The 41,022-nt window shown below is 69.2% G+C and carries 32 protein-coding genes and 1 pseudogene; 17 read left to right on the forward strand and 16 right to left on the reverse strand.

From position 1 onward, the window contains the following. Positions 1-166 precede the first annotated feature (166 nt). Positions 167-1,339, forward strand: a complete 1,173-nt coding sequence (locus A9X03_RS02205) for an Mrp/NBP35 family ATP-binding protein (protein ID WP_156670184.1) — start codon at positions 167-169, stop codon at positions 1,337-1,339. Positions 1,340-1,747: 408 nt separating this feature from the next. Here the strand turns inward: A9X03_RS02205 and A9X03_RS02215 are convergent. From A9X03_RS02215 to A9X03_RS02230, 4 genes and pseudogenes are all read right to left on the reverse strand, one after another. After that, positions 1,748-2,947: pseudogene (locus tag A9X03_RS02215) on the reverse strand (lytic transglycosylase domain-containing protein); the annotation flags it as partial. A gap of 105 nt (positions 2,948-3,052) precedes the next feature. Beyond that, positions 3,053-3,595 carry a DUF1003 domain-containing protein gene (locus A9X03_RS02220; RefSeq protein ID WP_068259460.1) on the reverse strand — a complete coding sequence of 181 codons (543 nt, stop codon included), beginning with the start codon at positions 3,593-3,595 and terminating at the stop codon, positions 3,053-3,055. Beyond that, entirely contained in the window at positions 3,592-4,899 is a 1,308-nt protein-coding gene (locus A9X03_RS02225) for a magnesium transporter MgtE N-terminal domain-containing protein (protein ID WP_067757927.1), read from the reverse strand. Before A9X03_RS02225 ends, A9X03_RS02220 begins: the two co-directional genes overlap by 4 nt. A gap of 70 nt (positions 4,900-4,969) precedes the next feature. Further along, positions 4,970-5,587 (reverse strand): DUF4190 domain-containing protein, encoded by a 618-nt coding sequence (locus tag A9X03_RS02230; RefSeq protein ID WP_067757924.1) that lies wholly within the window; start codon positions 5,585-5,587, stop codon positions 4,970-4,972. 161 nt (positions 5,588-5,748) lie between these two features. Here A9X03_RS02230 and A9X03_RS02235 point away from each other — a divergent pair, with 161 nt between their 5' ends. The 6 genes from A9X03_RS02235 (at position 5,749) to A9X03_RS02260 (ending at position 11,258) form a co-directional block, all read left to right on the forward strand. After that, positions 5,749-6,276 carry a general stress protein gene (locus A9X03_RS02235; protein ID WP_067757921.1) on the forward strand — a complete coding sequence of 176 codons (528 nt, stop codon included), beginning with the start codon at positions 5,749-5,751 and terminating at the stop codon, positions 6,274-6,276. A 26-nt stretch (positions 6,277-6,302) separates the two neighbouring features. Further along, positions 6,303-7,715 carry an extracellular solute-binding protein gene (locus A9X03_RS02240; protein ID WP_067757918.1) on the forward strand — a complete coding sequence of 471 codons (1,413 nt, stop codon included), beginning with the start codon at positions 6,303-6,305 and terminating at the stop codon, positions 7,713-7,715. 107 nt (positions 7,716-7,822) lie between these two features. Further along, on the forward strand, positions 7,823-8,644 hold the full coding sequence (locus A9X03_RS02245; protein WP_231968770.1) for a carbohydrate ABC transporter permease: 822 nt from the start codon (positions 7,823-7,825) through the stop codon (positions 8,642-8,644). Further along, on the forward strand, positions 8,634-9,485 hold the full coding sequence (locus A9X03_RS02250) for a carbohydrate ABC transporter permease (protein WP_067757941.1): 852 nt from the start codon (positions 8,634-8,636) through the stop codon (positions 9,483-9,485). Before A9X03_RS02245 ends, A9X03_RS02250 begins: the two co-directional genes overlap by 11 nt. A gap of 4 nt (positions 9,486-9,489) precedes the next feature. Next, entirely contained in the window at positions 9,490-10,668 is a 1,179-nt protein-coding gene (locus A9X03_RS02255) for an ABC transporter ATP-binding protein (RefSeq protein ID WP_067757915.1), read from the forward strand. After that, positions 10,665-11,258, forward strand: a complete 594-nt coding sequence (locus A9X03_RS02260) for a suppressor of fused domain protein (RefSeq protein WP_067757912.1) — start codon at positions 10,665-10,667, stop codon at positions 11,256-11,258. The genes A9X03_RS02255 and A9X03_RS02260 overlap by 4 nt, the downstream gene beginning before the upstream one ends. Before the next feature lie 54 nt (positions 11,259-11,312). Here the strand turns inward: A9X03_RS02260 and corA are convergent, their stop codons facing one another. Then, a complete protein-coding gene (gene corA, locus A9X03_RS02265; RefSeq protein WP_067757938.1) occupies positions 11,313-12,416 on the reverse strand; it encodes a magnesium/cobalt transporter CorA in 1,104 nt (367 codons plus the stop codon). A gap of 193 nt (positions 12,417-12,609) precedes the next feature. Here corA and A9X03_RS02270 point away from each other — a divergent pair, with 193 nt between their 5' ends. The 3 genes from A9X03_RS02270 to A9X03_RS02280 all read left to right on the forward strand — a co-directional run bounded on the left by A9X03_RS02270 (position 12,610) and on the right by A9X03_RS02280 (position 15,731). Continuing rightward, positions 12,610-13,599, forward strand: coding sequence for a malate dehydrogenase (locus tag A9X03_RS02270; protein ID WP_067757935.1), 990 nt, complete (start codon positions 12,610-12,612; stop codon positions 13,597-13,599). A gap of 66 nt (positions 13,600-13,665) precedes the next feature. Beyond that, positions 13,666-14,865, forward strand: coding sequence for an NADP-dependent malic enzyme (locus A9X03_RS02275; RefSeq protein WP_067757909.1), 1,200 nt, complete (start codon positions 13,666-13,668; stop codon positions 14,863-14,865). Then, positions 14,862-15,731 (forward strand): glycine betaine ABC transporter substrate-binding protein, encoded by an 870-nt coding sequence (locus tag A9X03_RS02280; protein ID WP_068259463.1) that lies wholly within the window; start codon positions 14,862-14,864, stop codon positions 15,729-15,731. The genes A9X03_RS02275 and A9X03_RS02280 overlap by 4 nt, the downstream gene beginning before the upstream one ends. 13 nt (positions 15,732-15,744) lie before the next feature. On the opposite strand, the gene A9X03_RS02285 is transcribed toward A9X03_RS02280, so the two are convergent. From A9X03_RS02285 to A9X03_RS02300, 4 genes are all read right to left on the reverse strand, one after another. Continuing rightward, positions 15,745-16,596, reverse strand: coding sequence for an SDR family oxidoreductase (locus A9X03_RS02285; RefSeq protein ID WP_067784071.1), 852 nt, complete (start codon positions 16,594-16,596; stop codon positions 15,745-15,747). Positions 16,597-16,667: 71 nt separating this feature from the next. Continuing rightward, the gene (locus A9X03_RS02290; RefSeq protein ID WP_067758932.1) at positions 16,668-17,495 is read right to left on the reverse strand and encodes an SDR family oxidoreductase; all 828 of its coding nucleotides are present in this window, start codon (positions 17,493-17,495) and stop codon (positions 16,668-16,670) included. An 85-nt stretch (positions 17,496-17,580) separates the two neighbouring features. Beyond that, a complete protein-coding gene (locus tag A9X03_RS02295; protein WP_067758935.1) occupies positions 17,581-21,291 on the reverse strand; it encodes a multifunctional oxoglutarate decarboxylase/oxoglutarate dehydrogenase thiamine pyrophosphate-binding subunit/dihydrolipoyllysine-residue succinyltransferase subunit in 3,711 nt (1,236 codons plus the stop codon). Between the two features lie 195 nt (positions 21,292-21,486). Then, complete coding sequence (locus A9X03_RS02300; protein WP_067784075.1) at positions 21,487-22,266, reverse strand: hypothetical protein; 780 nt, start codon at positions 22,264-22,266, stop codon at positions 21,487-21,489. A gap of 221 nt (positions 22,267-22,487) precedes the next feature. Here A9X03_RS02300 and A9X03_RS02305 point away from each other — a divergent pair, with 221 nt between their 5' ends. Then, entirely contained in the window at positions 22,488-24,377 is a 1,890-nt protein-coding gene (locus A9X03_RS02305; RefSeq protein WP_067784077.1) for an MFS transporter, read from the forward strand. On the opposite strand, the gene A9X03_RS02310 is transcribed toward A9X03_RS02305, so the two are convergent. Together A9X03_RS02310 and A9X03_RS02315 are read right to left on the reverse strand one after the other, a co-directional pair. After that, the gene (locus A9X03_RS02310; protein WP_068259466.1) at positions 24,374-27,802 is read right to left on the reverse strand and encodes a TM0106 family RecB-like putative nuclease; all 3,429 of its coding nucleotides are present in this window, start codon (positions 27,800-27,802) and stop codon (positions 24,374-24,376) included. The two genes, A9X03_RS02305 and A9X03_RS02310, sit on opposite strands and share 4 nt — an antisense overlap. A 44-nt stretch (positions 27,803-27,846) precedes the next feature. Further along, on the reverse strand, positions 27,847-28,446 hold the full coding sequence (locus A9X03_RS02315) for an LppP/LprE family lipoprotein (RefSeq protein WP_067749988.1): 600 nt from the start codon (positions 28,444-28,446) through the stop codon (positions 27,847-27,849). A gap of 124 nt (positions 28,447-28,570) precedes the next feature. Between A9X03_RS02315 and A9X03_RS02320 the strand changes: the two genes are divergently transcribed. Together A9X03_RS02320 and A9X03_RS02325 are read left to right on the forward strand one after the other, a co-directional pair. After that, positions 28,571-30,271: a DEAD/DEAH box helicase gene (locus tag A9X03_RS02320; protein ID WP_067749990.1), complete on the forward strand. Its 1,701-nt coding sequence runs from the start codon at positions 28,571-28,573 to the stop codon at positions 30,269-30,271. Continuing rightward, positions 30,268-31,407 (forward strand): acyltransferase, encoded by a 1,140-nt coding sequence (locus tag A9X03_RS02325; RefSeq protein ID WP_067749992.1) that lies wholly within the window; start codon positions 30,268-30,270, stop codon positions 31,405-31,407. Before A9X03_RS02320 ends, A9X03_RS02325 begins: the two co-directional genes overlap by 4 nt. A 105-nt stretch (positions 31,408-31,512) precedes the next feature. On the opposite strand, the gene A9X03_RS02330 is transcribed toward A9X03_RS02325, so the two are convergent. The 3 genes from A9X03_RS02330 to A9X03_RS02340 form a co-directional block, all read right to left on the reverse strand. Next, complete coding sequence (locus tag A9X03_RS02330) at positions 31,513-32,091, reverse strand: TetR/AcrR family transcriptional regulator (protein WP_067784935.1); 579 nt, start codon at positions 32,089-32,091, stop codon at positions 31,513-31,515. Next, positions 32,091-33,332, reverse strand: a complete 1,242-nt coding sequence (locus A9X03_RS02335; RefSeq protein ID WP_197504928.1) for a cytochrome P450 — start codon at positions 33,330-33,332, stop codon at positions 32,091-32,093. The genes A9X03_RS02330 and A9X03_RS02335 overlap by 1 nt, the downstream gene beginning before the upstream one ends. 99 nt (positions 33,333-33,431) lie before the next feature. Beyond that, a complete protein-coding gene (locus tag A9X03_RS02340) occupies positions 33,432-34,799 on the reverse strand; it encodes an FAD-binding oxidoreductase (protein WP_067890813.1) in 1,368 nt (455 codons plus the stop codon). A gap of 65 nt (positions 34,800-34,864) precedes the next feature. Between A9X03_RS02340 and A9X03_RS29620 the strand changes: the two genes are divergently transcribed. Next, positions 34,865-35,464, forward strand: a complete 600-nt coding sequence (locus tag A9X03_RS29620) for an SHOCT domain-containing protein (RefSeq protein ID WP_067784943.1) — start codon at positions 34,865-34,867, stop codon at positions 35,462-35,464. Between the two features lies 1 nt (position 35,465). Here A9X03_RS29620 and A9X03_RS02350 read toward each other — a convergent pair whose 3' ends face one another. Then, positions 35,466-36,719 carry an MFS transporter gene (locus A9X03_RS02350; RefSeq protein WP_068259472.1) on the reverse strand — a complete coding sequence of 418 codons (1,254 nt, stop codon included), beginning with the start codon at positions 36,717-36,719 and terminating at the stop codon, positions 35,466-35,468. An 83-nt stretch (positions 36,720-36,802) separates the two neighbouring features. Here A9X03_RS02350 and A9X03_RS02355 point away from each other — a divergent pair, with 83 nt between their 5' ends. From A9X03_RS02355 to A9X03_RS02365, 3 genes are all read left to right on the forward strand, one after another. Next, positions 36,803-37,633, forward strand: coding sequence for a uracil-DNA glycosylase (locus A9X03_RS02355; RefSeq protein ID WP_067890819.1), 831 nt, complete (start codon positions 36,803-36,805; stop codon positions 37,631-37,633). Beyond that, positions 37,626-38,744, forward strand: coding sequence for an FAD-binding protein (locus A9X03_RS02360; RefSeq protein ID WP_067750003.1), 1,119 nt, complete (start codon positions 37,626-37,628; stop codon positions 38,742-38,744). The genes A9X03_RS02355 and A9X03_RS02360 overlap by 8 nt, the downstream gene beginning before the upstream one ends. Before the next feature lie 116 nt (positions 38,745-38,860). After that, positions 38,861-39,892 carry an LLM class flavin-dependent oxidoreductase gene (locus A9X03_RS02365; protein ID WP_068259477.1) on the forward strand — a complete coding sequence of 344 codons (1,032 nt, stop codon included), beginning with the start codon at positions 38,861-38,863 and terminating at the stop codon, positions 39,890-39,892. A 4-nt stretch (positions 39,893-39,896) separates the two neighbouring features. Here A9X03_RS02365 and A9X03_RS02370 read toward each other — a convergent pair. Next, a partial coding sequence (locus A9X03_RS02370) for a bifunctional diguanylate cyclase/phosphodiesterase (RefSeq protein ID WP_156675537.1) occupies positions 39,897-41,022 on the reverse strand: 1,126 nt, incomplete at its 5' end.

Genomic DNA, 41,022 nt, shown 5'->3' on the forward strand with positions numbered 1-41,022 from the left:
GATGTGGAGCCTCGCGGTGGAAGCGTCCTTCTATGTGCTGCTCCCGCCGCCGGCCGCACCACCCGCGCCTGCGGCCCCCGCGTCGCCTGCACCCAAACCGGCCGGCCCGCCGAACGCGGTGACGCCGAAGCCGCCGGGTCCCGTCGCGGGCGGTTGACCGGCCCGTCTGGTAGCGCGCCTACACTCGGCGGTGATGTCCCCTCATGACACTGCCGACCTGAGCGCAGCAATCCGCACCGCACTGGGGAAGGTGATCGACCCCGAGTTGCGGCGTCCGATCACCGAACTCGGAATGGTCAAGAGCATTGACACCGAGCCCGACGGCGGCGTGCACGTCGCGATCTACCTGACCACCGCCGCCTGCCCGAAGAAGACCGAAATCAGCGAGCGGGTCACCCAGGCCGTCTCCGATGTTCCGGGCACGGGGGCCGTGAAGGTCACCCTGGACGTGATGAACGACGAGCAGCGCACCGAACTGCGCAAGCAGTTACGGGGCGATGCCCGCGAGCCCGTCATCCCGTTCGCCCAGCCGAACTCGCTGACCCGGGTCTACGCGGTCGCGTCGGGGAAGGGCGGGGTGGGCAAGTCCACCGTCACCGTCAACCTGGCCGCCGCGATGGCCGCGCGCGGACTGTCCGTCGGCGTGCTGGACGCCGATATCCACGGCCACTCCATCCCGCGGATGATGGGTACCACCGACCGGCCCACCCAGGTCGAGTCGATGATCCTGCCGCCCATCGCCCACGAGGTGAAGGTCATCTCGATCGCCCAGTTCACCGAGGGCAACACACCGGTGGTGTGGCGCGGGCCGATGCTGCATCGTGCGCTGCAGCAGTTCCTGGCCGACGTCTATTGGGGCGACCTGGACGTGCTCTTACTGGACCTGCCGCCGGGCACCGGCGACATCGCCATCTCGGTGGCCCAGCTGATCCCGAGCGCCGAGCTGATGGTGGTGACAACGCCGCAGCTGGCCGCGGCCGAGGTCGCCGAGCGGGCGGGCAGCATCGCGATGCAAACCCGGCAACGCCTCGCCGGCGTGGTGGAGAACATGTCCGGTCTCACGCTGCCCGACGGTTCGACGTTGCAGGTGTTCGGCGAGGGCGGCGGCCGGCAGGTGGCCGAGCGGTTGTCCCGCGCCGTCGGCGCCGACGTGCCGCTGCTCGGCCAGATCCCGTTGGACCCCGCCCTGGTGGCCGCCGGCGATTCCGGCACCCCGATCGTGCTGAGCGCCCCCGACTCCCCCGCCGGCAAGGAACTGCGCAGCGTGGCCGACAAGCTGTCGGCACGCCGGCGCGGATTGGCGGGCGTGTCGCTGGGACTGGACCCGACGCGACGCTAACCCGTCGTCGACACTGAACCCAGGGCGACGGCACGCCGAGCACCTTCTGCCGGATTACAGTCTCGGCGCTGACGCTCAGGTCGCGTCGGCGTCGAACGGGGTCGGCCCGGAAAGGTGTTGCTCGGCTGTCGGCTGGGGCGGGGCTGCCGGCGTGACCGCCCCGGTGGCCGGTCGGTCGAACTTGCCGGTGAGGAACGAATCGTCGCCGTCCAGCAGGTGCTTGGTCAGCGCGGCGCGGGGCGTCATCCCCCGCAGCTTCTGCAATTCGCTCAGCGGGACGCGCAGGTCGTCGAACTCGGGCCCCAGGTCTTCGCGCAGCTGGGTGGTCACCCCACTCAGGTAGTCGCGGGCCTGCCGCAGCGCGGTCGACGTCCAGCGGATCGCACCGGGAAGCCGCTCCGGGCCGAGCGGCGGGGCGGGTGGCGCGCCCAGCGGCGGGGCGCCCATCGGTGGCGCGGGCGGTGCGACGAGCGGCTGACCCCATGGCGGGACGGCGTTCGGCGGCGGGCTCTGGGGGCCGACGCAGATGACGGTGCAGCCGGACAGGCGCGACGGGGCCTGCTGTGGGGTCGGGGCCATCCACGGGAACATCGGCTGCTGACCGGGGCTCTGCGGCGAGGTGAGGTCGATCAGCGGCAGGCGCGCCAGGGGGTCGTCCGACGGCAGACCGTTGATGTTCATCGGCAGGTTGGGGCCGAGTCCCTCGGCATGCTCCAGGTGCGCGTCGGCGAGCGGAGGCGGCGGGCCCGTCATCGGAGGCAGGTCGACCGGAACCACGCCGGTGGCGTACGCCGAGGCCCACCCGAGCACGTTCTGCGCGTACGCCATCGAGTTGTTGTAGCGCAGGATCGCGGCCATCACCTGCGACGGGTCGCGGAGGTTGAGGCCGCCGCTGCACAGGTACCGGGCCGCGGCCAGCGTGGAGTCGAACAGGTTCTGCGGATCGGCAACGCCGTCGCCTTTACCGTCGGACGCGTAGCGCGCCCAGGTGCCGGGCAGGAACTGCATCGGCCCCATCGCGCGGGCGTAGGTGGGGCGATTGCCGGTACTGCTCTGGAGGATGATCTCGTTGCCCGGCAGCGTGCCGTCCAGCGCCGGTCCATAGATCGGGACGACCGCGGTGCCGCGGGCGTCAACCGCTCCTCCGCCCGCATGGCCCGACTCGATGCGCCCGATGCCGGCCAGCAGGTTCCAGCTGACCCCGCAGCCCGGCGCGGCCACGGCCATCTTCTGTTCGGCGTTGCGATAGGCCGCGAGCGCGATGCTCGGAATGCCAAGCGCGCCCGGCGCATTGACGATCATCGGCTTCGGGGGAGCCGACAAGGCCGGCTCGGCGACGTGGAACGCGTTCGGCGAGCGGTCGATGGACACGACGGCCGGCCCCGAGAGGTCGGGGAAGGCGGGGGAGACGGCGGCCACCGGCGCCACGTTCGCGTGCACCGGGGGGAGCTTCTCGGGGAGCGAGGGCGCGGCACCGCTTACGGCGCCCGCGAAAACCAGGGGAGTGATAGTGGCTACGCCGAAGGCGCGCGTGCGCGTCACCTGAAGAGCCCGTTGCCGCTCCGCCGCGGCGGCCGGGCGTGGACCCCGGCGTCCCCCAATGCGCACTCGACCGTCCTAGGTATGTGAGCTGGTCAACTGCTTCTCAGCCGTGAACTAGATCACCATACATAACTCTTGTGACCAGAGTGGCGCAATGGTCGGAACTGGTTCTCAACCCGATTTCTTAGTCGCGCGGTCGGCGCCGTCACCGCCCGGCGCCGACCCGGAGTCCTCGGATTCGGGGTCCAAACCGGCCAGCAGCGAGCGCAGATCCTCGAGCTCGTGGCGCAGATACTCGCGGGTCACGACCTCGCCGACCGCGAGCCGGACCGCCGCGAGCTCGCGCGCCAGGAACTCGGTGTCGGCTTTGGTCTGGGAGGCGCGGTGGCGGTCCTGTTCGAGCGCGACGCGGTCCCGGTTTTCCTGACGATTCTGGGCGAGCAGAATCAGCGGCGCCGCGTAGGCGGCCTGCGTGGAGAAGGCCAGGTTGAGCAAGATGAACGGATAGGGGTCCCAGCGCAGCCCCACGGCGAACAGGTTCACCGCGATCCACGCGAACACGATGATCGTCTGCACCAGCAGGTAGCGGCCGGTGCCGAAGAAACGGGCGATGGACTCGGTGATCTGGCCGACGGCCTCGGGGTCCAGGCGTGGCGAGTACCTGCGCGACGTCCGCGGGGTGTAGAGCCGGCGCGGGGCCGGGGACTTGCTCACGCGGATCCTCCCAGTTCTTCCAGCCGGCCGGCGGCGTCGAGCGCCTGCACATCCACGCGCCAGTCGTGCGGCAACAGGTGATCGAGCAGATCGTCCACCGTCACCGCGCCCAACAGATGGTTCTGATCATCGAGTACCGGCCCGCACACCAGGTTGTACGCCGCCAGGTAGCGCGTCACCGCCCCCAGCGGCGTCTCCGGGGTCAGGGTGAGCAGGTCGTTGTCGACGATCCCGCCGACCAGCTCGGCCGGCGGTTCGCGAAGCAGCCGCTGCAGCTGCACGCAGCCCAAGTAGCGGCCGGTGGGGGTGGCCGTGGGCGGCCGCACCACGAACACCATGGACGACAGGGCCGGGGTGAGGTCCGGATCGCGGACCCGGGCCAACGCCTCGGCGACCGACGTGTCGGGCGTCAACACCACCGGATCGGAGGTCATCAGGCCGCCCGCCGTGTCCGGCGAGTGCGCCAGCAGCCGGCGCACCGGGGCCGAATCGTCGGGGTCCATCCGCGTCAGCAGCATCTCGGCGTCCGTCGGATTGAGCACGCCGAGCAGGTCGGCGGCGTCGTCGGGGTCCATCTCCTCGAGGACGTCGGCGGAGCGTTCGGTGCCCAGCTCGGACAGCACGTCGGCCTGGTCCAGCTCGGGCAGTTCCTGCAGGACGTCCGCCAGCCGGTCGTCGTCGAGCGCTTTGAGCACCTCGTAGCGCCGCTTGGGCGGCAGGCCGCGGATGGCGTCGGCGACGTCCACCGCCTTCCAGCCCTCGAACTGGCTCAGCAGCTGCGCCACCCCCTGGCCCGGCAGCGCCAGCGCCGACGGGCTCAGGCCCTGCACGTGGTACCAATCCACGACGTGCACGGGGCCACGCCGGCCGAGCCGCCGCTGGCTGCGGACGGCGACCCGGCTCACCATCCAGTCGCGGGTCCGCGTCTGTTCGATGCCCAGGTCCGTGATGACGACGTCCAGGCCGGCCAGCTCCGGAAGCGCGGGATCGTTGACCTTCACCTGGGTGTCGAGCACCTGGCCGATCGCCAGCACCTCGCCCGGGCGCTGCTCGAAGTGGCGCAGGGAGACGCTCCCGGTGTTCAGGGTGACGGCCTCCGGCTCGATCGCGGCGACCCGGAGCATCGGGATGAAGATGCTGCGCCGCGTCGCCAGGTCGACGACCAGACCCAGGACGCGGGGTTGCTGACGCACGATGCTGATGCCGATCACGACATCGCGGATCCGGCCGAAGGATTCGCCGAGCGGACCCAGCACCAACATCCGCGAGAGCCGGGCGATGTAAACCCTGTTGACCGATGCCATGGGGAAAGCCTAGGCAGCCGCCGTCGACGCGGTGGATGGCGGCGGTGGTGGATCGGCTACGGCAAAGCTGCTAACGCGAGTGCAGCGCGAACATGAAGACGATCAGGCTCACCACCAAGGTCGCGATGCCGATGACGATGCCGGCAACCGCGAGGCCGTAGCCGTCTTGCTGGGTGCGCTTGATTTCGTTCATCGCGACCACGCCCAGCACGATGGCCACGATCGAGCCGACGCAGCAACAGAACACGCCGGTGAACGACGAGATGAGCGACGCGATGGCGAGCTTGTTCGTCCCCGGTTTCAGTCCGCTCGGTGACCCGTAGCCGCCGAGGTAGTCCGGGGCCGGGTAATAGCCGCCCGGGTAGGGCGGCGGTCCGTAGCCTCCGGGCGGCCCACCGAATTGGGCCGGCCCGGCTTGGTACGGCGGCGCGCCATAACCGGACGGTTGGTCATATCCGGGCGGCGGCCCATAGCCCGGAGGCGGCGGGTATTGGGCCGCGTAACCGGGGTGGTATTCGGTGGGATAGCCCGGCGGCGGGTATGCCGGCGGCGGATATTCGGGCGCCGCCCCCGATGGCGGCGGTTCCCACGGCGGCTGCGGCGCGTCCGGGGCGTCGCCGCCGGCGGGGAACGGTTTGGCCTGGTCGTCGTGGGAGCGTTCGCCGAAGCCATCGCCGGGCGCTGTCATGCTGTTCAACCTAGCCGATGCGAAATCGGCGAATCGGGCGCGAATCGCCGCCGGCCGCCGGGCCGGGGGCGACCTGTTTTCGCAGGTTGGCGAGCGGTCGCTGGATAGGCTAAAAGGGCCCGAGATGTGCCGTTGGCCGTGGCGGAGGAGAATGAGCACCAATGACTAGTCCTTTCCAGCCCGGTCAAGTTCCCGGCGCCACCCCCCCGGGCGCGGCGGCGGGCCGCCGCGGCGTCCCCGGACTACCGACGCCGCCCAAGGGTTGGCCGGTCGGGTCGTATCCCACCTACGCCGAGGCGCAGCGCGCCGTCGACTATCTCTCCGAGCAGCAGTTCCCGGTTCAGCAGGTGATCATCGTCGGCGTCGACCTGATGCAGGTCGAACGCGTCACCGGCAGGCTGACGTGGCCCAAGGTCCTCGGCGGTGGTGTGCTGAGCGGCGCCTGGCTGGGTTTGTTCATCGGGTTGGTGCTCGGCTTCTTCAGCCCGAATCCGTGGGCGGCGCTGGCCACGGGTCTGGTCGCCGGGGTCTTCTTCGGGCTGATCACCTCCGCCGTGCCGTACGCGATGGCCCGCGGCACAAGGGATTTCAGCTCGACGATGCAATTGGTGGCCGGCCGCTACGACGTGCTCTGCGATCCGCAGAACGCGGAGAAGGCGCGGGACCTGTTGGCGCGCTTGGCGATTTGAGGCCGCGCGCGAGAGGTGTGAATCCAGTGGTGAATCGTCGTCGGCGCCTGCGACGGGCGGCCGCCATCGCGTTGGCGACGCTCACCCTCACCGCGGCGGTGCCGGCGTGCGGGAACTCCGGCACCGGGGTGGTGATCACGTTTTTCACGCCGGCCACCGATTCGGCCGCCTTCACCGCCGTCGCCCAGGAGTGCACCAAGCAACTGGCAGGCCGGTTCGCCATCCAGCACGTGAGCCTGCCCAGGGGGCCGGGCGAGCAGCGGGTGCAGCTGGCGCGGCGGCTCAGCGCTCACGACCGCGGCCTGGATGTGATGGCGCTGGACGTGGTGTGGACCGCGGAGTTCGCCGAGGCGGGCTGGGCGCTGCCGCTGTCGGACGATCCCGAGGGGCGGGCCGACGCCGACGCCGGCGCTGACACCTTGCCGGGTCCGTTGGCAACGGCGCGTTGGAAGCACCGGCTGTATGCCGCGCCCGTCGCCACCAATACCGAATTACTCTGGTACCGGCCAGATTTGGTGCACCAACCGCCGCCAGACTGGGATGCGATGGTGGCCGAGGCCGCACGGCTGCACGCCGAGGGTCAGCCCGCCTGGATAGCGGTGCAGGCGAACGAGGGCGAGGGTCTGGTGGTGTGGTTCAACACGCTGCTGGTCAGCGGCGGCGGTCAGGTGCTCTCCGAGGACGGCCGCCAGGTCACCTTGACCGACACCCCCGCGCACCGGGCCGCGACAGTCAACGCGTTGCGCATCCTGAGGGCGGTGGCCACCGCCCCCGGCGCCGATCCCTCGATCACCCGGACCGACGAGGGCACGGCGCGGCTCGCGGTCGAGCAGGGCAAGGCCGCACTGGAGGTCAACTGGCCCTACGTGCTGGCCTCCATGCTGGAAAACGCGGTGAAGGGCGGTGTCCCCTTCCTGCCGCTGAATGCCGATCCGGCGCTGGCCGGCAGCATCAACGACGTCGGGATGTTCGTGCCCAGCGACGAGCAGTTCCGCATCGCCTACGACGCCAGCCGGAAGGTCTTTGGTTTCGCGCCGTATCCCAGCGTGGCGCCGCCCCGGCCCGCCAAGGTGACGATCGGGGGGCTCAACCTGGCGGTGGCCAGCACCACCCGCCACCGCGCGGAGGCATTCGAGGCGGTGCGCTGCCTGCGCAGCCCGCAGAGCCAGAAGTACGTTTCGATGCAAGGCGGGCTGCCCGCGGTGCGGACGTCGTTGTACTCCGACCCGCAGTTCCAGGCCAAGTATCCGATGTACACGGTCATTCGCCGGCAGCTCACCGACGCCGCCGTCCGGCCGGCGACGCCGGTCTATCAGGCGTTGTCGCTGCGGCTGTCCGCCACGTTGAGCCCCGTCACCCGGATCGACCCGGAGCGGACGGCAGACGAGCTCGCCGCGCAGGCGCAGAAGGCCATCGACGGCAAGGGGCTGTTACCGTGACCGCCACCGCCGTGCAGCCGCATGAGGCCGCCGTCGCCCCGCGGACCCGGAGCCGAAACCGGCTGTCGGAGCGGCGACTTGCCTTCGCGCTCGTCGCGCCCGCGGCCATGCTGATGCTGGCGGTGACCGCCTACCCGATCGGGTACGCGGTATGGCTGAGCCTGCAGCGCAACAACCTCGCCACCCCCAACGACACCGCGTTCGTCGGTTTGAGCAACTACCAAACCATCCTGACCGACCGGTATTGGTGGACCGCGCTTGCGGTAACCCTGGGCATCACAGCGGTTTCCGTGTCGCTCGAGTTCGTGTTGGGGCTGGCGCTGGCGTTGGTGATGCATCGCACCCTGGTCGGCAAGGGCCTGGTGCGTACCGCGGTGCTCATCCCGTACGGCATCGTCACCGTTGTCGCGTCCTACAGCTGGTACTACGCGTGGACGCCGGGCACCGGTTACCTGGCAAACCTGTTGCCGCACGGCAGCGCGCCGTTGACCCAGCAGATTCCGTCGCTGGGCATCGTCGTCCTCGCCGAGGTCTGGAAGACGACGCCGTTCATGTCGCTGCTGCTGTTGGCCGGCCTGGCGATGGTGCCCGAGGACCTGCTCAAGGCGGCCCAAGTCGACGGCGCCGGGCCGTGGCGGCGGCTGATGCGCGTCACCTTGCCCATCATCAAGCCGGCGGTCATTGTCGCGTTGCTGTTCCGTACGCTGGACGCTTTCCGCATCTTCGACAACATCTACGTGCTCACCGACGGCGCCAACAACACCGATTCGGTGTCAATCCTGGGCTACGACAACCTGTTCAAGGGATTCAATGTCGGACTGGGTTCGGCGATCAGCGTGCTGATCTTCGTCTGTGTGGGCATCATCGCGCTGGTTTACATCAAGGTGTTCGGCGCGGCCGCGCCCGGTGGTGACCTCGATGGCCGCTGACCAGGCATGGGCGCGGGGAGGCGCCCGGCGGGCGGCGGTCTGGGCCGTGGTAGACGCCGTGGTCGTGGTGTACGCACTTGTACCGGTGTTGTGGATCGTCAGCCTCTCGCTCAAGCCCACGTCAACGGTCAAGGACGGCAAGCTGTTTCCGTCGTCGGTGTCGTTCGAGAACTACCGCGGCATCTTCCGCGGCGACTTGTTCGGTGCGGCGTTGGTGAACTCGATCGGAATCGGTTTGACCACCACCGCGATCGCGGTGGTGCTCGGCGCGATGGCCGCCTACGCGATCGCGCGGCTCAGCTTCCCCGGCAAGCGCGTGCTGATCGGGGCGACCCTGCTGGTTACGATGTTCCCCGCCATCTCGCTGGTCACCCCGCTGTTCAACATCGAACGCTTCGTCGGGTTGTTCGACACCTGGCCGGGCCTGATCCTGCCTTACATCACATTCGCTCTGCCGCTTGCCATCTACACGTTGTCGGCGTTCTTCCGGGAGATTCCGTGGGACCTGGAAAAGGCGGCCAAAATGGACGGCGCCACACCGGCCCAGGCATTCCGCAAGGTGATCGTCCCGCTGGCCGCACCCGGGGTGGTGACCGCCGCCATCCTGGTGTTCATCTTCGCCTGGAACGACCTCCTGCTGGCGCTGTCGCTGACCGCCACCAAGGCGGCGATCACGGCGCCGGTGGCGATCGCGAACTTCGGTGGCAGTTCGCAATTCGAGGAGCCGACCGGATCGATCGCGGCCGGTGCGGTCGTGATCACGGTCCCGATCATCCTGTTTGTTTTAATCTTCCAACGACGAATCATCGCCGGGTTGACCTCTGGCGCGGTGAAGGGATAGCGCGATGGCCGAGATTGTGCTGGACCATGTCAGCAAGAGCTACCCCGACGGCGCCGTGGCGGTGCAAGACCTCAGCATCACCATCGCCGACGGCGAATTCCTCATCCTGGTGGGACCTTCGGGCTGCGGCAAGACGACGACGCTGAACATGATTGCCGGCCTCGAGGACATCTCCTCCGGGGAGCTGCGCATCGGCGGCGAGCGCGTCAACGAGAAGGCGCCCAGGGACCGCGACATCGCGATGGTCTTCCAGTCGTACGCGCTGTACCCGCACATGACCGTGCGGCAGAACATCGCGTTCCCCCTGACGCTGGCCAAGATGAAGAAGGCGGAGATCGCCCAGAAGGTGGCGGAGACCGCCAAAACCCTTGACCTGACCGAACTGCTGGACCGTAAGCCGGCCCAACTGTCGGGCGGGCAGCGACAGCGAGTCGCGATGGGCCGGGCGATCGTGCGCCACCCCAAGGCCTTCTTGATGGACGAGCCGCTGTCGAACCTGGACGCCAAGCTGCGCGTCCAGATGCGCGGCGAGATAGCCCGCCTGCAGAAACGGCTGGGCACCACCACGGTGTATGTCACCCATGATCAGACCGAGGCGATGACGCTGGGCGACCGGGTGGTGGTGATGCACGGCGGCGTCGCGCAGCAGATCGGCACCCCGGACGAGCTATACGAACACCCGGCCAACCTGTTCGTCGCGGGGTTCATCGGTTCACCGGCGATGAACTTCTTCCCGGCCACCTTGACCGGCATCGGGCTGAAACTGCCGTTCGGGGAAGTGATGCTGGCCCCCGAAGTCCAACAGCTGATCTCGCGGCACCCCGCGCCGGAGAACGTCATCGTCGGGGTGCGGCCCGAGCATCTGCACGACGCGGCGTTGATCGACGGATACCAGCGGATCAGGGCGCTCACCTTCGAGGTGAAGGTCGACTTGGTCGAGTCGTTGGGCGCCGACAAGTTCGTGTACTTCTCCACGGCGGGGTGGACGGCGCACTCCGCGCAGTTGGACGAGCTGGCCGCCCAGGGCGAGGCGCACGAAAACCAGTTCGTGGCAAGAGTTCCCGCGGAATCCAAGGCGGCGATCGGGCGGTCGATCGAGTTGGCGTTCGACACCACGAAGTTGGCCGTCTTCGACGCAGGCTCGGGGGCGAACCTCACCGTTGCGCCTTCTGAGGAGCAGTGACCCCGATTCTGGACCAGGTGCGAACGCACCTGCGTCGCCACTTCGCCGACAGCGAACCCGATTCGGCGAGCGTGACTTTCCTGGGCGCCGAACCCATCGAGGTGTTGCGTTTCCGCGGCGGCGACGGGTTGGTGCAGTACGTGTCGCTGGGCTGTTCGCGCTACCCGATGACCGACCCCACGCAGCTCGTCGACGACCAGACGCGGGGCCCCCGCGCCGAGGTCGTCCTGCGCCTGCGTGATCCGGGACCCGTCACCGGCATCGCCCGCAGCCTGGCGGTGCTGGCCGCAACGCCGGCCGTCGAGGGTCTGGTGCTCACGGCCGACGCGTTGGTCGACCTCGGCACGCCGCTGTGGGCGCGGGCCGCCGGACGGGTACCGTTCACCGCGGTGTTGTTGGGCCCCAGCGACATCGAAGATCTGCCGCCGGAACCGCCGCGCGATCCGGTGCAATTCCTCTCGGCGACGCCCATCACGGCGACCGAGGCGGCCTGGGTGCGGCTCAAGGGCGCCGACGCCATGCGACAGGCCTGGCAGAACGACGGCGTCGACGTGCTGAACCCGAATCGCCCTGCCGCACAACCGCGTTGAACGGTCACGAACTCGCCGCCCCGGAACGCACCTTAAAGCGCAGAGCAAACGCGGCTAGAGCCAGTTGTTGCGCCGGAACTGGAAGTACAGCGCCAGACAGGCCAGTGTCATCGCGGCCATGATCCCCGGGTAACCCCACGTCCAGTTCAACTCGGGCATGAAGTGGAAGTTCATCCCGTAGATGGCGGCGACCATGGTGGGCACCGCCAAGATGCCGGCCCAGGCCGCCATCTTGCGCATGTCGTTGTTCTGCTGCATCCCGACCCGGGCCAGCGCCGCCTGGATCAGCGAGTTGAGCATGTCGTCGTAGCTCGAGATCTGGTCTGCGGCCTGCGATTGATGGTCGGAGACGTCTCGCAGGTAACGCCGCACCTCTTTGGAAATTAGGTCCTTGTTCTCCACCTGAATGCGGTGGAATGCCACGGACAGCGGGCTGACGCAGCGGCGCAGTTCGACGACCTCGCGCTTGAGCAGATAGATCGGTTCGACGTCGATCTTGCTGCCCGGCGCGAACGCCACCTCCTCGATGCTGTCGATGTCGGATTCGATCAGGCTGCTCACCTGGAGGTAGTGGTCCACCACGTCGTCGGCGATGGCGTGCATTACCGCGAACGGGCCCAGCCGCAGCTGCTCGGGATCGGCGTCCATCCGCTTGCGCACCTCGGAGAGGCCGCCGTGCTCCCCGTGGCGCACGGTGATCACGAAGTCCTTGCCGACGAAAACCATGATCTCGCCGGTCTCGACGATCTGCCGGGCGGCCACCACCGACTCGTGCGGGACGTAGGTGACCGTCTTGAGGACGAAGAACACCGTGTCGTCGTAGCGCTCCAGCTTGGGCCGCTGGTGCGCACAGACGGCGTCCTCGACGGCCAGCGGGTGCATCCCGAAAAGGTCCGCGACTTCCTGCATCTCGGCGAGGTCCGGCTCGCGCAGGCCGACCCAGACGAACGCGTCGTGCCCGAGCATTTCGATCTGGCGCACTTTGTCGCGCGCGGCGTCATAGCTGAATTTCCCGGGCAGCCGGTGGCCGTCGGCGTACACGGCGCAGTCGACCAACGTCTCGTTCGGGGAGCGCGGCTGCGGCTCGGGTTGCGGGGGGCGCGGTTCCTGCGCGAGCGGTCGAAGCGCCTCGGGCAATGCGTCAAAACCCTGGAACACATCCACCTCCGATCGCAGCGCAGGTCTGACCAGGCGGTGCTCCATGGTACGCGTCCCGGCTTGCCGAAGGGCGACGATCCGTTTGCGCGGAAAACGGTCGGGTATTGGACCGGAGATTGGCAGCCCGCAACGGTGCGCTAGTTTCGTGCCGAGACCCGAACAGCATGACTACCTCCACAAGGAGCATTTCGACGTGAGCGCAAGTCCACTCAAGGTTGCCGTCACCGGCGCCGCCGGCCAGATCGGCTACAGCCTGTTGTTCCGCCTGGCGAGCGGTTCGCTGCTGGGCCCCGACCGCCCGATCGAGCTGCGTCTGCTCGAGATCGAGCCGGCGCTCAAGGCGCTCGAGGGCGTCGTGATGGAGCTCGACGACTGCGCGTTCCCGCTGCTGGCCGGGGTCGAAATCGGTGCGGACGCGAACAAGATCTTCGACGGTGTGAACCTGGCGCTGCTGGTCGGCGCGCGGCCGCGGGGCCCGGGCATGGAGCGCAGCGACCTGCTGGAGGCCAACGGCGCGATCTTCACCGCGCAGGGCAAGGCGCTGAACTCCGTCGCCGCCGACGACGTTCGGATCGGCGTGACCGGTAACCCGGCCAACACCAACGCGCTGATCGCGCTGAGCAACGCCCCCGACATCCCCAAGGAGCGGTTCTCCGCCCTGACCCGCCTGGACCACAACCGGGCCATCTCGCAGCTGGCCAAGAAGACCGGCGCCAAGGTCACCGACATCAAGAAGATGACGATCTGGGGCAACCACTCCGCCACCCAGTACCCCGACATCTTCCACGCCGAGGTCGGTAGCAAGAACGCCGCCGAGGTGGTCAACGACCAGAACTGGATCGAGAACGACTTCATCCCGACGGTCGCCAAGCGCGGTGCCGCGATCATCGACGCGCGCGGCGCCTCCTCGGCCGCCTCGGCCGCGTCGGCGACCATCGACGCCGCCCGCTCGTGGCTGCTGGGCAGTCCCGAGGGTGACTGGGTGTCGATGGCGGTCTTCTCCGACGGCTCCTACGGCGTGCCCGAAGGCATCGTCTCGTCGTTCCCGGTGACCACCAAGGACGGCGACTGGTCGATCGTGCAGGGGCTCGACATCGACGACTTCTCCCGCGGTCGCATCGACAAGTCGACCGCCGAGCTGGTCGACGAGCGCAACGCGGTGACCGAGCTCGGTTTGATCTGATCCCACCGCCGAAATCCGTCCCGAAAGGATTAGGTCTACTAATCGGTAGTCAGTACCCTGGGGCGCGTGTCCGAGTTGATTGAATCGATACAGACGCGCGCCGAGCACGGCGCGATCACCGACGCGGAGATCTTCCAGGCACACGTAGGCGGCAAGCTGTCCGTAGGCCCGACGGCGCCGCTGGACACCCAGCGCGCGTTGTCCATCGCCTATACCCCGGGCGTGGCGCAGGTCAGTCGCGCGATAGCCGCCGATCCCAGCCAGGCCGCCCGGTACACGTGGGCGAGCCGGCTCGTCGCCGTCGTCAGCGACGGCAGCGCGGTGCTGGGCCTCGGCGACATCGGACCCGCGGCGTCGCTGCCGGTGATGGAGGGCAAGTGCGCCCTGTTCCAGGCCTACGGCGGGCTGAACGCGATCCCCATCGTGCTGGACACCAAGGATCCCGACGAGATCGTGGAAACCCTGGTGCGACTGCGCCCCACGTTCGGCGCCGTCAACTTGGAGGACATCTCGGCGCCACGCTGCTTCGAGATCGAACGGCGAGTGATCGAGGCGCTGGACTGTCCGGTGATGCACGACGACCAGCACGGCACTGCGATCGTCGCATTGGCGGCGCTCATGGGCGCCACCAAGCTGCTCGGTCGGGATATGACGTCGTTGCGGGTGGTGGTCTCCGGCGCCGGGGCAGCGGGCATCGCGTGCACGAATCTGCTTCTGGCGATGGGTGTTTCGGATATCACCGTGCTCGACTCGCGCGGGATTCTGCACACCGGGCGCGACGACATGAACAGCGTCAAGAGCTTGCTGGCGCAGCGGACGAACCCGGACGGTCTCACCGGCAGCATGGCGGAAGCCCTGCGCGGCGCCGACGTGTTTCTCGGCGTGTCCGGGGGCGTGGTGCCCGAGGAGATGATCGCCACGATGGCGCCGAGCGCGATCGTCTTCGCGCTGTCCAACCCCGATCCGGAGATCCACCCGCAGATCGCGGCCAGGTACGCCGCCGTGGTGGCCACGGGGCGCAGCGACTTCCCCAACCAGATCAACAACGTGCTGGCCTTCCCCGGTGTATTCCGGGGGGCGCTGGATGCCGGCGCGCGCAGGATCACCGAAAAGATGATGGTGGCCGCGGCCGAGGCGATCTTCTCGGTCGTCAGCGATGACCTGGCTTTCGACCGGATCGTCCCCAGCCCGCTGGACCTGCGCGTCGGGCACGCGGTCGCCACGGCGGTCGCGCTGGCCGCAGATCCCGCAGACATCGCGGGGTGAGAACCGGCTGGCTGGCGGTGCCGCTGGTCGCCGCCCTGCTCGCCGCGGCCGGCTGCGGCACGAATACCGGTGAGCACCGCGCCCGCCCGGAACTGGTGGTCGGCTCGGGGGCGGATTCGGAGTCGGCGCTGCTGGCCGGCGTCTACGTGGCCGCGCTGCGGTCCTATGGTTTCGCGGCGCGCGCCGAGACCGCGGACGATCCGATGGCGCGCCTGGACGCGGGTGCCTTCACCGTCGTCCCGGCGTTTACCGGGCGCAAACTGGAGAGCCTGCAGCCCGGCGCGGTCGCGACGTCTGACGCCGACGTCTACCGCGCGATGGTCGCCGCGCTACCCGAGGGCGTCGCGGCGGGCGACTACACGACCGCCGCGGAAGACAAGCCCGTGCTGCTGGTGACGGGGGCCACCGCGAAGGCGTGGGGCGGCAGCGACGTCAGCGCCGACCTGAGCACGCTGCCGAAGCACTGCGCCGGCCTCGTCGTCGGCGCCGTCACCGGGCGCCCGGCCCCTTCGAACGTGGGCACCTGCCGGCTCCCCGTTCCGCACGAATTCCCCGACGAGACAACGATGTTCAACGCGGTGAAGGCCGGTCAACTGACCGCGGGGTGGACGACCACAGCCGACCCCGGCCTGCCCGCCGACCTGGTCACGCTCGTCGACGGGAAGCCCGCGCTGATACGGGCCGAGAACGTGGTGCCGCTGTATCGCCGCAACGCGCTGAGCGACCGGCAACTGCTGGCGATCAATGAAGTGGCCGGGGTCCTGGATACGGCGGCCCTGGTCGACATGCGCCGCCAGGTGGCCGGGGGAGCCGACCCGCAGGCGGTGGCCGGCGGCTGGTTGGCGGAACACCCACTGGGGCGGTGACGGGCGGCCGGGGTCAGCGCTTGGGCAGCAACCGGGTCACGACACGCTGCACGCGACCCATGACGGGGCCGCGCAGGAGCCGCTCGGGCTGCGAACCGGTCAGCCGCACCACCAAATCCATGGCCTTGACGTCCGGTCCGACCAACACTCGCGCCCTGTCCTTGCGCACGCCCGCCAAGATGACCTGCGCCGCCCGCTGCGGCGTGGTCTTGGCTTGTTGCTCCTCGAACAGCTCCGCCAGGCCGTCCTGGTCCAGGCCCTCGGCGAAGATCGCGTTGCGGGCGAACCCCGTCTTCACGCCGCCCGGGTGCACGGTCGTCACCCGCACCGGGTGACCCGCCAGCACCATTTCCTGTCGCAGCGCCTCGGTGAAGCCGCGGACCGCGAACTTGGCGGAGACGTATGCCGCCTGGCCCGGCGCGGCGAACAGGCCGAGCGCGCTGGAGATGTTGATGAGGTGGCCGTCGCCGGAGGCGATGAGGTGCGGGAGGAACGCCTTGGTGCCGTTGACGACGCCCCAATAGTCGACGTCCATCACCCGTTCGATGTCCTTGAACCGGCTGTCCTCGATCGACCCGACGAACGTGATGCCCGCGTTGTTGTACAGCTGGTTGACCTGGCCGAAGTGCTCGCGGACCGCGTCGGCGTAGGCCAGGAAGGCCTCGCGCTCGGTCACGTTGAGGCGATCGGCTTTGACGGGCGCGCCGATGGCCTTGAGCTGTTCCTCGGTCTGCGCCAGCCCATCGGTGTCCACGTCGCTGATCGCGAGCTTGGCACCCGCGCGGCCCAGTTCCAGGGCCAGCGCCCGGCCGATGCCCGAACCCGCGCCCGTGACGACGGCGACCTTGCCGGCGAACTCATGCATGCGGTGCTCCCTTGTGGCGGCGTGACCGCGTCGAGGCTATCCGGTGCGGCGATTCGCCGCTATGGAATCCATCACTGCTTGGGCATCAGCCGGCCCATGACCGGGCCGAACAGCTGCTGATAGTACGGGCCGGCCACGCGCACCATCACGTCCAGAACCTTGGCGTCCGTGCCGACCAGCACCCGGGCCCTCTTCTTGCGGACGGCTTCCAGGATGATCTGGGCCGCTCGCTGCGGGCTGGTCTTGGCAAGCCGTTTGTCGAACAGACTGGCCAGCTGGGCCTGGTCGAGGCCCTCGGCGGCGGTGGCGTTGCGGGCGATCGCGGTTTTGATGCCGCCGGGGTGCACGGTGGTCACCGCCACCGGGTGGCCGGCCGCCACCATTTCCTGTCGCAACGCCTCGGTGAATCCCCGGACCGCGAATTTGGCCGAGTTGTAGGCCGCCTGCCCGGGCACCGCGAAGAGGCCGAACACGCTGGAGATGTTGATGACGTGGCCGTCGCCGGAGGCGATCAGGTGCGGCAGGAACGCCTTGGTGCCGTTGACGACGCCCCAGAAGTCGACGTCCATCACCCGTTCGATGTCCTTGAACTGGCTGACTTCGACGTCGCCGGTGAAGGCGATGCCGGCGTTGTTGTAGATCTGGTTCACCTTGCCGAAGTGCTCGCGGACCGCGTCGGCGTAGGCCAGGAAGGCCTCGCGCTCGGTCACGTCGAGCCGGTCGGCTTTGACCTCGGCTCCGATCGCCTTCAACCGTGCCTCGGTCTCGGCGAGCCCCTCGAGGTCGACGTCGCTGATCGCGACCTTGGCGCCGGAGCGCGCCAACTCGACGGCCAGCGCCTGCCCGATCCCCGAACCCGCGCCCGTCACCACTGCGACCTTGCCGGCGAACCCCTGCATGAGCACCCTTCCTTCCACGGCCCAATTGCGTCGAGGCTAGCCGGTACCGACGGTCCCCGGTACGCGTGGGTGGGCAACCCCGCGGTCAGCGGAAGGCCGTGTCGAGGATCTCCTGCTGCTCGACCGCATGCACCTTCGACGAGCCCGACGACGGCGCCGACATCGCCCGGCGTGAGATGCGCTTCAGCCCGGTGAGCTTGTCGGGCAGCAGCTCGGGCAGCTCCAGGCCGAACCGCGGCCACGCGCCCTGGTTGGCCGGCTCCTCCTGCACCCAGAAGAACTCCCTGGCGCCGGGGTAGCGGTCCAGCGTCTCGTTGAGCCGGCGCTTGGGCAGCGGGGCGAGCTGCTCGATGCGCACGATCGCGACGTCGTCCCGGTTGTCCTTGGCCTTGCGGGCCACCAGCTCGTAGTAGATCTTCCCGCTGGTCAGCAGGATCCTGGTGACCTTGCTGCGGTCGCCGATGCCGTCCTCGTATGTCGGCTCCTCGAGCACCGAGCGGAACTTGATCTCGGTGAAGTCCCTGATGTCGCTGACGGCGGCCTTGTTGCGCAGCATCGACTTCGGCGTGAACACGATCAGCGGCCGCTGCACACCGTCGAGGGCGTGCCGGCGCAACAGGTGGAAATAGTTCGACGGCGTCGACGGCATCGCGATCGTCATCGATCCCTCCGCCCACAGCTGCAGGAAGCGTTCGATGCGACCGGAGGTGTGGTCGGGGCCCTGGCCCTCGTGGCCGTGTGGCAGCAGCAGCACCACGTTGGACAGCTGGCCCCACTTGGCCTCACCGGAGCTGATGAACTCGTCGATGATCGACTGCGCGCCGTTGACGAAGTCGCCGAACTGGGCCTCCCACAACACCAGGGCGTCCGGGTTGCCCACGGTGTAGCCGTACTCGAACCCGACGGCGGCGTATTCCGACAGCGGTGAGTCGTACACCAGGAACTTGCCGCCGGTCGGAGTCCCGTCCTTGTTGGTCGCCAGCAGTTGCAGCGGGCAGAACTCTTCGCCGGTGTGGCGGTCGATGATCACCGAATGCCGCTGGGAGAAGGTGCCGCGCCGGGTGTCCTGGCCCGACAGCCGGACCAGCTTGCCCTCGGCCACCAGCGAACCCAGCGCCAGCAGCTCGCCGAACGCCCAGTCGATCTTGCCCTCGTAGGCCATCTCCCGGCGCTTTTCCAGCACCGGCTGCACGCGCGGGTGCGCGCTGAAGCCTTCCGGCAGGTCGAGAAACGCGTCGCCGATGCGGGACAGCAGCGCCTTGTCGACGGCGGTGGCCAACGACGGGGAAATCCGCTGCAGCGACTCCACCGACTCGCTCGGCTGCACGCCGTGTTTCTCCAGGTCGCGCACCTCGTTGAACACCCGCTCCAGCTGGCCCTGGTAGTCGCGCAGTGCGTCCTCGGCCTCCTTCAGCGAGATGTCGCCGCGACCGATCAGGGCTTCGGTGTAGCTCTTGCGCACCCCGCGCTTGATGTCGACGACGTCGTACATCGACGGGTTGGTCATCGACGGGTCGTCGCCTTCGTTGTGGCCGCGCTTGCGGTAGCACAGCATGTCGATGACGACGTCCTTCTTGAACCGCTGGCGGAAGTCCACGGCCAGCTGCGCCACCCACACGCAGGCCTCCGGGTCGTCGCCGTTCACGTGGAAGATCGGCGCCCCGATCATCTTCGCGACGTCGGTGCAGTACTCGCTGGATCGCGAGTATTCCGGCGCCGTGGTGAAGCCGATCTGGTTGTTGACGATGATGTGTATCGTGCCGCCGACGCGGTAACCGGGCAGGTTGGCCAGGTTCAGCGTCTCGGCGACCACGCCCTGGCCGGCGAATGCGGCGTCGCCGTGCAGCATCATTGGCACCACCGAGAAGGCCTTCTCCTCGCCGTCGTCGTGGGCGCCGCGGTTCAGCAGGTCCTGCTTGGCCCGGACCAGGCCCTCGAGCACCGGGTCCACCGCTTCCAGGTGCGACGGGTTGGCGGTCAGCGAGACCTGAATGTCGTTGTCGCCGAACATCTGTAGGTACACGCCGGTGGCGCCCAGGTGGTACTTGACGTCACCCGAGCCGTGGGCCTGCGACGGGTTCAGGTTCCCCTCGAACTCGCTGAAGATCTGCGAGTAGGGCTTGCCCACGATGTTGGCCAGGACGTTGAGGCGGCCGCGGTGGGGCATGCCGATGACGACCTCGTCGAGGCCGTGCTCGGCGCACTGGTCGATCGCCGCGTCCATCATCGGGATCACGCTCTCCGCGCCCTCCAGCGAAAAGCGTTTCTGCCCAACGTATTTGGTCTGCAGGAACGTCTCGAACGCCTCGGCGGCGTTCAGCTTGCTCAGGATGAATTTCTGCTCGGCCACCGTCGGCTTGACGTGCTTGGTCTCGACGCGCTGCTGCAGCCACTCCTGCTGCTCGGGGTCGAGGATGTGGGTGTATTCGACGCCGATGTGGCGGCAGTACGCGTCACGGAGCAGCCCGAGCACGTCGCGCAGCTTCTTGTACTCGCAACCCGCGAAGCCGTTGACCTTGAACACCCGGTCGAGGTCCCACAGTGTCAGGCCGTGGTTGAGGATTTCGAGGTCGGGGTGGCTGCGGAACCGGCTGCCGTCCAGCCGCAACGGGTCGATGTCGGCCATCAGGTGTCCGCGGTTGCGGTAGGCCGCGATCAACTCCATCACCCGGGCGTTCTTGTCGACGATCGAGTCCGGGTTGTCGGTGCTCCACCGCACCGGCAGGTACGGGTTGCCCAGTTCGCGGAAGATCTCGTCCCAGAAGGCGTCCGACAGCAGCATCTCGTGGATGGTGCGCAGGAAGTCGCCGGATTCCGCGCCCTGGATGATGCGGTGGTCGTAGGTGGAGGTCAGCGTGATCAGCTTGCCGATGCCCAGCTCGGCGATGCGTTCCTCGCTGGCGCCCTGGAACTCCGCCGGGTACTCCATGGCGCCGACGCCGATGATGGCGCCCTGGCCGGCCATGAGCCGCGGCACCGAGTGCACGGTGCCGATAGTGCCGGGGTTGGTCAGCGAAATCGTCACGCCGGCAAAGTCTTCGGCGGTCAGCTTGCCGTCGCGGGCGCGGCGGACGATGTCCTCGTAAGCGGTGACGAACTGCGCGAACCGCATGGTTTCGCAGCCCTTGATGCCGGCCACCACCAGGGAGCGCTTGCCGTCCTTGCCCTGCAGGTCGATGGCGAGGCCCAGATTGGTGTGCGCCGGGGTGACCGCGGTGGGTTTGCCGTCGACCTCGGCGTAGTGCCGGTTCATGTTCGGGAACTGCTTGATCGCCTGCACCAGCGCGTAGCCGAGCAGGTGGGTGAACGAGATCTTGCCGCCGCGGGTGCGCTTGAGCTGGTTGTTGATGACGATACGGTTGTCGATGAGCAGCTTGGCGGGAACGGCGCGGACGCTGGTGGCGGTCGGCACGTCCAGCGAGGCGGACATGTTCTTGACGACGGCGGCCGCGGCGCCGCGCAGCGTCTGCAGCTCGTCGCCCTCGGCCGGCGGGGGAGTCGGGGCCTTGGCTTTCGCCGGTGCGGCGGGGGCGCCGTTGCCGGCGGAGCCCGCGGGCTTGGCGGGCGCGGCGGTCTGGGTTACCGGCGGCGCGGGCGTTGGCTGCGGTGCGCTGGCGGCCGCCTGGCCGTCGCCGGTGGCCGCGCTCGAGGGGGAGTCGCCGGTCGGCTCGGGGTTGTAGTCGACGAGGAACTCATGCCAGCTCGGATCGACCGAGGAGGGGTCGTCGCGGAACTTGCGGTACATCTCCTCGACCAGCCATTCGTTTTGCCCGAATGGTGAACTTATGTTGCTCACGACCGCTGTTCGCCTCAATTCCTCTGTCCGGCAAGCGCTTTTACCTGTTGTGGCGCGGCGCCCGCACGTTTGTCGACCCCGGAGTGTGGAGCATGTCACACCAGTGGCGATGCTCAACGTTTCCGCCCTATAAAGGCTAACCTTTCGCCAGCAATTCGCCAGGGAGACGGGGGTATGGAGGGGGACGGCCGTTCGCTAGCCGGCTTCGTGGAATGGCGGCACCAGGTGCAGCGCGCGCGGCCAGCGCACCGGCGGGGTGCCGAAGGCGCGGTTGGCGTTGCGGACGATCTTCCTGCCGGCGAAATAGTTGCCGACGGCTCCGACGACGACGCCGATGCCGACCGGCAGCAGCTTGCCGAACACCAGGGCGCCGCGGCGCAGCGTATACCGCTTGACCCAGGACTTGAGCAGCCGCGAGTTCAGCCGCGACATCGACGACAGCGGCACCGCGGCCATGCTCTCGGAAATCCAGCCGCCGTTGGTGCGCGCCGGCCCGAACAGCTGGGTGACCGCCTCCTTGCTGTTGTCGCCGACCAGCACGGACAGCACCAGGGCCCGGCGCCGTTCCCGGTGGTCGGCGGGAATGTCGTACACCACCGCGACGGCCAGCACGAAGAACGCGGTGGCTTCCAGGAACGTGACCGTCTCCGCCGCGGCGGCGGACAGCGCGCTCAACGTGCCGATACCCGGGATGGTGGCCGCCGCGCCCACCGCCATGCCGCTGGCCGTCACCATGCCCACGTAGCGTCTCTGCAGCTTGGCGAGGATGTCGGCGGGGCCGCTGTTCGGGTGCGCGTTGCGCAACCGGGACACGTAGGCCTCGGCGGCCGGGCCCTGGATCCGCGAGCTCCGCTCGATGACCTGGGCCAATGCCCGCGCAGACGCCTTGGGCCTGCCGTCGGTGGGCATCGGCGCATCATCCGCGTGCGACATGCTGAAAAATCGGTTCGAAGACCGCTTCCGTCGGGCCCGCATCCTGCCTCTCCTGAAATGGCGTCCTACCAGGCTAACGTGCCCGCCGCAGATCACCGCCCGAACACGAAAGCTCGGGGGTGGTGTACCCCGGATCGGATCCGTGGCTGCCCCCAATCGGCCCAGCGGCAATAATGCAGGCTGGATGTCCGTGATGGCCCGGGCCGATCGATGAGCAGGCCCGCGCAGGCACGCATCGTCCGAAGCGGAAACGAGGTGGGGAGATGGCCACGGCGACGCCTCCGTCGGCCGGGGGAACCCGGCGCGCGGCGCCGAATCCACCCCACAGCGGGCGCCGAAACCTCCTGATCGAGAACTCGCCGCAGTCGCAGAAGCCCTGGAACGCGCTCTGGGCGATGATGATCGGCTTCTTCATGATCATGGTCGACTCGACGATCGTCGCCATCGCGAACCCGACGATCATGACGAACCTGCACATCGGCTACGACACCGTGATCTGGGTGACCAGCGCCTACCTGCTGGGTTATGCGGTCGTGCTGCTGGTGGCCGGGCGGCTCGGTGACCGATTCGGCCCGAAGAACATGTACCTGATCGGGCTGGTGGTGTTCACCGTCGCCTCGGTGTGGTGCGGGCTGTCGGGCAGCGCCGCGATGTTGATCGCCGCCCGGGTCGTCCAAGGGGTGGGCGCCGGCGTGCTCACGCCCCAGACTTTGTCGACGATCACCCGGATCTTCCCGCCGGAACGCCGCGGCGTCGCGGTGAGCCTGTGGGGCGCCACCGCCGGCGTCGCCAGCCTGGTGGGCCCGCTGGCCGGCGGCGTGCTGGTCGACGGGCTGGGCTGGCAGTGGATCTTCTTCGTCAACGTCCCGATCGGCGTGCTGGGGCTGGCCCTGGCCTACTGGCTGGTCCCCGTGCTGCCCACGCAGTCGCACCGGTTCGATGTGGTGGGCGTCGTGTTGTCCGGCGCGGGCATGTTCCTGATCGTGTTCGGCTTGCAGCAGGGCCAGGCCGCGCACTGGGAACCTTGGATTTGGGCGATGATTGTCGCCGGCATCGGGTTCATGACGGTGTTCGTGTTCTGGCAGTCGATGAACACCGACGAGCCGCTGATCCCCCTGGTGATCTTCGGCGACCGCGACTTCGGGCTGTGCAACGTCGGTGTGGCCATCATCTCGTTCGCCGCCACCGCGATGATGCTGCCGTTGACGTTCTACGCGCAGGCCGTCTGCGGGCTCTCGCCGACGCGCTCGGCCCTGCTGATCGCGCCGATGGCGATCGCCAACGGTGTGTTCGCGCCCTTCGTCGGCAGGATGGTCGACCGCTACCATCCGCGCCCGGTCCTCGGTTTCGGCTTCTCGGTGCTGGCGATCGCGCTGACCTGGCTCACGTTCGAGATGTCGCCGCAGACGCCGATCTGGCGCCTGGTGTTGCCGTTCTTCGCGACCGGCGTCGGAATGGCGTTCGTGTGGTCGCCGCTCACCGCCACCGCGACGCGCAACCTGCCGCCGAGCCTGGCCGGCGCGGGCTCGGCCGTGTACAACTCCGTCCGCCAGCTCGGCGCGGTGCTCGGCAGCGCCGGCATGGCCGCGTTCATGACCGCGCGGATCGGCGCCGAGATGCCCGCGCAGCCGTCCCCCGGCGCCGGCGGCGAGGCGCCCGCAACGCTGCAACTGCCCGAGTTCCTGCGCGACCCGTTCTCGGCCGCCATGTCGCAGTCGGTCCTGTTGCCCGCGTTTATCGCGCTGTTCGGGATAGTGGCCGCGCTGTTCCTGGTCGGCTTCGCGCCGACGGCCATGGGTGGCCGGCCCGACGCGGGCGACGCGGTCGACGACGACTATGACGACGACGAGTACGTCGAATTCATCCTGCTCCGTGAACCCGAGGCCGCCCCCGCACCGGTCTCTCGGGTCGCCCGTCCGCGCCCGGCGCCCGCCGTGCGGCCAATCGGGTTCGCCCACAACGGCTCTCATGTCGACGAGCCCAAGGTTTTCCGTCCGGTCACCGGGTTGTCGGCGCGGGCCTACCCGCCCGCCCCGCGCACTCGGGCGACACCGCCGGGACGGCAGCAAAACGGCGCGCCGCGAGGGCAGCGGCACGGCCGCGATCCCGACGACGAGCCCACCGGCTACGGCCGCCACTCGTCCGGCAACTAGGCGATCGCCGCGCCGGTCTGCGTCAGCGCCAGGAACGCACCCAAGTCGACCAGGCCCGAGGGCGTGCCGGGCAGGTATTCGGTCAGCGATTCCGAGCGCACGATGACGGCCGCGTATTGGGCGCGGCTGATGGCGACGTTGAGCCGGTTCCTATTGAGCAGGAACGAGATTCCGCGTGGCACTGTGTCCGCGGTGGAGGCCGTCATCGAGATGAACACCACGGGCGCCTGCCCGCCCTGGAACTTGTCGACGGTGCCCACCCGGATTCCGTCGAGGCCCGCCGCGGTCAACCGCTGGCGCAGCAGCGCCACCTGGGCGTTGTAGGGCGCCAGCACCAACACATCGGCGGCGGTCAGGGGCCGGCTACCGCGCTCGTCGGTCCAGGCCGCGCCGAGCAGGCGGTCGATCTCGTCGACGACGGCGCCGGCCTCCTCTGGGCTCTCGGTCGAATTACCGTGGTGCTCAACGGTGATCGTCCGCACGCCGGGCCGGTAGCCGGCGAGGCGCCGGGCGGCGGTGCACTCGTGGGAGTGCAGCCTGCCCTCGTAGGACAGCGCGGACACCGCGCCGCACACCGCGGGGTGCATGCGGTACGAGCGGTCCAGGAAATACCCGCGCTCGTCGGGCAGTGTGCGCTGGCCCTCGACCAGCCAGTCGAGCGCCGAGGTGTCGACGGGGTCGGGATGGGTGCCCTGGCTGACCTGCGGCAGCTGCTGGGGATCGCCGAGCAGCAACAGGTTGGCGGCGGCCGGCGCCACGGCGACGGTGTTGGCCAAACAGAATTGGCCGGCCTCGTCGATCACCAGCAGGTCGAGGGCGCCCGGCGGCACCCGGGTCGCGTTCGCGAAATCCCATGCAGTGCCGCCCAGTACGCAGCCGGCGTTCTCGGCGATGAACGCGGCGTAGGCGCTGCTGTCGATCTCCTGCCAGCGCGGGGCGCCGTGGTCGTTGCGCTTCTTGGCGACCCGCTGCGCGTCCAGCCCGGCGTCGATGACACAGTCCAGCACGTTCTCCACCGTGGCATGCGATTGCGCGACGACGCCGATCCGCCAGCCATGGTCGGTGGCCAGGCGCTGGATCACGCGCGCGGCGGTGTGCGTCTTGCCGGTGCCGGGCGGCCCGTGCACCGCCAGGTACGACGAATCCAGGTCCATCAGCGCGGCGGTGATGTCGGCTGCGATGTCCGGGATGTCGGCGCCGCGGGGCAGCGCGGAGCCGCTACGCGTGCGGGGCGCGCGGCGCAGCAGGATGTCGACGACCGCGCTGCGGGGTAGCCCTGGCAGGCCGGCCGCCACCGCGGCGGCCGTGGACTCGATGGACTCCCGAAGCGCGGTCGTCGGAATCGGAGGGCCGGGGGTCAACGCGAACGGGAGTTGATGAAAGGGCTTGCCGTCGTTGCCCACTCGTTCGACGATGGTGACTTCGGTGGGCAGCGCCGGATCGTCGGCGGCTATCACCGTGGCGCGCCCGGCCGCCCGCCGGTCGGGATCGTCGGACATCCCCGATGGAGCCGGCGGGTCGTAGAGGGCAAAGACGTCGGTCGGCAGCTCGCCGCGGGCCAACTCGCCGCGCAGTCGCACCCGCCGCTGCGGCTTGCGCGCGCGGGGTGGCGTGTTCCAGTCCACGTTCACCGACGCGTGTTCCGCGACGAAGACGTCGGTGTTATCCGCCCATTCCTCCACGGGGAAGTTCAATCGGTCGAAGTGGGCCCACCAGAACGGCTTGTCCTCGCGCCGGTGGTAGCCGCGCGCCGCGGCCAGCAGCGCCACCGCGGTCTGCTCGGGGGTGCGCTCACCCGCTGTGGCGTCGCCGGTGAATGTCGCGAGCGTCACCGCCAGCGCGTCGCGGTCCTCGACGGTGTTGCCGCCACGGACGGGCTGGGCGCCGATCGGCACGACGCCGGATTCGTAGGCGCGCAGCATCAACCAGTTGCGCAGTTCCTGGGTGGAGCGGCAGTCGTAGAGGTTGTAGTCCTCGATCTCCTTGAGCACCGAGGCGGCGTCGTCGCCGCGTCCGTCGGCCCGCAGTTCGCAGTACCGGGCGTAGGAGGTGATCGAGCCTGCGGCCGTGGTGACGTCACCGGCGCGCAGCTGCGCCCCCATGTAGAGCGGCTCCAGCGCCTTGAGGCTGAATGACTCCGCGCCCACTCGAATGCTCTTGCGCACCAGGGGGTAGAGGTCGACCAGCGTTCCGCTGCGCAGTAGCTCGTCAACTTGGTCCTCGCCGACGCCGTAGCGGCCGGCGAGCCGCAGCAACGCGGTCTTCTCATACGGGGCGTAGTGGTAGATGTGCATGTTGGGCCTGCGTTTGCGGCGTTTGGCCACCATCGCCAGGAAGTCGGTCAGGGCCTTGCGTTCCTCCGCCCGGTTGTGCGCCCACAACGGCCGAAACGCGCCGGCGGGCCCGGCCTCCAGGACGCCGAACAGGTATTCCAGGCCCCACTCCTTGCCGTCGACGGTCCACAGCGGGTCGCCCTCGAAGTCGAAGAACAGGTCGCCCGGATCCGGTTCGGGCAGCAGCGTCAGCGGCTGGGGGTCGACGATCTCGAACTGCGGCGTGCCGGTCTCGCGTTGGCGGACTTGGAGTCTCGCCTGGGCGGTCAGCTTGCCGACCGCGCCCGGCGCCAGCTCCGGCACGGGACCAAAGTGCTGGGCCAGCTCGGACACCGTGGTGACGCCGGCGTCGATCAGCTTGTCCCGCTGGGTCACTCGCATGCCGGCGACCAGCAGCAGGTCGTCGGTGGCACGCAACTGCTCCGTGCACAACGGGCAACGCAAACACGCGCCCACGCCCTCGTCGTCCCACCGGACCGCGGCTCCACCCGCGTGGTGCTCGTCGAGGACCAGCTGCAATCGTGCGCGCTGCGAACGGTAAACGGGCATCAAGTCATGGACCCGGTAGCGCGCCACCGTCCCGTCGCCCAGGTGCAGTTCCGCCTCGGGCGCCACCGCGACGCCCGAGGCGGCCAGCGCGTCGGCGTAGGCGGCGAGTTGCAACAGCGCGGTGACCTTCGCCGAGCGGGCCAGCTTGGTGTCGATGACCCGGTACTGCTCCCCTTCTCGCACCAGAAAGTCGGCGAATCCGACGAAGCGGCCGTCGAACATGGCGGCCTGATAGACCGCGGGCGCGCCGCCGGCGACTGCGCGTCGCGTCGCCTCGGCCGCCGCCGCGAGGCCCGCGGGCGTGTAGGCCGGGCGGCCGATGACCGCGACGCCATCGCCGAACTCGTCGCGCAGCCGGTCCAGTTCGCGCCGCTCGTGTTCCGTCCCGAGGGTGGCGGTCCGGGCGAGGAGGTCGTCCTCGACGGTGGCGGCCGGCGCCCAGCCGAGCCGCGCGTCGAAATCCCGCAACAACGCGTACTCGCAGCGGGCGGCGGCCGCGAGGTCCGAGGCGCTGTAGACGATGGTGTCGCCGGTGACGAACACAGCAGCAACTGTAGGTGAGGGGACCGACTAAAAGGCGGCTCCGCCTAGTGCCCCGGGGCGTTGCCGATCAGCTCCACTCCGTTGCCGTTCCAGTGGAACCGCACATCGGTGTTCAAGCCGTTGATGCCGCTGGGGTAGGTCAGCGCGACCGTGTCGCCGGTGGTCTGCGCCGGGTCGACGCCGTTGAACCCGTAGGTGTCGGGCACCCCTTGCGGGATGAATTGCCCGAGATGGAACAGGACCGCCCGGGTGGTGGGATTGACGGCGTTGGTGTTGGCCTTGATGATCACCGCCGACAGCTGGGCGCACTGGTTGTAGTTGCCGGCCAGTGGCTCCGGGTTCCAGGGTTGCTGGCTGCGCGGGTCGCGCGGCAGCTCGGAGACCACCTTGGCGATGGTGGGTGAGGCGAGGTTGACCGCGCACGGGTCGGCGGGCGGGGCGCTGCCGCCGGGCGGCGCGGCGGCGCCGGACGGCTGGGCCGGGGCCGTGATGGACGGGGTCTCGGTCGTCGTCGCGGCCTGCGGCGTCTTGGCGACCGTGGAGTCTCCCGAACCACAGCCGGTCAAGGTGATGGCGATCAACGCGACAGCGGCCGAGCCGGTCAGTGGCTCGGTACGGCGGGGTAGCGACCACACATCGGGCACCGTACCGTCATCGCGCGTTCGGGTGTGACAGGCGTGGCCGGGCCCAGCGCGGCTGTGCTCATGATCACGGGACCGCAGCGCTGAAGTCTGACGATCTGGCCACGGCCACTAGACTCCATGGACGATGACCCACCCGGACGGCTCGCCTGAGGCTGCCTCGACTACGTTTGCCGACCTGCAGATCCATCCCTCCGTCTTGCGGGCGATCGCCGACGTCGGCTACGAGTCACCCACCGGCATTCAGGCCGCGACGATCCCGGCGCTGATGGCGGGCTCGGACGTCGTCGGGCTGGCGCAGACCGGCACCGGCAAGACGGCGGCGTTCGCCATCCCGATCCTGTCCAGGATCGACGTCACCAGCACCGCGACGCAGGCACTGGTGCTGGCGCCGACGCGGGAGCTGGCGCTGCAGGTGGCCGAGGCGTTCAGCCGCTACGGGGCCCATCTGCCGAAGATCAACGTGCTGCCGATCTACGGCGGCTCCTCCTACACCGTGCAGCTCGCCGGGCTGCGGCGCGGCGCCCAGGTGGTCGTCGGCACCCCCGGCCGGGTCATCGACCACCTCGAGCGGGGGACACTGGACCTGTCGCGGGTCGACTACCTGGTGCTCGACGAGGCCGACGAGATGCTCACCATGGGCTTCGCCGAAGACGTCGAACGGATCCTCTCCGAAACCCCGGAGTACAAACAGGTCGCCCTGTTCTCCGCGACCATGCCACCGGCGATCCGCAAGCTCACCACCAAGTACCTGCACGATCCGCTCGAGGTCACCACCAAGGCCAAAACCGCTACCGCGGAGAACATTTCGCAGCGCTACATCCAGGTCGCGGGTCCGCGCAAGATGGACGCGCTGACCCGGGTGCTGGAAGTAGAGCCGTTCGAGGCGATGATCGTCTTCGTTCGCACCAAGCAGGCCACCGAGGAAGTCGCGGAAAAGCTTAGGGCCCGAGGGTTTTCCGCGGCCGCCATCAACGGCGACATCCCACAGGGCCAGCGGGAGCGGACTGTCGCCGCGCTGAAGGACGGCGGCATCGACATCCTGGTCGCCACCGACGTGGCCGCCCGCGGGCTCGACGTGGAGCGCATCTCGCACGTGCTCAACTACGACATCCCGCACGACACCGAGTCCTACGTGCATCGCATCGGCCGCACCGGCCGGGCCGGGCGGTCGGGAACCGCACTGCTCTTCGTATCGCCGCGGGAGCGCCACCTGCTCAAGGCAATCGAAAAGGCAACGCGGCAAACGCTTACCGAGTCGGAGCTGCCCACCGTCGAGGACGTCAACGCCCAGCGGGTGGCGAAGTTCGCCGACTCCATCACCGACGCGCTGGGCCGTCCTGGCATCGACCTCTTCCGCAAGCTGGTCGAGGACTACGAACGCGAGCACGACGTCCCGCTGGCCGACATAGCGGCGGCGCTGGCGCTGCAGGCCCGCGACGGCGAGGAGTTCCTGATGGCGCCCGAGCCGCCACGCGAGCGGCGCGAGCGGCACACCGAACGCCGCGAGCGTCCCGAAAGGCCCAGGCAGGACCGGTCGTTCGCCACCTATCGGATCGCGGTGGGCAAGCGGCACAAGATCGGCCCTGGCGCGATCGTCGGCGCCATCGCCAACGAAGGCGGCCTGCATCGCAGCGATTTCGGCCACATCGCCATCGGCCCGGACTTCTCCTTGGTGGAGCTGCCGGCCAAGCTGCCCAAGTCGACGCTGAAAAAACTTGAGCACACGCGCATTTCGGGGGTGCTGATCAACCTTCAACCGGACCGGTCGGCGACCAAGCCCCGCGGCCGTGACGGACAGAAGCCCCGCAGGAAATACCCGGGATGACCCTGTCGGAAGAACAGGACGCCCAGGGCGGACTCGAACAGACCGCCCACGTCGACCGGGTGGCGTCGCTGACCGGAATCCGGGCCGTGGCGGCCCTGCTCGTCGTCGGCACCCACGCGGCCTACACCACCGGCAAGTACACCCACGGTTATTGGGGCCTGGTCGGCTCCCGGCTGGAGATCGGCGTGCCGATCTTCTTCGTGCTGTCCGGGTTTCTGCTGTTCCGCCCGTGGTTGAAATCCGCCGCCACCGGCGGGCCGCCCCCGTCGCTGAGTCGCTATGCGTGGCACCGGGTCCGGCGCATCATGCCCGCCTACGTCGTCACCGTGCTGTTCGCCTACGTGCTGTATCACTTCCGCGAGGCGGGACCCAACCCCGGGCACACGTGGCTCGGGCTGGCGCGCAACCTGACGCTGACGCAGATCTACTGCAACGGCTACCTGGGCAAGTACCTGCACCAGGGGCTGACCCAGATGTGGAGCCTCGCGGTGGAAGCGTCCTTCTATGTGCTGCTCCCGCTGCTGGCCTACGTGCTGTTGGTGCTCGTCTGCCGCCGGCGCTGGCAGCCGAGACTGCTGCTGGCGGCGCTGATCGGGCTGACGTTGATCAGCCCCGCCTGGCTCGTGCTCGTGCACACCGATCACTGGTTTCCCGACGGCGCGCGGCTCTGGCTGCCGACCTATCTGGCCTGGTTTCTCGCCGGAATGCTGTTGGCCGTCCTGCAGGCGATGGGGGTGCGGGGGTACGCGTTTGTGGCCATCCCGCTGGCCGTCGTCTGCTATTTCATCGTCTCCACTCCCATCGCCGGCGCGCCCACCACGTCGCCGGCCACCCTGAGCGAGGCCCTGTTCAAGACCTGCTTCTACGCCGTGATCGCCGCCCTCGCCGTGGCGCCGCTGGCCCTGGGGGATCGGGGGTGGTACTGGCGCCTGCTGGCGACGCGGCCGATGGTGTGGCTGGGGGAGATCTCCTACGAGATCTTCCTGATCCACCTGATCACCATGGAATTCGCGATGGTCTACATCGTTCGCGCCCACGTCTACACCGGCTCGATGCTGAACCTGTTCCTCGCGACGATGGTGGTGACGATTCCGTTGGCCTGGCTGCTGCACCGGTTCACCCGCGTGCGGACCTGAGCCGACGCGGCGCGGCTATGCCGGCTTGTCGCTATGAGGCGGGCAGTTCGGGCATTCCTTCCGGCCGGGGACCGGAGTGACGGGCGTGACGACTTTGGGTTGCGCCTAGCCCCGGGCGGAGACCGGCGTGACGATCGGGACGAGGAACTCCTCGATCATCGCCTTCTCGTCGGCGTCGTCTCGACCCGGGAACTGCAGCAGCGACGCGATCACCCGCACCACCCAGCGCGCCCGGCGCTCCACGATGGCGGGGTCCTCGGGGCCGAGCGAGCCGACGAACGCGGCGGCCAGCGCGGTGATCACCTCGGACTGCGCGGCGACCTCGGCGCCGATCGGTGGCCGGCTGACGGCGAACCACGACGCCAGCGCGCGGCTGCCGCGAACCATCCGCAGCGTGGCGGTGATGCTCGCGACCAGCCGCTCCCGGGGGTCCTCGATGCCGCCGATCTGCTCCTTGATCTCGCGGCTCAGCCGGCGTGTCTCGCGGTGCACGTATGCGGTGCGCAGCGCCTCCCGGTTCTCGAAGTACCGGTACAGCGTGGCACGGGAACACCCCGCGGCCCTGGCGATCTCGTTCATGCCGATCGAAGCCTGGTCGCGTTCGGTGTAGAGCCGCTCCGCCGCGTCGAGGATCCGGTCCGCGGCGGCCTCGCTGCGGTGCGCGCCGAGCCAGTCGTTCGGCATCAGGACTTCACCCGAATCGGCACGGACAGCGGACGCCGCACGTAACTGCCGCCCGACCAGACGATCGCGGACTCGTCCACCTCGAAATCCGGGCAGCGGGTGAGCAATTCGGTCAGGGCCACCCGCGATTGCATCCGGGCCGCCGCCGCGCCCAGGCAGTGGTGCGCGCCGTGGCTGAAGGTCAGGATGTTGCGCGGGCGGCGGGTCACGTCGAGCTCGCCCGCGTCCGGACCGTATTGACGCTCGTCCCGGTTGGCCGACCCATACAACAGCAACACCTTGCGGCCGGCGGGGATGGTGGTGTCGCCGATCGTCACGTCGTGGGTGGTCGTGCGGGCCAGCCCCTGCACCGGCGAGGTCAGCCGCAGCAGCTCTTCCACCGCGTCGGGGATCAGGCCCAGATCCTCGACGAGAAGCCGTCGCTGGTCGGGCCGCTGATGCAGCAAAGGCATTGAGCCGCCCAGCATTCCGGTGGTGGTGTCGTTGCCCCCGGTCACCATGGTGAACGTGAACGCCAGCACCGACAGCGTGCCGGCGATGTCGCCGTCGGCGCCCACCCCGGCCGCCACCAGGTGCGAGATGGTGTCGTCCCCGGGCTCGCTGCGACGCCGCTCGATCAGGTGGGTGAAGTAGGCCATCATCGACCCGACCGCGTCGCCGACCGTATCCAGCGCCCCGGCCACGCCGCCTTCGGCGGTGTTGGCCGCGACGATCACGTCCGTCCACCAGTCGAATTGCGCCCGATCCGCTTCGGGCACACCGAGGTAGTGGGCGACCACCATCGAGGGCAGCGGCTTGAACAGCTCGGTGACGATGTCGCCACCCCCGGCGGCGCGCAACCCCTCGATGCGCTCCACCACGAACTCGCGGACCTTCGGTTCAACGGCCTCGACCTGTCGCGGCGTAAACCCACGCGACACCAGCTTGCGAAACTCCGTGTGCACCGGCGGATCCTGCATCACGAACGGCGGATTGTCCTGCAGCCCGATCATTTCCAGATCGCCGTAGTTGACCGTCAACCCTTGCGCGGAGGAGAAGGTCTCGTGATCACGCGCGGCGGCCCACACATCCGCGTGCCGGGACAGCACGTAATAGTCGTGCTCGGGCCGTTTGGCCGGTACGACATGGTGCACCGGATCGTGGTCGCGCAGCGCCCGGTACATCGGCCAGGGCTCCGGCCAGGTGTCCGCGGTGGCCAGCTCGAACGTGACCGGCGCGTGGTGAGACATAACCGCAGCCATGTCTCATTCGTACGACAATTGCACGGCGATGTCAACCACCCCCGGCCGGCGGGGCGGTGGACGCCGAGCGCCCCGCGCGCCGGGCGATGAGCGGAGAAACTAGATGCCCGCGCCGGGGTTGAGGATGCCCTGGGGGTCCAGGGCCTGCTTGATGCGCCGGTTGAGCTCCATCACCTCGGGCCCGAGGTAGCCGGCCAGCCACGGCCGCTTCAACCGGCCGACGCCGTGCTCGCCGGTGATCGTGCCGCCGAGCCCGACGGCGAGGTCCATGATCTCGCCGAACGCGAGATTGGCGCGCTCAGTCATCGCGGCGTCGGCGGGGTCGTACACGATCAGCGGGTGGGTGTTGCCGTCGCCGGCGTGGGCGATGACCGAGATCGTCAGGTCGCGCTCGGCCGCGATGTCCGCGATGCCGGTGACCAACCGGCCCAACGCCGGCAGGGGCACCCCGACATCCTCGAGCAGCAGCGACCCCTTCGCTTCCACCGCGGGAATGCAGAACCGGCGGGCGGCGACGAACGCCTCGCCCTCGTCGGGATTGTCGGTCGAAAACACCTCCGCCGCACCGCATTCCGCGAACACCGCGGCCATCACCGATGCGTCCTCGCTGCCCGCGCGCCCCCGCTCGTCGGAGCCGGCCACCAGCATGGCGGCCGCGCCGCGATCCAGGTCCATGCGCAGGGTGTCCTCGACGGCGTTGATCGCCACCGAATCCATGAACTCCAGCATCGAGGGGCGCAGCCGCGCGGTGACGCCCAGAACCGCCTCGACGGCCGCCTCGACCGTCGCGAAAGAGGCCACCACGATGCTGGACGCGTTCTGCTTGGGCACCAACCGCAGCGTGACCTCGGTGACGACGCCCAGGGTGCCCTCGCTGCCGACGAAGAGTTTCGTCAGCGAGAGCCCCGCGACGTCCTTGAGTCGCGGGCCACCGAGCCGCACCGCCGTGCCGTCGGCCAGCACCACCTGCATGCCCAGCACATAGTCGGTGGTGACGCCGTACTTCACGCAACACAGCCCACCGGCGTTAGTGGCGATGTTGCCGCCGATGCTGCAGATCTCGAACGACGACGGATCGGGCGGGTACCACAGGCCGTGCTCGGCGGCGGCCTTCTTGACCTCGGCGTTGAACAGGCCGGGCTGACATACCGCGGTGCGGGTCACCGGGTCGACGGTGATGTCGCGCATCTTCTCCGTCGACAGCACGATGCCGTTGTCCAGCGCCGTCGCCCCGCCGGACAGGCCGCTGCCGGCCCCGCGGGTCACCACCGGGATCCCGTGCCCGCACGCCCAGCGCAACACGGTCTGCACGTCCTCGGTGCGGCGTGGGCGAACCACGGCCAACGGTTTGCCGGCCGACGGGTCGAACGCGCGGTCCTGCCGGTAGCCCTCGGTGACGGTCGGGTCGGTGACGACCATGCCGTCGGGCAGGCCGGCGATCAGCTCGGCCAGGAGGTCAGCACTCACGACCCGATCCTACGGTCCCATCCGCGCTGTACAGTGGAGCGATTCTTGTGAAAGGTCGGGTCCAAGTGTTCGGACGCAGAGATCTCAGCAAAGTCGGCACCCGCGCGTTCGCGGACGTCCTGGCCGCCGAGCAGTCGGCGATCTCGGTCACGGTCGGCAACCCGAACCTGGTCAACAACACCGAGGTTCGCTGGAAGCTGCTGCTGCGGGTCACGCCCGAGGGCGAAGCGCCGTTCGACGCCAGCGTCACCGCACTGCTACCCCAGCTGAGCCCGCCGCGGCCGGGCCTGAGGCTGGCGGTGCTCTATGACCCGAAGGACCACAGCCGCGTGCAGCTCGACCACCGGCCGGCCGCCACCGCCGACGCGGCCATCGACGCCGTGACCGCCGCCCGCCCCGACCTGGCGGGCGCCCAGGTGATGGGAATGCCGATGACCGATGTCATCCGGCGCGCCATCTCGGATCCGACCGCCTTCCGGGAGGAGATGATGCGCCGCGGAGCCGAGATGCAGCAGCAGGCGTTCGGCGCGGCGATGCCGGCGCCCGCGGCGCAAGCCCGGCAAGACCCGATCGAGCGGCTCGAGCGGCTGGCCGCGCTGAAGGAGCGCGGCCTGCTCACCGACGAGGAATTCGAGCAGCAGAAGCGCAAGATCCTCGGCGAGTGAATCACGGCGGCGACGGCGTACTCGCCTCCAACTCCGGCGCGCGGTCCAGGTCCCGCAGCGACGGCAGCCTCGAGGCCACCAGCCCGATCGCCAGGATCGGTACCGCCAGCGCCAGGAACGTGACCTGCAGCCCGGCGGCGTCGGTGAGCGGGCCGGCCACCAGCAGGCCCAACGGCCCGGCCGCGTAGGTCAGCCCCGCCATCACCCCGACCACGCGGCCGCGCAGGTGATGCGGTGCCCGGGTCTGCATGACGTAGTTGTAGATGGGCTGGATCGGCCCGTACACCAGGCCGGTCACCCCGCAGAGCACCAGGATCACCGGCAGCGGCGGCAGGAAGGCGATGCCGACCGTCGCGGCGCCGAAGGTGAGGGTCGCCGTCAGCACCGCCGTACGCCGGCGGGTGTATCTCGACAGCGCCGCGTAGCCGAGCGCGCCCGCCACGCCGCCGATCGCGAGCGCCATCAACGCCCAACCCAGCTGCGCGGGCTGGTGCCGGTCGGCGAAATACTTTGGGAACAGCACGCTTTCCATCGGCAGGTAGAGCGCGGTCACGGCCAGGTCGATCAGACCGAGCGTCCGCAGCACCCGCAGCCTCCACACGAACCGCAGACCCTCAGCGATCCCGGACACCAGGCCGTCCGGGCGGGTCGCGTGGTGCGGCTTTCCGGCGCCCTCGAGCCGCAGCGCGCCAATCGCCAAGAGCGACAACCCGAAACACCCCGCCGTGAACCACATGGTGTTGATGCCGCCAACCGTCGCGATCATCAGGCCGCCGATCCCCGGACCCACCATGAACCCGAGATTGAGCACGGCCTCGTAGATGCTGTTGGTGCGGTCCAATGACCAGCCCGCCCGGGCGGCCGCCTCCGGCAGCATCGACTGGCGTGCCGTCGTCCCGGCCGGGTCGAAGGCCGCCGCGCAGAACCCCAGCACCGCCAGTTCCGCGACGTTGATCGCGTCGGCCCCCAGCAACAAGGCGGTCAGCGGAACGGCGGCCACCGCCGCGCAGGACAGTGAGTCGGAGACCAGCGACACGCGGCGGCGGCCCACCAGGTCGACGGCGGTGCCGGCGACCAGCGTGGAAAGCACCAGCGGCAGGGTCATCGCGGCGGCCACGACGGACGCGTCCCTGGCGCGGTCGTGGTGCTGCAACGCCAGCCAGGGGAACGCGATGATCGAGATGCCGGTGCCCGTCGTCGCCAGCAGCGTGGCGGACATGATCAGAAGTGCCGGGCCGCGGCTCGTGTGGCTCATGGGTATCCCGGGGAGAATGTAGCCGCTGATCCGCGGCCCGACCACCGAATATCCGGGGGGTTCGGCGGTCGCGCACCGGCTGACTGCAGGATGTTGATGTGCTCGTCCACCCACGTACCGGCCAGGCGTTCGATTCTCCAGTGGTTCCCGGCACCGGTTGGCCGGGGGACCCGGCGACCCCGCAGACCCCGGTGGCCGCCGACCCCACGCAGGTCGCCGCGCTGGCTCCCCGGGCCCCGTCGATCCCCGAACTCGACGCCTTGATCAGCGTCTGCCGCGCGTGCCCCCGGCTGGTCGACTGGCGCGAGGACGTCGCCGCCCTGAAGCGCCGCGCCTTCGCCGACCAGCCGTATTGGGGCCGGCCCGTGCCGGGCTGGGGCTCGGAACGGCCCCGGCTGCTGATCGTCGGGTTGGCGCCCGCGGCGCACGGCGCCAACCGGACCGGGCGCATGTTCACCGGCGACCGGTCCGGCGATCAGCTGTACGCGGCGCTGCACCGGGCCGGGCTGGTGAACCAGCCGACCAGCGTGGATGCCGCGGATGGGTTGCGGGCCAACGGGGTTCGGATCGCTGCGCCGGTGCGGTGCGCTCCGCCGGCCAACGCCCCGACGCCCGCGGAACGGGACACCTGCTGGCCCTGGCTGGAAGCCGAATGGCGGCTGGTGTCCGAGCACGTGCGCGTGATCGTGGCTCTGGGCGGGTTCGCGTGGCAAATCGCGCTGCGGTTGCCGGGCGCGTCCGCGATGCGCAAGCCGCGGTTCGGCCACGGGGTCGTGGCGCAATTCGCGCCCGGTGTGCGGTTACTCGGCTGTTACCACCCGAGCCAGCAAAACATGTTTACCGGTAGGTTGACACCAGCGATGCTCGACGACGTTTTCCGGGATGCGAAAAGGCTGGCAGGGATTAATGACTGACGTTCTGATTTCCGGCGCCAGCGTGGCCGGTGCGACGGCGGCTTATTGGCTTGGACGGCACGGCTATTCGGTCACCGTGGTGGAGCGCCACCCCGGCCCGCGACCGGGCGGCCAGGCGATCGACGTGCGCGGGCCGGCGCTGGGAGTGCTGGAACGCATGGGGCTGCTGGCCGCCGCTCAGAAGCGGAGGACGCAAATTCGCGGCGCTTCCGTCGTCGACAGCGACGGCAACGAGCTGTCGCGCGATACCGAGGCGACACCCACCGGCGGCCCCATCGACAGCCCCGACATCGAGCTGCTGCGCGACGACCTGGTCGAATTGCTTTACGGCGCAAGCCAATGGACGTCCGAGTATATTTTCGACGACACCATCACCGGCTTGGACGACGACGGCGCGGCCGTCAACGTGACCTTCGAACGTGCCCCCGCGCGCAGCTTCGACCTGGTCGTCGGGGCGGACGGACTGCACTCCAACGTGCGCCGGTTGGTGTTCGGCCCCGAGGAACAGTTCATCGAGCGCCTGGGCACCCACGCGGCGATCTTCACCGTCCCCAACTTCCTGGAACTCGACTACTGGCAGACCTGGCACTACGGGGACTCCACCATGGCGGGGGTCTACAGCGCCCGCAACAACGCCGAGGCCCGGGCCATGCTCGGTTTCATGGAAACCGATCTGCGGATCGACTACCGGGACACCGAGGCGCAGTTCGCCGAGCTGGAACGGCGGATGGCCGGCGACGGCTGGGTGCGTCCCCAGTTGCTCGAGTACATGCGCAGCGCACCGGACTTCTACTTCGACGAGATGTCGCAGATCAAGATGGACCGCTGGTCGAAGGGCAGGGTCGCGCTGGTCGGCGACGCCGGATATTGCTGCTCGCCGCTCTCGGGCCAGGGCACCAGCGTCGCGTTGCTGGGCGCCTACATCCTGGCCGGCGAGCTCGCCGCCGCGGGTGATGACTACGAACTCGGCTTCGCCAACTACCACAAGGAGTTCAACGACTACGTCAAGCGCAACCAATGGCTGGTCGTCGACAACATCCCGGGCGGGGCGCCCATTCCGCAGGAGGTCTTCGACCGCATCGTCAGCTCGATCACCCTCAAGGACTACTGACAGTCCTTCGGCCGAGCAGACGCAAAGTCGCCCGCCACGCCGGGCGGGCGTGCGATTTTGTGTCTGCTCGCGAGGAGGCCGGGAACGTTCGCGGGCCGGAAGGCGTTGACGCGAACGTGCGTCTTTCCGTCCTCGACCTGGTCCCGGTGCGCACCGACCAGACGACCCGTGATGCGCTGGCGGCCACCGTGCAGCTGGCCCAGGCCGCGGATCGGCTGGGTTTCACGCGCTATTGGGTCGCCGAGCACCACAACATGCCGTCCGTGGGCGCCACCAGCCCGCCGGTCCTGATCGCCTACCTGGCCGCGCAAACCACGCGGCTGCGCCTCGGGTCCGGCGGCGTGATGCTGCCCAATCACGCGCCCCTGGCGGTGGCCGAGCAGTTCGCGCTGCTGGAAGCCGCCGCCCCCGGCCGCATCGACCTCGGCATCGGCCGAGCGCCCGGATCCGATCCGGTGACCTCCTACGCGCTGCGTGGTAGCCGCGGCGACGAGGACATCGAAAACTTCCCGGAATACCTCGACGACGTGGCGGCGCTGATGAGCGCGCGCGGCGTCGTGGTGCCGCTGCGCTCGGGGGACTACCGGCTCAAGGCCACCCCGGCCGCGGCCGGCGAACCACGCCTGTGGCTGCTGGGGTCGTCGATGTACTCGGCGCACCTGGCCGCCGCCAAGGGGCTGCCGTACGTGTTCGCACACCACTTCTCCGGCCAGGGAACCGAGGAGGCGCTCGACGTGTACCGCTCGAGGTTCAGGCCGAGCAAGCTCACGCCCGAGCCGGTGACGTTCCTGACGGTGAACGCCGCCGTGGCCGAAACCCACGACGAGGCAACGGCATTGATGCTGCCCAACCTGCAGATGATGGCAAAGCTGCGCACCGGGCAGCCCCTGGGCCCGGTGCCGCTCGTCGAGGAGGCCGAAGGCGCCGAGCTGACGCCGCAACAGCGGCTCATCGTGGACAGTGGGCTGCGCCGGGCGGTCCTCGGTACGCCGGCCGAGGCCGCCGAACAGCTGCGGGCGCTGGCGCAACGGTTCGACGTCGACGAGGTGATGGTCCACCCGGTCGCATCGGCCCACCGAGGCACCGACCCGGCTACCGCGCCGGCGCGGGTCGCGACGCTGGAATTGCTGGCCAAGGAGTTGTTCTAGCTCCTCAGTCCGTCACGCCCGACCGCTCGGAGTCGACCGGTCCTGCGATGGCGCTCCTGTTGGTGATCCAGCGCCGCAGTTCGTCCGGCGGCAACGGCGGGCTGTGCACGAAGCCCTGGGTGATGGTGCAGCCGCATCCGCGCAGCGCGCTCAGGGTCAGCTCGTCCTCCACCCCCTCGGCGACGAGGTCGGCGCCCAGATTCTGCGCCAGGTCCACGGTGGACTGGACGATGGCCACCGACCGGGGGTCCTGGGCCAGGCGCGCGACGAATCGCCGGTCGAGCTTCAACTCGTCGACCGTCACATCCTGCAGGCGGGCCAGCGACGACCACCCGGTGCCGTAATCGTCCAGCGAGATCCGAACGCCCAGCAGCCGCAGGGCGGCGACGGTGTCGCGGGACCGCTCGGAGTCGACGAGTGCGCTCTCGGTGATCTCGACGATCAGCGCCTCGGGAGGCAAGCCGTGGTTCCGCAGCAGCCGCTCGATGGTGACCGCGAGGTCGAGGTCGAGCAGGTTCGCCGTCGACAGGTTCACCGCGACCGTCAGCGGGATGCCCTGCTCGCGCCAGGACCGAATCTGCTCGAGCGTCAGGTTGATCGTGCGATGGGCCACCGCGCGCATCAAACCGGCGCGCTCCGCGGCGGGCAGGAACGCCTCCGGCAGCAGCAGCCCGCGGGTGGGATGCTGCCAGCGCAGCAGCGCCTCCACACTGTGGACGCTGTCGTTCGCGTTGACCTTGGGCTGATAGTGCAGCGTGAACTGGTCGCCGTCGTTCAGCGCGGCGCGCAGCTCCCGCACCAGGTTGGGATCGTGGTCGCGATCGGCCTCATAGGCCGACTCGTACACCGCGATCCTGCTGACGGCCGACTTGGCGTGCGGGACCGCCGCCTCGGCGCGATTCAACAGCTCCTGGGGGTGGTCGCAGTGGTCGGGGTAGAGGGCGATGGCGATGCAGGCGTCGATCTCCACGCTGATCGCATCGAGTTCGAACGGGATGCTCATGCCTTCGAGCAACCGGCCCGCCTGGGCGCGCGCCGCGACCAGGTCGGATCCGTCGCCGAGGAGGATGGCGAATTCCTCGTCACTCACGCGCGCCAGCAGATCGTCGCGACGCACGTTGCGCGCGAGG

This window comes from Mycobacterium sp. E1715 (assembly GCF_001667625.1).
Lineage (GTDB): Bacteria > Actinomycetota > Actinomycetes > Mycobacteriales > Mycobacteriaceae > Mycobacterium.

Coding starts and splice junctions, on each gene's coding strand:
- A9X03_RS02225 (WP_067757927.1), bottom strand. CDS start 4,899: ATGGCATCGGTCAACAGGGTTTACATCGCCCGGCTCTCGCGGATGTTG.
- A9X03_RS02230 (WP_067757924.1), bottom strand. CDS start 5,587: ATGACAGCGCCCGGCGATGGCTTCGGCGAACGCTCCCACGACGACCAG.
- A9X03_RS02235 (WP_067757921.1), top strand. CDS start 5,749: ATGACTAGTCCTTTCCAGCCCGGTCAAGTTCCCGGCGCCACCCCCCCG.
- A9X03_RS02245 (WP_231968770.1), top strand. CDS start 7,823: ATGCTGATGCTGGCGGTGACCGCCTACCCGATCGGGTACGCGGTATGG.
- A9X03_RS02250 (WP_067757941.1), top strand. CDS start 8,634: ATGGCCGCTGACCAGGCATGGGCGCGGGGAGGCGCCCGGCGGGCGGCG.
- A9X03_RS02255 (WP_067757915.1), top strand. CDS start 9,490: ATGGCCGAGATTGTGCTGGACCATGTCAGCAAGAGCTACCCCGACGGC.
- A9X03_RS02285 (WP_067784071.1), bottom strand. CDS start 16,596: ATGCATGAGTTCGCCGGCAAGGTCGCCGTCGTCACGGGCGCGGGTTCG.
- A9X03_RS02290 (WP_067758932.1), bottom strand. CDS start 17,495: ATGCAGGGGTTCGCCGGCAAGGTCGCAGTGGTGACGGGCGCGGGTTCG.
- A9X03_RS02300 (WP_067784075.1), bottom strand. CDS start 22,266: ATGCGGGCCCGACGGAAGCGGTCTTCGAACCGATTTTTCAGCATGTCG.
- A9X03_RS02305 (WP_067784077.1), top strand. CDS start 22,488: ATGGCCACGGCGACGCCTCCGTCGGCCGGGGGAACCCGGCGCGCGGCG.
- A9X03_RS02320 (WP_067749990.1), top strand. CDS start 28,571: ATGACCCACCCGGACGGCTCGCCTGAGGCTGCCTCGACTACGTTTGCC.
- A9X03_RS02325 (WP_067749992.1), top strand. CDS start 30,268: ATGACCCTGTCGGAAGAACAGGACGCCCAGGGCGGACTCGAACAGACC.
- A9X03_RS02330 (WP_067784935.1), bottom strand. CDS start 32,091: ATGCCGAACGACTGGCTCGGCGCGCACCGCAGCGAGGCCGCCGCGGAC.
- A9X03_RS02335 (WP_197504928.1), bottom strand. CDS start 33,332: ATGGCTGCGGTTATGTCTCACCACGCGCCGGTCACGTTCGAGCTGGCC.
- A9X03_RS02350 (WP_068259472.1), bottom strand. CDS start 36,719: ATGAGCCACACGAGCCGCGGCCCGGCACTTCTGATCATGTCCGCCACG.
- A9X03_RS02360 (WP_067750003.1), top strand. CDS start 37,626: ATGACTGACGTTCTGATTTCCGGCGCCAGCGTGGCCGGTGCGACGGCG.